Genomic DNA, 54,600 nt, shown 5'->3' with positions numbered 1-54,600 from the left:
ACCCCCAGGAAGCCTGGGACCTGATCAAGGCCTTCTACAAGATCTGACCCCGCGGCCCCCGCCAGCGGAGGCAGCCCCGGGGCCGCAACGCCCTCAGCGTATCGGTGGCGGTGCCGGGGGCAGCAGGATCACCCCGGGCGGCAGCACGAAGATCGGCGTGGTCGGCGGCGGTGGCACCGGCCGGGGCGGTGTGGTGGTCGGTGGCGTGGTGGTGGCAGGTGGCGTGGTCGTCGGCGGTGTGGTCGCAGGCGGCGTGGTGGTCGCAGGCGGCGTGGTGGTGCCGGGCGTCGTGGTGGTCCCTGTACCGGTGGTGGGCGGTGCCGGAGTGGGCACCTGCGTGGTCGGTGGGGGTGGCACCGGAACGGGCGCAGGCACCGGTGCCGGAACCGGCGCAGGCGCAGGCACGGGGACCGGCGAGGGCGGGGTCGGCGTTGGCAGCGGCACCACCGGATCCTCCACATGCGGTGGGGGCGGTACATGCACAGGGGGCGGTGGGGGCGGCAACTGCGGAATCACGAACACGCTGCTGCGGTGGCCATCGCGCAGTTGGTCGCCCGCCGTCTGCGGCCAGGGCAGCGCCGGCAGGGGCAGCAGCGCGCGGGTATGGGTGTACACCGGCAGTTTCTGGCTGGAGAGCACCAGCACCGACTCGCCGGCCTTCACGCCCACGCAGCCGGCCTCGGTACAGACTTCGATCTCGTCCTGCTCACCCGCCACCGTGAGCTGGCCCTGCGCATTGAAGCCCACCAGGAAGGCCGAGCCACGGATACCGACCACCGCCGTGGGCGTGGTGACCTTGTAGCTGCCCGGGTTGCGCTTGCCGATCAGACCGGTGATCGCCCGCATGCCGCCACGCAGCAAGGTCACCGCAAAGCCGTCCTGCGCCACGTCGCCGCTGTCGGAGTACCGGGTCACGGTGAACTGCGAATCCGGGTACAGCGCCACCAGGCCGCCGTCGGTGAAGCGGATCTGCGCGCGGCCTGCGCTGCCGGTCAGCAGCACATCCCCCGTGTCCACTTCGGCACCCTTGGCCACACTGCCCGTGGCATCGCCCCGGCGCAGGCTGACCTCGCCGGTGGCGAACTGCACCAGGCCGGCGGCGGCCAGGGTGGAAGCCGGCCAGGCAGCCACCATGGCCATCAGCAGCGCAATGCGGGACAGGCGAGGTTCGGGGTTCATGCAACACCTCCTTGGTCTTTCTTCTTTCCCCGCTCCAGGAAACTGGCGAGGCCCAGTCCAGCGCCGCCGTGCAAGGGCCGCCCCGCCGCAGGGGCGGCGTCCCCCTGGGGGGAAGGCGCGAAGCGACTCAGGGGGGTCATCTAGAACTCGCGGCGTACGGTGACGGACCAGATGCGCCGCCGGTACTCGGACACCGGCAGCGTGGAATCGTTGTGCGTGCCCGTCCACTGCGGCGTGACGCGCCAGGCCGTGGCGGGTATCCACGACACCCCCAGCGAGGCATTCACCTGCCGGTCGCGCCGCACCACGGCAAAGAAGGGGTCGGGCGCGCCATAGCGGCGCCGCTCCCAGTCCAGATTGGCGAACAGGGCCCAGTTGCGCGCCAGCGCCAACTGGCCGCCCGCACGCAAGCCGACCAGCCGGTGGCCCAGGTAGTCCACGCCGGCCGCATCGGGTTCCTCGCGCCCGCCATGCACGCCCGCATAGGCCAGGCTGCCATCGCGGAACACATGGGCGTACGAGGTGCCCGCCACCGTGCGCTGCACATCGCGCAGTGGCTGCGTGGGGTAGTGCAGGCGCGCCGATTGCAGGAAGCTGCCCCACTGCCGGTAGCCGTCGATCCGGTAGATCCATTCGCCCAGCACGCCGCCGATGCTGCGCAGGCGCGTACCGTCGAGCGCATAGTAGGAGCCCTGCCCCTGCAGGATCAGTTCGTGGCGCTCCGCGCGCCAGGCCACGCCCGCACTGGCGTCGAACTGGTCGGAATCGAAGGCCCCTGCCCCACCCTCGTTGCGCCGCGGCGTACCGGCGGCCGCGCCGACCAGGGACCAACGCGCGTCCATCACATAGCGCCCGCGCACCGCCACCAGCGCGGCCAGGAAATCCGAGGACCGCGCCAGGGCCGAGGGCGCCAGCGTCCAGGCCGGCGTGCCCGGCACGGGTGAGGGCAGCAGCATCGAGGCCGGCCCGGCGTTGACGTTGGAGTCATGGCCCAGGGCCAGCTCGGCATAGCCCTTGAGGCTGGAGCCACCGTCGCCCGAAGTCCGGTCGTAGGACACGAGGAACTGGTCGATGCTGAGCGCAGCATCCACCGGGATGCCCAGCGCACGCGCCCGCTCGGACAGCGCCAGCACCGCGCGCTGGTCACCCACGGCGTAGAGGGCGCGGGCCAGGGCCACCTGGGCTTCCATATCGTCCGGCCGCGCCGCCACCACGCGCTCCCAGGCCAGCACGGCACGGCTGTACTGGCCGGCAGCATGCGCGGCGCGGCCCATGGCGGCATCGAAGGCCGGGTCGCCAGCGCGCGCCGCTTCCTGCGGGTCGAGCAGATCGAAGGCCTCGCGTGCCGCGCCGCGCTGCACCAGGGCACTCGCCTGGTCGACCAGCGCATCGGCCTGCGCCATCCCCGTGGGCGCGAGCCACAGCCAGGATGAAAGGGCCAGCGGCCATGCACCGCCGCGGGCAAGACGAAAAACACCCATGGGAAGTCTCCTCATGCGGGTTGGGCGTCCAGGCTCGACACAGCCACAGAAACACCGCAGGCGGCCCGAGAAACCGGGCCCGTCCTGCAGCTTTTTGCAAACGATGTGAGCAGACGCTACCGGAATCTACTCCGATTTCGGCGGCGCAGGCGGATTTTTACAAACAGGCGCCCGCGCGCCGGTGGCCACATCAGTGGCTGTGGCCAGCTTCCGGCTTGCCCATGTTCCAGGCCATGCGCGCCCCGGCCCCCACGGCGGCGCCCACCACCCAGAACACCCCGCCCACACCGATCACAGCGCCGGCACTGCCGAACAGCATGGGCATGAGCACGCTCGATGCGTTGATGGCCATGAGGCGCAGGCCCAGCGCCTCGCCGTGGCGGTGGGGTGGCGTGATCTGGTGCAGCAGGCTCATCACCATGGGCTGCACCGAGCCGAGCGCAAAGCCCAGCAGCACCGAGCACACGCCCATGGTGAGCGCGGTGGGCATCACGGGATAGACCGCGAACAGCACCGCCGTGGCGACCATGGCCACGGCCACCACCACGCGCTCGCGCAGGTGCTCGGCCACCAGGGGCATCAGCACCCGGATGAGGGCCGCGGCAATCGCGAAGGCGCCCAGGATGGAGCCGATGACCGAGGCCGACAGCCCGCGCTCGTGCCCGATCAGCGGCACGACGAAGGTGTGCACATCCCAGCACGAGGACAGGATCCAGTTGACGATGAGCAGACGCCGAAAGGGCACCTCGTTCATCAGATCCCAGGCGCGCTGGGGCGGGCCCCCGGCTGCGGCGATCACGGGGGGCAGCTCCTCGGTGCTGCGCACCCAGAACCAGGTGGCCAGCGGCAGCAGCGCCATCAGCGCGAAGGCCGCGCGGTAGCCCTGGGTGTCGCCGGCGACAACGCCGCCATGGTCGATCATGAGACCGGCGCAGAACGGCCCGAGGAAGTTGGACACGGCCGGCCCGATGGCCAGCCAGCTGAACACCTGCTTGAGCGCCGTGGCATCGTGCGCGGCGCGCCCCACGTGGCGCTGCAGCGCAATCGTGGCCGCGCCCGTGGCGCCGCCGGTGGCCAGCGCCGCCAGGCACAGCACGGGGAACACCGGGAACACCAGCGCGGCAGCGGCGCCTGCGGTGGCCACGGCCACGGCATAGCCCACCGGGCGCTTGAGGCCATGGCGGTCGGCATAGCGCCCCGCCGGCAGGGCCAGGAACACCTGCGTGAGCGCGAACAGCGCCAGCAGCACGCCCACGGCGGCGGCACTGTAGCCCTCGCGCAGCGCGAGCAGGGGGGCGGCCAGCCGCATACCCGCCATGCAGGCGTGCACGCAGATCTGGCCGGCGATCAGGCGGGCCAGCGCGACGTTCACAGCAGCTCGTCCTGTGCGTCGGCGGCCGACATCGGGGGCCTGAGCTTGGGCACGGCGCCGCTCGCATCGGGCGCGGGCAGGTCCTGCACGTCGCGCAGCCGGCGCTGGATGGCGCGGGTGCGCACGCCCACTTCCTCAAAACGCTTGGCGGCCGAGTCGATGGATTTCTTGGTCGCCTCCACCACATCGCCGAACTTGGCGAACTCGGTCTTGACCATGCCCAGAAGGCTCCAGACTTCGGACGAGCGCTTCTCGATGGCCAGGGTCTTGAAGCCCATCTGCAGGCTGTTGAGCATGGCCGCCAGGTTGGCCGGGCCGGTGATCATCACACGCGAGTCGTTCTGCAAGGCCTCCACCAGGCCCGGGCGGCGGATCACCTCGGCAAACAGGCCCTCGGTGGGCAGGTAGAGCACCGCGAAGTCGGTGGTGTGCGGCGGCGAGACGTACTTGCTGAAGATCTTTTTGGCTTCGAGCTTGATCGAGGCTTCGAAGGCATTGCCGGCCGAGGCGATGAGCCCCTTGTCCGCCGTGTCGTGCGCATCGAGCAGGCGCTGGTACTGCTCCACCGGGTACTTGGAGTCGATGGGCAGCCACACGGGGTGCTCGTCGCTGCGCCCGGGCAGGCGGATGGCGAATTCCACCAGGTCGTCGCTGCCCGGCACGGTCTTGACGTTGCGCGCGAACTGGTCGGGCGTGAGCACGTTCTCGATGATGGCGCCGAGCTGCATTTCGCCCCAGGTACCGCGCGACTTCACGTTGGTCATCACGCGCTTGAGGTCCCCCACGCTGCCGGCCAGGGTCTGCATCTCCCCCAGGCCCTTGTGCACCTGCTCCAGCCGGTCGCTCACGAGCTTGAACGATTCGCCCAGGCGCTGCTCCAGCGTGGCGTGCAGTTTTTCGTCCACCGTGCGGCGCATCTCTTCGAGCTTGGTGGAGTTGTCCGCCTGGATGGCGGCCAGGCGCTCGTTGAGCGCGTTGCGCAACTGCTCGGCATTGGTCTGGCTGCCCTGCAGCATGCCGGTGAGCTGCTGCGAGACGGCATCCTGCAGCACGGCGAACTGGTTGCGGATCTGGTGGCCGTTGGCTTCGAGCTGGTCTTTGAGCGCGCCAGACATGGTGCCCAATTGGCTCTGGATGTCGCCCTTGAGCGAATCGAGCGTGGTGCGCGTGGCCAGGGTCAGGGCCTCGAAGCGCTCCTGGATGCGCTTCTCGAACAGCGCCCCGCTCTCGGCCATGGCCTCGCGCGACTTGACGCTCTCGGCCGCCAGCGCGCCCGTGGTGGTGGTGAGTTCGGAGCGAAAGCCGGTGAGCGTGTCCGACAGCTCCTTGCGCGCCACGGCCGCATCGGCCTGGCCCTGGGCCAGATTCTCCAGCAGGGCTTTGCGGCTGTCTTCGAGCCGGCCGGCCACCACCTGCTGCAGGCCTTCGATGCGCTGCTCCAGCCGCTGCTCGAACCCGCCAAAGGCCGCCAGCAGCTCGGCGCGGCCGGTGCGCGACTCGGCCACCGCCTGGGCCAGGCGCTCGTCCACCGCATGGCGCACCGTCTCCAGCGTGGCCTGCGTGGTCTGCGTGAAGCCGCGCATCTGCTGCGCCAGGGACTCCATGGCCCCGTCGTTACGGGCCACGGCCAGCTGGGTGGCCTGGGCCGTCTGCTCCAGGGCCTGCAGGCGGGCCACCAACTCAGGGGGCAGATCGACGCGCGGGCGGCGCAGCAGCACGATCACCAGCAGCAACAGGACAAGGGCCAGCGCGGCCAGCAGGATGAGGGTGTCGGTGGTCAAAAGCGGGGCCGGGCTAGAAAAGGCGCAAAAGAGGCACCAAGGCGGTGCGCGGCTATTGTCTCCGCAAATCAGCGCGCGCGTGGCTCGGGGGTATTGACCGGCGTGAGCGGAGCGCCCTGTTCAAAGAAGGCGATCAGATTGTCCGCCGCCAGGTTGGCCATGGCGCGGCGCGTGGGCACGGTGGCGCTGGCGATGTGCGGGGTGAGCACCACGTTGGGCACGGTGAGCAGGTCGGGGTGCACGCTGGGCTCACCCTCGAACACGTCGAGCCCCGCCGCTGCGATGCGTTGCTCGCGCAGGGCCACTGCCAGGGCCGCGTCGTCCACGATGCCGCCGCGCGCAATGTTGACCAGCGTGGCCGTGGGCTTCATCAGCGCGAGTTCCGCCGCACCGATGGTGTGGTGCGATGCCGGGGTGTAGGGCACCACCAGCACCACATGGTCGGCCGTGCGCAGCAGCTCTTCCTTGCCCACGTAGCGGGCCTTGCATTCGGCCTCCAGCTCGGGCGACAGGCGCGAGCGGTTGTGATAAATGACGTTCATGCCAAAGCCGTGCGCGCCACGGCGCGCAATGCCCTGGCCGATGCGGCCCATGCCGATGATGCCCAGCGTGCTGCCGTGGATGTCCGAGCCCGAGAACATGTCGTAGCTCCACTTGGTCCACTGTCCGGCGCGCAGGTAGTGCTCGCTCTCGGTCATGCGGCGCGCCGTGGCCATCAAGAGCGCAAAGCCAAAGTCGGCCGTGGTCTCGGTCAGCACGTCGGGCGTGTTGGTGCCCTGCACGCCGGCCGCCGTCATGGCGTCCACATCGAAGTTGTTGTAGCCCACCGCCATGTTGGCCACGATGCGCAGGCCGGGCGCGGCTGCCAGCAGCGCCGCATCGATGCGCTGGCTGCCGGTGGTGAAGGCGCCGTCCTTGTCGGCCAGGCGCTCGGCCAGCTCGGCGGGCGTCCAGATCACGTCCTCGGGGTTGTCCTGCACCTCGAAGTGCTGGCGCAGGCGCTCGACGATGTCGGGGAAGATCGCGCGGGCGACCAGGATGCGGGGTTTGCTCATAAAAGCTCAGTCTCCTTCTCAACGGAACCAGATGAAGGTCATGGCAATAAACAGCGGCACCAGGATGCCACCCGACCACAGCATGTAGCCGAAGAAGCTGGGCATCCTCACCCCCCGGTCTTCGGCGATGGCCTTGACCATCATGTTGGGGGCATTGCCGATGTAGGTGTTGGCGCCCATGAACACGGCGCCCGCCGAGATGGCGGCCAGCGTGGGCGCCAGGGTGGTCATGAGCACGGAGGGGTCGCCGCCAGCGGTGTTGAAGAACACCAGGTAGGTGGGCGCATTGTCCAGAAAGGAGCTGAGCGCGCCGGCGGCCCAGAAGTACATGGCCGGGTCGGGCGAGCCATCGGGCCGGGTCACGGCGGCCACGATGGCGCCGAAGGGGCCGTCAACGCCCGCCTTGAGCATGGCGATCACCGGGATGATGGTCAGGAAAATGCCGGCAAAGAGCTTGGCCACCTCCTGCATGGGGCCCCAGCCGAACTGGTTGTCCGCATGCACCTGCGCGGGCGTGGTGCGCAGCGAGATGATGGTGATGAGGATCAGGCCCGCATCGCGCACCAGGCCGGGCAGGCCCACTTCGGTGCCGGCGATGTTCCAGGCCACGGGCGACTTCCAGAACCCGGAAAGCAGCACCAGGCCGACCACCGCACCCAGCAGCAGGAAGTTGGCCTTGCCGTCAAAGCCCAGGGTGGGCGTGTCGGGCGTCGGATCCCTGGGCAGCAGCTCTTCGCGGCGGTGGTAGTACCAGGAGTCGAGCACGAAGAAGATCGCCAGCAGCGCGCCGACCAGGAACAGTGTTTCCGGGAAGATATGGCGCACCGTCCAGAAGAAGTCCACGCCCTTGAGGAAGCCCAGGAACAGCGGCGGATCGCCCAGCGGCGTGAGCGAGCCCCCGGCGTTGGAGACGATGAAGATGAAGAACACCACCACATGCGCCACATGCCTGCGGTTGTCGTTGGCGCGGATCAGCGGGCGGATCAGCAGCATGGACGCACCCGTGGTGCCCATGAAGCTCGCGAGCACGGCGCCGATGGCCAGGATGGCGGTGTTCAACCCCGGGCTGCCATGCAGGTTGCCGCGGATGTAGATGCCCCCCGCCACCGTGAACAGCGCGGTGAGCAGGATCACGAAGGGGATGTACTCCGCCAGCAGCGCATGCACCAGGCTGCCTGCCGCGGCGGGCACACCGAACACCAGCGCGAAGGGGACCAGAAAGGCCAGCGCCCAGGCCGCCGTGATCTTGCCGAAATGGTGGTGCCAGACCGTGGGCGCCAGGAGCGGCAGGATGGCAATCGACAGCAGCACCCCGGCAAACGGCACGCCCCACAGCACGGACAGCGCGCGGCCATCCACCTCGGCCGCCATGGCCAGGCCCGGCAGCATGAAGAACAACAGTGCGGCCAATGCGGGCCAACGCAGGGACTTCATCGGCTCAGTGCGGCGCCGGAATCTCGAACACCTGGCGCAGGTAGGCCAGGTACTTCTCGTCGTCGCACATGCCCTTGCCCGGCGTGTCCGAGAGCTTGGCCACGGGCTGGCCGTTGCACTGGGTCATCTTGATCACCACTTGCAGCGGCTCGTGCTCGGGCGGGCTGCCCAGGTCGTTGGTCAGGTTGGTGCCGATGCCGAAGGCCAACTGGCAGCGACCGCGGAACTGCTGGTACAGCTCGATGGTGCGCGGCACGGTGAGCGCATCGCTGAAGATCAGCGTCTTGGTCAGCGGGTCCACGCGGTTCTTGCGGTAGTGCTCCAGCAGGCGCTCGCCCCAGGCGAAGGGGTCGCCGCTGTCGTGGCGCGCTCCGTCGAACAGCTTGCAGAAATACAGGTCGAAGTCGCGCAGGAAGGCGCTCATGCCGTACACGTCGGACAGCGCGATGCCCAGGTCGCCCCGGTACTCCTTGGCCCACATCTCGAAGCCAAAGACCTGGCTGTCACGCAGCCGCGGGCCCAGGGCCTGGCAGGCCTGCAGGTACTCGTGCGCCATGGTCCCGAGCGGCGTCACGCCGAGCTTCATCGCGTACAGCACATTGCTGGTGCCCGCGAACTGGCCCGGCCCCCCGGGCGTGCCGGGGCGGCGGTCGCCCGTGCCCAGGCGGGCACAGAGCACGCGCAGCACCTCCTCGTGCCAGGCGCGCGAAAAGCGCCGGCGCGTGCCGTAGTCGGCGATCTTCAGCTCGGACAGGCCCTCGGCCTGCAGCTGGGCGATCTTGGTATCGAGCCGGCGGCGGCCTTCGGGAAAATTAGGCACCTTCTGCGTGTTGCGGAAGTAGACCTCGTTGACGATGGCCAGCACCGGAATCTCGAACAGGATGGTGTGCAGCCAGGGCCCGCGGATGGTGATCTCGATCTCGCCGTTGGGCTGGGGCGTGATGGTGATGTACTTCTCGTTCAGGCGGAACAGGCCCAGGAAGTCCACGAAGTCGCTCTTGATGAAGCGCATGGAGCGCAGGTAGGCGAGCTCGGCGTCCTGGAACTGCAGGCTGCACAGCGAACGGATCTCATCGCGGATCTCGTTGGCATAGGGCGCCAGCTGCACGCCGGGGTTGCGGCACTTGAAGCGGTACTCGACCTGGGCCCCGGGGAACTGGTGCAGCACCACCTGCATCATCGTGAACTTGTACAGGTCGGTGTCGAGCAGGCTGGTGATGATCATTGTCGAAGCGGGCCGCAACGGATGGCCCAGGCCAGGGGGCAGCAAAGCAGCACAGTGTAGGCCATTGCAACAATCGTTGCAGCGCAGGGCCAGGGCTGCCCTAGCCCGGCACCACCAGGGCCTGCAGCACCTCGCGCAAGGGCTCCGGCACGGGCACCGGGCGGCGCGTTGCGCGGTCCACATAGACGTGGATGAAATGCCCGGCCGCAGCGCTCATCTCTTCGCCAAAGGCGAACAGCCCGACTTCGTAGCGCACGCTGGAGCCGCCCAGGCGCGCCACGCGGATACCGGCCTCCACCACCTGCGGAAAGGCCAGCGGCGCGAAGTAGTTGCACTGCGTCTCGATCACCAGGCCGATGGTGCTGCCCGCGTGGATGTCGAGCACGCCCTGTTCGATCAGGTGGGCGTTCACGGCCGTGTCGAACCAGCTGTAGTACACGACATTGTTCACATGGCCATAGACATCGTTGTCGGCCCAGCGGGTGCTGATGGTGCGGAAGGTGCGGTAGCTGCTGCGCGCTTGCGGCGCCGGGCGCGCTGCGGGGGAAGTGGTGGTCATGGTCAGAGACTGGGTTGCAAGGAATTCTGCCAGCGCTGCTGGTATTGGAAGGCCACGCGCCAGGTGGTGAGCTGGGCCTGGATGGTGTCGGCAATGTCGGTGCCGTAGCCGCCGGCCATGGCAAAGGCCATGGGCACGCGGCGCTGCCAGGCCCAGTCGAATACGCGCCGGTCACGCGCCTCCAGGCCGTCGTGGCTGATGTGAAGACGGCCCAGGCGGTCGCCCACATGCGGGTCGGCACCGGCGAGGTAGAGCACCAGGCCGGGCGCGAAGCGCTGGTCCAGCGCATCGAGCGCCTGCTCCAGCGCGGCCAGGTAGTCATCGTCACCGCAGCCGTCGGGCAGCTCGACGTCGAGGTCGCCCGCTTCCTTGCGGAAGGGAAAGTTGCGCGCGCCATGCAGCGAGAGCGTGAACACCGAATCGTCGCCCTGGAAGATGCGCGCCGTGCCATTGCCCTGGTGCACGTCCAGGTCGATGATGGCCACGCGCAGCGCCAGCGGGTTGGCGCCCATGGCCGAGGCAGCGCGGGCATGCTCGTCCTGCATCAGCCGCGCGGCCACGGCCATGTCGTTGAACACGCAGAACCCGCTGCCCTTGTCGGCGTAGGCGTGGTGCGTGCCGCCGGCGAGGTTGCCGGCGATGCCCGTGCCCTCGCCGCCCGCCATGGCCACCCGGCAAGCGGCCAGGGTGGCCCCCACCGAGCGGCGCGCGCGCTCGGCCATGGCCGGGCTCCAGGGAAAGCCGATCTCGCGCTGCGCAGGCGCAGGCAGGGTGCCGTGGGCGATGGCGTCGATATAGGCCGGCGTGTGGGCCAGGGCCAGTTCACCGTCGCTCGCGGGCGGCGCCACCTGCAGCACCACGCCGGGCAGGTGGGCGGCCACGGCGTCGCGCAACAGGCGGTACTTGGCCATGGGAAAACGGTGGCCCTCGGGCAGCGGCAGCACGAACTGGTCCGCGTAATAGGCATGCATGACGCCATTGTGGCAAGGGGCGCGGTGTTGGACTGTCACCTCTAAATTGCTGCATCGCAACAAAAAGAACTTGCAATCACCGCCCAAGTCCCTAAAATTCAACCCATGCTGCACTGCAACATGACTCACGAAGTCGACGACAGCGCAGTTTCTTTCTCTGTAAACCACCTGGCCTTCGGGCCCCATTCTTAGGAGATACGACATGTCGCTGACCGCTGAGCAAGTTCTGGCATCCCACAAGGCCAACCTCGAAACCCTGTTTGGTCTGACCACCAAGGCCTTCGAAGGCGTGGAAAAGCTGGTCGAGCTGAACGTGACCGCTTCGCGCGCTGCCCTGACCGAAGCCGCCAACCACACCCAGGCCGTTCTGGGCGTGAAGGACGCACAAGAGCTGCTGGCCCTGCAAGCCGGCCTGTTCCAGCCCCTGGCCGAGAAGACCGCCGCCTACAGCCGCCACCTGTACGACATCTCGTCGGGCACCGCCGCTGAATTCGGCAAGGCTTTCGAAGCCCAGGCTGCTGACGCACAGAAGAGCTTCACCAACCTGGTGGACAGCGCCGCCAAGAACGCCCCCGCCGGTTCCGAAACCGCCGTGGCCGTGATGAAGAGCGCCGTCTCTGCCGCCAACAACGCGTTTGAATCGGTGCAAAAGGCCGTCAAGCAAGCGTCCGACGTGGCCGAAGCCAACTTCAACGCCGTGGCCAGCACCGCTGCCAACGCTGCCAAGTCCGCAGCCCCCCGCAAGCGCGGCTGATCGAGCATCGGGTCCCGGCGGCTGCGTCTGGAGTGCAGACTCTAGGCACGGTGCAGGGATTACCCTGATAATTCAACCCATGGCCCGGAACACAGTTCGGGGCCCCCAGTTGTCTCCTTGGATCCTCTCGAAACCCCCGTTTCTGGGATCCATTTTGAAGCCCGGTATCTACCGGGCTTTTTTTTCGCCTGGCGCTTTCGCACCGCGTTCACCAGCGCCCAGGCCAGCAGGCACACCCCACCAGCCAGTAGACAGCCAAGTCCACTCCCGGCCCCTGGTTTTATTAAGAACAATTCGCGTTTGTCTTATCATCGCGCGGTCGCAAAACCCCGAAAGATGCATCCCATGTCGAAGACCGTGAAAGCCCTGCTGACCGCCTGCGCACTGGCCGCTGCCGCCGGCACCGTATCCGCCCAGGAGCAGGTCGTGAACCTGTACTCGGCACGCCACTACTCCACGGACGAAGCGCTGTACACGGGCTTCACCAAGGCCACGGGCATCAAGATCAACCGCGTGGACGCGGACGACGCCGGCATCCTCGCGCGCCTGAAGGCCGAGGGCACGGCCTCCCCCGCCGACGTGATCCTGCTGGTGGACGCTGCGCGCCTGTACAAGGGCGAGGTCGATGGCCTGTTCCAACCCATCCAGTCCAAGGTGCTGACCGACGCCATCCCTGCCAACCTGCGCAGCACGCCCGCGGCCGATGGCAGCATCGCCTGGTTCGGCCTGTCCACCCGCGCCCGCGTGATCGTCTACAACAAGGTCAAGGTGCAAAAGGAAGACGTGGACACCTACGAGGAACTCGGCGACGCCAAGAACAAGGGCAAGCTGTGCATCCGCTCGGGCTCGCACCCCTACAACCTGAGCCTGTTCGGCGCCGTGACCGAGCACATGGGCGAGCAGAAGGCCGAGGCCTGGCTCAAGGGCATGGTGGGCAACCTGGCCCGCCCCCCCAAGGGCGGCGACACCGACCAGATCAAGGCCGTGGCTGCCGGCGAGTGCGACATCGCCGTCACCAACAGCTACTACCTGGCACGCATGATGCGCTCGGGCAAGCCCGAGGACACCGCCGTGGTCAACAAGGTGGGCGTGGTGTTCCCCAACCAGCAAAGCTGGGGCACGCACCTGAACATCGCCGGCGGTGCCGTGGCCAAGAACGCCAAGAACCGCGAGAACGCCATCAAGTTCCTTGAATACCTGGCCAGCGCCGACGCGCAGAACTACTTTGCCAACGGCAACAACGAGTGGCCTGCCGCCAAGGGCTTGCACATCGACAACCCGGCCCTCAAAGCCATGACGGGCAACGCGCCCTTCAAGAGCGAGACCATCCCGATCAGCGCCGTGGGCGCCAACGTGACCAAGGTTCAGCAAATGCTGGACCGCGTGGGCTTCCAGTAAAGCCTGCGGGGCACCGCCCCCTCCAGGAAAGCCCGGCTTCGCCCGGGCTTTTTTTGCGTTCATAATTGACGTTTACGTTAACGTCAACTTCTGGAGACCATTCATGGACATCAAGGGCAAGGTATTCATCGTGACCGGCGGCGCATCGGGCCTGGGCGAAGGCACGGCACGCATGCTGGCCGCCCAGGGCGGTACCGTGGTCATCGCCGACATGCAGGCCGACAAGGGCGAAGCCGTGGCCAAGGACATCGGCGGCGCTTTCGTGAAATGCGACGTGAGCAACGAGGCCGATGGCCAGGCCGTGGTGGCCAAGGCCGTGTCGCTGGGCAAGCTGGTGGGTCTGGTGAACTGCGCCGGCATCGCCCCGGCCGAGAAGACCGTGGGCAAGAACGGCGCGCACGCCCTCGCGGTGTTCAGCAAGACCATCACGGTGAACCTGATCGGCAGCTTCAACATGATCCGCCTGGCCGCCGAAGCCATGAGCAAGAACGAGCCCGAAGCCACGGGCGAGCGCGGCGTGCTGATCTCCACCGCCAGCGTGGCGGCCTACGACGGCCAGATCGGCCAGGCCGCGTACGCTGCATCCAAGGGTGGCGTGGTTGGCATGACCCTGCCCATCGCCCGCGACCTGGCGCGCAACGGCATCCGCAACATGACCATCGCCCCCGGCATCTTCGGCACGCCCATGCTGTTTGGCATGCCCCAGGAAGTGCAGGACGCGCTGGCCGCCGGCGTGCCCTTCCCCAGCCGCCTGGGCACGCCGCAGGACTACGCCAAGCTGGTCAAGCACATCCTGGAAAACGACATGCTCAACGGCGAAGTGATCCGCCTCGATGGCGCGATCCGCCTGGCACCGAAGTGATCCCTTGCGCCGCCAGCGCGGCGCCTTGAAACGACCATGACGCCCCGGCCCGTGCAGGGGCGTTGTCGTTTTACAGTGCCCGCGTGCCAAAGCGCAGCTGCAGCGCCAGCGACGCCGCAAACGCCAGTGCCGCCACCACCACCGACATCCACAGCGCCGCCGCCGCGCCGTGCGCCTCCATGACCGCCGCATAGACCACCGGCGCGCTGGCCGACAGCAGAAAGCCCGGCGCCACCAGCCGGCCCACGAAGGCACCGTAGGTGCGGTGGTCGAACAGCACCAGCGGCAAGGTGCCGCGCGTGATGGTGAGCAGCCCGTTGCCCGCGCCGTACAGCAGCGCAAACACGAGGGCAGCCGCCAGGGCCTGCCCCGACCACAGGCCCGCCAGGCAGGCCAGCGGCAGCAGCAGGGCCGCAAACACCCCCAGCCCCAGCGGGTGCAGCCGGGCGCCGAACAGCACCTCGGCCAGGCGCGCGCCCGACTGGCCCACGCCGCGCAGCGAGGCCATGCCCACGGCCAGGGGCAGCGCCAGGCCCAGGCCGGCGAGCAGCCCCACCATGTGCGCCGACATGCCCGCGTTGAGAAAATTCACCAGCGTGGTCACCACGGCGAACAACGCCGCGGCCCACAGGCGATCACGCCCCGCAGCGGCCAGCGGCGCGGACGAGGCGCGCGGCGCATCGGCAGCGTGCCCAGCGCCTGCCGCACGCGGAATCGCCAGGTGCAGCGGCACGGTGCACAGCGCCAGCGCCGCATACACCCACAGCGCCCCGCGCCAGCCCAGCGCCTCGACCAGCGCATGCCCCAGGGGCCAGAACGCGGTGGACGCCAGCCCGCCCAGCAAGGTGATCTGCGCCATGGGCCGGCGCGCGCCCGGCCCGGCCACATGGGCCAGCGTGGCAAAGGCGGCGTCGTACAGCGTGAGCCGCATGGCCAGCCCGAGCACGGCCCAGGCCGCGTAGTAGGCCGCCACGCCCTGCCCCAGCGCGAGCCCCAGACAACCCGCGCAGAGCAGCAGCGAGCCCGCCACCATCACCGTGCGCCCGCCCCGCTGGTCCACCCAGCGCCCGGCCAGGCCCGACACGCCGCCCATCACCAGCAGCGCCAGCGCAAAGCCGCCATGCACCAGCGTGCGCGGCCAGCCCAGGTCGCGCGCCATGGCCTCGCCCATGGCGCCGAGCAGGTAGTACGAAATGCCCCAGCCGATGAATTGAGATAGGCCCAGGCACCACACCAAGCTGCGCATCACGCGGAAGGCGCGGGCAGCGCGCCATCGCCCACGCCCAGGGGCCGCTGCATCAGCACCGTGTCGAGCCACTGCCCGTGCTTGAAGCCCACGGAGCGCAAGGCCCCGATGCGCGTGAAGCCCATGCGCGTGTGCAAGCCGATGGAGCCCCGGTTGCCATCGCCCTGCCCTATGGTCGCCATCATCTGGCGCCAGGGCCCGGCCTCGCAGCGGGCGATGAGGGCCGACAGCAGTGCCGCGCCAATGCCCCGCCCCGCCATGCCCTGGGCCACGTAGACCGAATCCTCCACCGTGTGCCGGTAGGCCGAGCGTGGGCGGTAGAGCGTGGCATAGGCATACCCCACCACCGCGCCATCGACCTCGGCCACCAGGTAGGGCAGGCCTGCGGCGCGCACAGCGGCCATGCGGATGCGCAACTCGTCCACACCGGGCGGCACCTCCTCGAACGAAGCCAGGCCATGCAGCACATGGTGGGCGTAGATGAACTGGATGGCGAGCAGGTCGGCATCGACCGCATCGCGTACTTGCGGTGATACGACGGGTGGCAACGGGGAGGAAAGGGGTGCTGTGGACAAATGCATGGCGCCAGTGTGGCGTGCAAACATGCATAAAAGAAGCTTTCCCAACTTATGCAAAGTATGAGAAATTCTTTGATATGGAACGCATCAACCTCGACCAGTTGCACGGCTTTGCCACCGCCATCGAACTGGGCAGCTTTTCAGCAGCCGCCCAGCGGCTGGACCTGACCCAGCCCGCCGTGAGCCTGCAGGTGCGCCAGCTCGAAAAGCGCCTGGGCACGCCCCTGGTGGAGCGGGTGGGCCGCGTGCTGCGCCCCACGGCGGCGGGCGCCGAGCTGCTGGCCCACATACCCCGCATCGACGCTGCCGTGGCCGACGCCCTGCACGCCGTGGCCCACCACGCCAGCGGCACGGCGGGCCGCGTGCGCCTGGGCACCGGCGCCACGGCCTGCATCTTCTTGCTGCCGCCCGTGCTGGGCGCGCTGCGCCAGCGCTTTGCGGGCCTGGAGATCACCGTGCGCACCGGCAACACGGCCGACATCGTGCAGGCCGTGGAAGACAACACCCTGGACCTGGGCCTGGTCACCCTGCCCGCCAGCGGCCGCATGCTCGACGTGACCCCCGTGCTGCAGGACGCCTTTGTCGCCATCGCGCCCAAGGGCACCGCGCTGCCCAAGAAGGTGACCGCCGCCGACCTGGCCCGCCACCCCGTGCTGCTGTTCGAACCCGGCGGCCAGACCCGCCGCATCGCCGACGCCTGGTTTGCCCAGGCCGGCGTGGCCCTGCAGCCAGCCATGTCGCTGGGCAGCGTGGAGGCGATCAAGGAGCTGGTGGCCGCCGGCCTAGGCTGCGCCGTGCTGCCCGGCATGGCGGTGCAGGGCGCGCACTGCACCGCGGTGGAAGTGCGCCCGTTGTCACCGCCCCTGGCCCGCACCCTGGCCGTGGTGGTGCGCAAGGACAAGCGGCTGCACCGGGGGTTGCGCGAGACGGTGGCGGCGCTGCGGGCGCTGGGGCAAAACACCCCGGCACACCAGCGAAGCTGACGGGCCAGATTGCTGCCTTCTGCGCCCGGGGACTTCACGGCCACGGCCGCTTGCTGCAGCCTGGCACTGCCCCTGCGCCCATTGGTTCCATTTGCGCTAAAGTCCTTGCGCCAGGGTTGCCGCCCAACGCGGTCACCCCGGCGACACGCTCGGTCAGTGATGATGACCGCTGTGCCAACGAAAACACTGAGAGGGAACCATGGAGCCAATTTTCGGATTTATTCTCTACTTCGTCGCCGTCGTTACCGTGGTCGTCATTGCACGCAAGAGAGGACAAAAGGCGTGGCTCTATGGCCTGGTCTGCATCATTGCCGCACCGGTGGTTGCACGGCTCACCTACGGGGTCAGCAACTCAGGCACCACGGCGGGCATCGCAGCTTTCCTGGTGCCTATTGCCGCACTGTTCGTCGCCTTGTCGAGCGACACCAGCCAACAGAAGGCCGTGGCCACCGGCGAACACGGCGACTTCAAGAAGTGCCCCTTCTGCGCCGAGTCGGTGCGCAAGGAAGCCATCAAATGCAAGCACTGCGGCAGCGACCTGGCCGCCGAGTCTGCCGCGTGAGGCGACAAGCCCCCATGGGCAAGGCGAAGGGCATTGCGGCCAGCCGGTAGAGGCGCCGAGCACAGCGCCGGCCAGTTCACGGAAAACCGCGCAGGCTCCTGTCCTTCTTGGCCTGCTCCAGCCGGCGCTGGCGCCCCTCCTTGTCCACCGCATCCACCTCCTCGTCCAGCAGCATCTGCCAGTCGTAGCCGACCCGGGTCTCCCTGGCCATCGTCAAACCGATCTGCACTGAGTACAGGCCATTGGGGTTCTGCCGGTCCGGTGAGTAGATCTGGATGGTCAGCTGGTACTGGCCGCAGCGCAGCTCCAGCACCACCCCGCCAAAGCCATCCCGTTCGCGCACGCACTGTTCGCGGTAGAGCGTGGGCAGCAGGTCCTTGTACTTATCGGCCAGGGCGAACGCCGCCGTTCGCTCCGGCAGGCTCTTGGTCGCGTAGATGTTGCCGATGGTGTAGGTCTTGGGGGTGGTGAGCAGCTCGAGCTTCTCGAACTCGGGCGGGATCTCGGGCTTGTCGACGATGATGATGGCCCGCCCTGCGCTCCAATAGCCCATGGTGCTTGGCGATGTCGCGAGGCGGGCACCCAGACGGTGGCCGAACAGATCGCCATCGGTCACGCCGGCGGATGCGCCCAAACAGGCGCTGCCCCCCACGACAAGGCAGCACACCTGAAATACGGCCTGCTGCCTCCAACCTGGAAGTGCTTGACGGATCATGGATGTTCTCCTGTGCATCGTCGGCCCGTATGCATCGTAGCGGTTTGCAGGCCCGCACACTTTTTTACAGCGCAATGCAACAGCCTGGCACGGGCCACCTCACCATAATCCAGCCCATCGCCAGCGGGCATTTTCTGCTGGCCACCACCACCGAGGGAGCGGGCCACCCGTGACAGAAGACGAACTCTTTGCCAAGTCGGAGCGCATCACGCAGCGCATTCAACGCGACGTCGAACAGCGCCGCAATGTGCTTGCGCAGGCGCCGGCCGCCAAGCAGAAAAAACTCGAGACCGAATGCATCAGCGTCGACGCTGCAAGTGCAAAGTATTCGTTCAACTACCTGGGCCACCTCGACGGCAGCCTGCCCGTGCTGCTCATCAAAGGCGATGTCACGGGCAGCACCACGCTGAACCGCACCTGGGTGCGGCGGCTCGCCGCCAAATACAAGCTGGGCGACGACCCCGCCTGCGTGCTGGTGGACGGATCCATCGAGATCCAGGGCGACATACTGGACACCTTCCGCTCCGATTGGAGCCTGCTGGTCACGGGCAGCGTGGGTTGTGACTACGTCGTATCGCGCAACGGGCACATGGAGATCCACGGGGACCTGCGGGCCACCTATGGTGTCTGCGGCGAGTACAACGACGGCTGCCTGGCCGTGGGCGGCAAGCTCATGACCCCGTTCATCGTGGCCAGCGACCACACCATGCCCCGCGAGGCGCACGAAGAGTCGATCTACCTAGAAGCCGGCGACGGCATGGAAGAGATCGCCATCGGCAAGAGCAAGGGCAGCGGCTGGGGCTGGGACTGGAACTACTTCGACGAATCCAACAGCCTGGTGTCGGACGAAGTGTGGGACGAGGACGGGACGTTCAGCACCGAGGCGTTCTTTGATGTGGTTCGCAGGGGTGACAACCCGTTTGTGAAGCCGTAGTGGCAGCTTTGCTGCGGACGAGGTTTGAGGCATGCCCGCCACCAGCCCATCCGCCTCAGCCACGATCGTGGGGAGACGCATGCGCGCACGCCGCGAAGGCCTGGGCTGGCCTCAGGAGCGTGTGGGTGTTGCGATAGGGATCGAAGAGTCAACCGCCCGCGTGCGGATCAGCCGGTATGAGGGTGGCGTGCATGAGCCCCCAGTGGCCACGGCTCGCTTGATTGCGGACGCGCTGGGTGTGCCCCTGGCCCACCTCTACTGCGAGCAGGACAACATCGCGGCTCTACTGCTTGCGTTGCACAAGCAGCCTCTCAAGATTCAGGAAGAAGCGGCCGAGAGGTTCATTGCGGAGTTGAGCCAGGCCGGGTAGCCTGCTTGAAACTCTGGTGGCGGGCCACTGACGACTCGACGACCTGACGGGGAGCCCCGGGGGAAAAGTCTGCGCTCTTACCCGACGACCTGACGACTCGACGATCCCGAGAAATGTCGCCTTTGGGCCCAAATCGGACATTTGTCTAAGCCGGAAAGCGCGGCAGTTTCGCATCGTCAACTGACGTTCGAAATGCCAAGTCCCACGCGTCCCATTGGGCCTCGGTCAAATGGCCAGATACTTGGATACCCGACGGTTCCCACGAGGTTGTGAGCCAAACTCCGTCACCGGGCTCACCGAAGTAGCAGCCGGAGTCTGAGTTCCAACCAGGCAAACTGCAGAGTATGTTGCTGAGCGCGTGCTGTTGCTCGTCAGTGAGTCGAAGTGAATAAATTGTGTACGTGCCTCCGACACTCACAAAAGGTTTCGCGCTCAAGTCGTGCTCATTCCATTCTTGGAACCACCCGTCAAGTCCTTCAATTTCGTCTGACTCAGTCATTGACCAACTCCAAATGCCCGCTTCTGGCCGCATTCTGCCGGCCGCTACTTGATAGCCATGTCGCAACGAGCCTGGTTGTAGTCCCATGCGCCCCCACGGTCCAAGCACCTGTCAATTGACGTTTCTCGTGCGAGCCATAGGCCGACAGCAGCAAACGCGGCGGCAATGCACAGGGTGATTCCAACGCGAAGACGTGTGGTCATGTGAATGTCTGCTTCTGGCCGATAGCAGTCATCGTAGCTGATGTAGATCGAGCCATGCTGACCTGAACTACTGGGAAAACTCTCCGCGTCCACCCGACGACCTGACGACTCGACGACCACACATCGACGGATCGTCGCTTCGACGGGTAACGTTGGCACACCACACCCTGCTCCGTGTGCCGCTCGGGAATGGCCTGCTGGGTGACCGGGTGCTGCCGCTGCCGTTCGATCACTACGAGGTGCTGCGCCACGGGGAGTGGTGCACGGTGATGGTCATTGCGACCGGGGAAGAGGTGTTCCAGGGCGAGGGGCGCGCCGAGGTGGCGGTGTCACGGGCGCCGTTCTGAGCAGCCCGCGTGGCGGACTCCGTTACATCTCGAATCCAAAAACAACTTCACCCACAGTTAATTTATCGCCCAAAAAGTACGACTTTGTGCTTCAATGGAGGCTCGGCGGGGGGAGACATGGCCCCGGCGCGGTTCAGCAAGTTTTTGATTCCTTAACCCAGGAAAAGGCAAGGCTCAGTAGTTGGGTGCCAGAGATGGCGCCGCTTCATCGGGCAGTAGATGAGGCTTACACGCAGCTCGCGGTCTGTCCGGCCGGGAGCGGACAACGAAGGTCCAGGATGCGGAGCGCAGCGTGCTTCCATCCGGCGCCAAGATGCAGAGTGCGATGTGCTCCTGTCCCGGCGCCTCGGTGCGGAGCGCTTGGTGCTCTGATCTGGTGGGACGTTCGGCAGTCAGCGGCAACTGTGATGGGCTTGGTGTCGAGTTGGCTCCTTTACGGCGCTGCCTTGAATGGGACGCAGGGCAATTCCGCTCTGTATAAGGAGGTCCACATGGATCAGAAAACGTGTAAGAACCACATCATGGTCCTGAAGAAGGTTCGTGATGCTTGCGAAAGCCAACTCGACATTGGTGTGAGGAATGAATTGAACGCGGTAATCGAGGCGCTGGAATTGCATCTCGGATCGCGTCAACGCACAGCAGAGGCGTTCGCGCTGACAGCTCGTGTAGCTCAGATCATCGCTGTGATCGTCAAGATCTTGACGAACATTGGCGATTGGATGTGATGTTCCGATCACCCCAGGCCCATACATTGTTTTCTGCAGGTTGAAAAATGGACATCGGTAACGCCATCCAGCTCGCTCGAAAGAAGCGGAAGTTGTCTCAGGCTGAATTGGCTCAGCGGGCAGACATTTCTGCGTCTTACCTTTCCATGTTGGAGAGAAATCGGCGTGACCCTCCTTTGTCAACGGTTACCAGAATTGCCAAAGCACTGGGCATGCCCGTTGAAATCTTGTTCTTCTTAGGGGCAGAAGGAAATGAACTGGGAAGATTGGATAGAGAGCTTGCAGGTCAACTTGCAATGACAGCATTGGAGCTTCTCAATGAGCCTTATTCTCAGCAAACCGATCTATCCCTGTGATCCTGTTTGGACGCTTGAAAAGCTAGGAGAGGCCCTGCGAATAGACTTGGCCGAACTTCAAGCCGTCGCAGCTGTTGCCAATAGATCTTACACAAAGAAATTGGTCAAAAAAGACCGTGAGGTATTTTCAGCCAGGCCGCGCCTCAAGTTGATTCAGAACAGAATCAAGATGGCTTTCTTGCACCGCGTTATATTCCCCGAATACCTCACAGGAAGCCTCAGAGGGTGTGACTACGTCACCAACGCAAAGATACACACCAACGCCCGAATACTGATCTGCGAGGATGTGCAGCAGTTCTTTCCATCGGTAGGCTCTGAAAAGGTAAAAGACATCTGGCTCAACTTCTTTGGATTCTCGGAAGGTGTAGCCGAACTACTGACAAAATTGACGACGAAGGCCGGAGCCGTACCTCAAGGCGCTAGCACAAGTAGCTATCTTGCAAATCTCGTCCTTTGGCGCACCGAACCACTTTTACAAGCGAAGCTAGCTGACCACGGTATAACTTATTCGCGGTATGTGGATGATATGTCCATCTCCTCCGAATTCCAGCTTGAACCGGCAGAATTGGAGCGAATTATCGCGGACGTATACGGGATGCTTCGCAAAAATGGACTCTCCGCCAAGAGAAAGAAGCATGAAATATTCAGAGAGTCACAGCGAATGGTTGTGACAAAGGTTATTGTCAACAAAAAAGCCTCATTGAGCAAGGATCGCCGCTCTGCGATTCGCACTCAAGTTCATGTGCTTGAAAGTCGAATTGCAGCGGGAGAGAACAGTATTGAGCTTTCTAAGTTCCTTGATCAAACTTCTCACAAGGTCGGGCAACTGGGTCGCTTCCACAAAAACGACTATCGAGACTTATTGCCCAGGGTCCGTGCGGCACGAGAAGCACTGCGAATCAATCCCCCCCCATTTATTACGGGTGACAACGATAGGTGGCCAGAGGCTGCACCACCGCATGCTCCATGGGAGTTGGGAGGGATTTAAACAGATTGTGGTTGCCTGCAAACGCACGAATTTACCTTAGGATGGCAACTGCATCATCAAACAAAGGCACTACTCATGTCCAACTACAAAGCCCTCATCGCCCGCAAAGCCGAACTCGACCGCCTAATCGAGGAGACCCGCAAGGCTGAACAGTCAGGCGCCATCGCCGAAGCGCGGGCCCTCATCGCTGAGTTCGGACTGACTTCCGAGGATGTGTTTGGGGGTACCAGGAAGGCCCGCACATCTGCAACCAAGGGCACGAAGGTAGAGGCGAAATACCGTGATCCAGCGACGGGAGCGACTTGGACCGGTAGGGGCCGGGCGCCTGTGTGGATTGCCGACAAGGACCGCTCTGCGTTTGCCATCTAAAAGGGCGCCGACAAGAGCAACTCATGCTGGAATTTCCACTCTATTTGCCCGACCCTACCGAGCCAGACGGAGTAATACTTTGGGGCAAACCACCCGGGCAGAGAGAGAAAGACACAGCTGCAGGGGTTGCGCGTTTGGGCGGCGATCGCTGGGCAAACTACGGGCAAGCTTACTTGCTTGCGGCAGCCACTCTGTTCAAAGCGGCGAAGGCCCATCAGTCGCTGGATCACTATGGCTTACCAATTTTCTATCTGCAGCGCCACGCCACCGAATTGCTATTGAAGGAAATCCTCCAGCTAGCAATTGAAATACAAGATTTACGCACAGGCGCTGGAGCAATCGCCCTTCAATTTCCGACCGCCAAGCAACGTAGAAACGCTTATAGCTCGCACAATCTCTTTGATCTTGGTGAAGATTTGACTGAAATGGCGAAAGCAATGAATCTAGGGTTGGTTCCGCCTGAGTTGAAGTCAATCATTCAAGATATCGAATCCATTGAGAAACAAAGTGAGACTTGGTCCCGCTACTCGATAGGCAGAAGTAAAGGCCCAGGCGGCAACGCCCCCAAGCACCTTGAGAGCGAAGTAATTTTGCCCCTGGGCCACCTACAAGACATGCTGGAGGCAGCGAACAAATCCATGGGCAAGATGTGGAATGGCGAGGGACTGCTTGGCCAGCTCGGAGAGCTTCACCAGGACGCTGCACGCAATGCAGGCCTGATCGATTGACTGGCTTGAAGCCTCAGGCGATCGCTCCCTAGTCAGCCCCCACCCGTCTGTTGTCATGAATCTCTCTGACGCACTCCTACACCCCAGCGAATACGATGGCGCGGAGATCTCGGCCTATTGGCAACCAGTCATTGGAGATAACTCATCGGTGCTTCATGTTTCTGTGTTCGGCAACCTTTTCCTGCTGAACGAACAAGGGCACGTTCTACTGTTGGATAGCTGGTCGGGAGATATCCACGGCGTGAGCGAATCCTATGAGCAGTACAAGACTGACGTCGGCACCGATCCTGAGTTCTTTCGCTCCTGGTTCTTGACCGACCTGATTGAGCTCCTCGATGCTGGAGGCATGACGCGAGGTGCCGGCCAAGTCTTTGCCCCGTTTGTGTCACCAGCGCTCGGCGGCCGCCTTGTCCTTGAGAACTTCTCGACAGCACCGATTAAGACGTACGCCGCACTCAGTTCGGGAGAGGTGTTGGCCAGGCGAAAGGTGTAGCGTGGAGCACTCGGCATAGCCGCCATCAATGCACCCGGCATCAATCCACACGCCATCTATCGCCTCAATGTGCACCGCTCAAGCCACCCCACATTGAGGCCCGCAATGGACCCCACATGGTGACCATCAATGCCCGCGATTGCCAAGCCATACTCGGCCGTTCGCTGACCAGCGCAGTGCATGGAGCCTTGCCCCACAACAACCTCACAGCAGAACCCGCCGAACCTCACCGATCCGATACGCGCAGGCCTTCAAGCGCATGATGCGAGCCCCATGCAGCAGACCCATCGGCCCCGCATCAGCCGCCGCCCCAAAGCAAAAAGGCCACCCCGAAGGGTAGCCTTTTACTGCCAATGAATGGCTCCTCGACCTGGGCTCGAACCAGGGACCTACGGATTAACAGTCCGGCGCTCTACCGACTGAGCTATCGAGGAATGATCGGTACTGACAACAGTGATGGTGTGCTGCGGTGGTGGCAAGCTTGCTCACGGCTTGCCGGCGGTGTGCCCGATGATCGCAGCGGGGCACAGCACCAAAATTCTTGGCTCCTCGACCTGGGCTCGAACCAGGGACCTACGGATTAACAGTCCGGCGCTCTACCGACTGAGCTATCGAGGAACAAGACTTAGATTATATACACAAAATTCGGGCGTTTTCCAGTCGGAGCGATGTTTGGTGCAATCTGCGCAAAAAGTTCTGTGCGCGGGTGGCCACCGACGCAGGGCACTGCAGTGTCTCGGCCCCGCCGCTGCGAGGCCGTCGGCCTTGGGGCATGATGTGTGGCTGCCCGGCTTGCTGGCTGACGGCCCACTACCCGCGCTGCCGGCACACACGCATACATACATTGCATTCCCCTCCCTCCCCACCATGACCATCCACACCATCTTGAAGATGGGCGACCCGCGCCTGCTGCGCGTGGCCCAGCCCGTGACCGCGTTCGATACGGACGAGCTGCACCTGTTGGTGCGCGACATGCTGGAGACCATGCAGTCGGTGAACGGCGCGGGGCTGGCGGCGCCGCAGATCGGGGTGGATCTGCAGTTGGTGATCTTTGGCTCGAACGAGCGCAACCCGCGCTACCCGGACCGGCCCATCGTGCCGCCCACGGTGCTCATCAACCCGGTGATCACGCCGCTGGGCGATGCGGAAGAGGAGGACTGGGAGGGTTGCCTGTCGGTGCCAGGGCTGCGCGGCAAGGTGCCGCGCTGGTCGCGCATCCGCTACACGGGGTTCGACCTGTATGGCGACCCGATCGACCGCACGGTGGATGGCTTCCACGCGCGGGTGGTGCAGCATGAGTGCGACCACCTGATCGGCAAGCTGTACCCGATGCGGGTGCGGGATTTCACGCAGTTTGGGTACACGGAAATACTCTTCCCCAACATCAGCGCCCAAGAAGACGACTGATGCGGATTTGCCTTCGCTGAAGGCAATGCGGAGCAAGTCCCTCGCGCGCCGCGCGCCCCGCTTTGGGCGGTCTGCGGCGTTGCAAATGCTCGCCATAGCACTGGCTATGGCTGTGCTTTGCGCCTTGCATCCCATCCCAAATCAGGGCACGCGACATCGCGAAGACTTGCTCCGCGTTGCCTTGACGTCGTTGGGCAACCTTGCCGTGCTACAGCACTGTCTGCGGTTGCCCGCCTAGTTCTACAGCCGAATCCTAATCCGCCAGGCAGCCGGCAAAGAGAGTCAACCGGCCTTCTTTCCAGCCCCATCCGGATCCGTGCGGGCATCCAGCTTGAGCTGCAGAAACGCCAGGTCCAGCCATTGGCCGAACTTGGTGCCCACTTCGGGCAGCAGGCCGACCTGGGTGAAGCCCAGGCGTTCGTGCAGGTGGATGGATGCGGTGTTGCCCGCCTCGATGCCGGCGACCATGACGTGCTTGCCGATGGTGCGGGCGCGTTCGATGAGGGCCTGCATCAAGAGCTTGCCCAGGCCGGCGCCGCGGGCGCTGTGGTGCACATAGACCGAATGCTCCACCGTATGGCGGTAGCCGTCGAAGGCGCGCCAGTCACCGAAGGATGCGTAGCCGGCCACATTGCCCTGGGCGTCGATGGCCACGAGCACGGGGTAGCCCAGGCGCTGGCGGTCGGCCAGCCAGGCGGCGCGGTTGGCGGCGTCGACCAGAGTCTCGTTCCAGATGGCAGTGGTGTTGGCCACGGCATCGTTGTAGATGGCGAGGATGCCTTCGATGTCGCCGGTGTGGGCGTCGCGTATCTGCATGGTGGTATCTGCCTGGGTGCTGGGGGTCAGGGGTGCACAGCCGCCATCCACTATGATGGACGAAACAGCTATTTTGGTGGATTATTGTCCACCATGATAAAACAAATGTCCACCAAAGTAGATGACCCCATCGACAGCCTGAGCCAGCGCATCGGCATGCGGGTGCGCATAGAGCGCGAGGAGCGGGGCTGGTCGCTGACCGATCTGGCCGCGCATTCGGGCGTGTCGCGGGCCATGGTGCACAAGCTGGAGCGCGGCGAGTCGAGTCCCACGGCGACGCTGCTGGCGCGGTTGTCGGGGGCGTTCGGGCTGAGCATGTCGCAGTTGATCGCGCGCGCCGAAGCCAAGGAGGGACGGCTGCTGCGCCAGGCCGACCAGCCGGTGTGGACCGACCCGCAGACGCACTATGTGCGCCGCCATGTGTCTCCGCCCTCCGATCTACCGTTGGACCTGGTGCAGGTGGAGCTGCCTGCCGGCGCGCGGGTGCCCATGCCCGCATCGGCCTACATCGCACAGCGGCAGCTGATCTGGGTGCTGCAGGGGGCGCTGGTGTTCATGGAGGGCGATGCCCGGCACGCCATGGAGGCCGGCGACTGCCTGGAGCTGGGGCCGCCTGCGGACTGCGAGTTCCGCAACGAAACGGCAGCCCCCTGCAGCTATGCGGTGGTGGTGCTGCGCAAAAGCTGAGCCTGCGGCGCCGCCTCGCCCGCGGGCTTGTCCACGCACAGGGCACCGGGCAGCAGCACGCCGGGCGAGCGGCTGCCGCAGGTGGCGAAGCCCAGCCAGGTGTGCGGGTTGCCCTCCCAGCACCAGCCCAGCTTGGGCTGCTTGCCGCTGAGCCAGAGCGCGGGCACGCGCTTGTCGTCGCCACGTGAGCCCAGCATCATGAAGCAGCGGTTGGGCTGCAGCATCTCGGGGTATTGCGTGAGCAGAGCGACACCCTCTTCCAGCATCAACGGCGTGCGGCCATCGGCCGCGATGCGCTCCTGCGCCTGCCTGGGCACGGCGTTGAGCGAGGCATTGCCCCGGTCAACGCCAAGCAGCAGGTAGGCCTGCCCGGCATGTGCCGACAGGCCGGGCAGCGGCCTGAAGAAACCGGGCGAGCGGGGAAACAGGCGCTCGATGGCCGCATGCCCTCGGCGCACGATGCGTGGCAGGGTCGCATCCACCGGGGCCGCCGCGCTGTGCACGACCAGCACCCAGGCGGCTGTGCCCTGCTCCACATCCATCCCCGGTGCCCCTGCGGGCACATGGGCGCGCAAGCCCTCCAGGTGGTGGCGGAACAGCTCGGCCGGGCAGCCGAGCATGGTGGGGTAGCCCAGCGCCACCAGGTGCTGCACCTGTTCATCGAAGGATTTCGTCAATGCATTCCTTTGTTTGTTTACAATGTACGCCATTTTGCAAAAAGCCGCCCCGCCATGTCAACCAAAGCCAAGGAAACCCATGCCTCACGATTCACGGGCCGCGGTGATCCGCAGGCTACGCTCACGCTGCTGTGGGGCTTGCCGCGCGATGCCAGGCCCGGGCGCAAGCCCGGCCTGACACCCGCGCTGATCGGCGCCGAGGCCATGGCGCTGGCCGATGCACAGGGGCTGCAGGCACTCACCATGCGTGCGCTGGGCGAGCGGCTGGGCGTGTCCGCCATGTCGCTCTACCGCTATGTGCCGGGCAAGCCTGAGCTGCTGGACCTGATCGTGGAGCTGGCGCATGCCGAGCTGCCGCATGAGCTGCCGCAGGGCCGCTGGGAGGCGCAACTGCAGCGCGTGGCCCACGATGCCTGGGCGCTTTACCAGCGCCACCCCTGGATGCTGGAGGTGTCGGCCTACCGCGCCTCACTGGGGCCGCATTCGATCCGCAAGTACGAGCGGGAGCTGGGCGCGCTGGAAGGCGCCGGCCTCGCCGATCTGGACCGGGACATGGTGGTGGCGGCACTCTCCGACCTGGTGCGCGGTGCCGCGCGCAATGCCGTCGACGCGCGCACCGCGGGGCAGGCGACGGGTGAATCAGAGGCGCAATGGTGGGCCCGGCATGCCGGTTTGCTGCAGCCGCTGGTGGACCCTGCGGTGTTTCCGCTGGCCGTCAGGATCGGGGCCAAGGCGGGTGCCGAGTATGGCGGCACCACCGACCCGGCGCGCTCTTTCGCCTTTGGCCTGGCACGGCTGATCGAAGGGGTGCGGGTGTACGCGGCGGCCGTGGCGAACGGTGACGAATCAGCCTGATGCCTGCCGCGCCTCCAGCAGTTGCCGCAGGGCCGCCAGATCCTTGCGCACATGGGCCACGTCGGCGTCGAAATCGGCCTGGCTCACTCCCTCAAAGCGCAGCACCACAAAGGCCAGCAGGCTGGCACCCTCCCCGCACGGCGTGACGCGAAAGGCGTTGTGCACGGTGGTCCCATCGGGCAGGGTCACATCGTGGTCAAGCACGCCAAACGGGTTGTGCGGCGCCATGTCGACCCGGACCTTGCCCATGGGCGACTCGGTGAACCACTGGCCGTCACACTGCTCGATGCCCGTGGCCAGGCCCGAGGCCCATTGGGGCAGGTTTTCCATCTGGCGGGCGAAGTCGTAGACCACCTGCGCGGGCGCGGCCACGGGCTGGCTGACGACGAGGGCTTCTTGAACGGTGGTTGCCACGGGACTGCCTTCCATCAATGAACGGTTGCGCAGCGATGGTAGGCCCACGCCGGGGCCGCACGCACAATCACCGGCATGGTCCTACAGCGCTCAGGCCACCTTCACGTCAATGTGGTACAGGCCCCAGGGGCACAGCGCAAAGCGCTCTTGCACGGGCTTGTCCTTGAAGGGGGCGACGTTGTCCGCGTCGTACACGGCCCACTGCGGGCCCAGGCCGCCCAGCGCCATGGGCTGGCCGTCCAGGCGCGTGGCCACGATCATGCGGTACTGCGCCGCATCGGCCAGGCTAATGGCGACGTTGTAGCCATCCACGGCACGCAGGCCCAGTTGCACGTTGCTGCCCCGCGCCACGCCGGCAGCCTCGAGCACGGTAGCCAGCAGCGGGCCTTCCAGGGTATGGACCTTGTTGTCGTATTCCAGCGTGGGCTTGATGGTCACCGCAGGCAGGCGCTGCAGCGCAGCCGCATCGAAAGCGAAGGCCTTGCTGAACTGGATTTTGTGCTTGCCCATCATCTGATCGATCACGGGGTCGAGCGCGCCGCGGTTGGTCTTGCCGACGGCGCCGCTCACGGTGAGCAGGGTGGGCTGCGCGGCGCCGGCCTTGGCATTGGGCGCGGCGATGGCGCTGGTGGCGGGCAGCACGCCGGCCAGGCCGATGGTGGTGACGAAGTGGCGTTTGTTGATCATGTGTTTTTCTCCGTTGTGGTGGTGTGCTGAGGAACGGGGCGTAGGGTGCTTGTGGGGCCACGGGGTGTCAAGTCCCGATTGGCAGTGTCGCTGCGCCCATCCGCGCTGGCACGGATCGACCAGTGGGCGGGCCCAGGCATGCCGATGGCCGCGCGGCCACGGCTTCATGGGCCGGCATGGTGGCCACCGGATCCGGACTTTTGGCACGAAAGACCCTGCAGCATGCGCGGTGCACACCACCCGCCCAGGGGAGAATGGTGAAGATGGCCACCATCTACCAATTCGAGGAATCCTATTTGCAGCGCTCGTTCAACAAGCGCTGGGTGTACGACTGCGCGGTGATCGATCGGCACCACTGCAGCTTCATCCTGTTCAACCAGGTCCGCGAAGACGACGGCCATCGCGTGCTCGGAACCGTCCGGTTCGGTGCCCATGGTGACTGGGATGCAAGCAAGTACACCGGCTTCGTTTTGCCCATGCTGGGTGTCGCCCCCAACCTGGGCAAGACCTCCGTGATGCTGGGCCGCCTCGGCAGCGTGGCAGTCCATGGTGACGCAGGCGACGACATGTGGCCTGACATAGACAACTCACCGGACGGCCCCCTTTTCACTGGCCCCGAGTGCGCCGCCACCATTGATGGCCGGCTGTACGTATGCGGAGGTTGGCGCCACGTGTGCTACCTCAATGGCGCCCAGGAATGGGTCTCCATCCGCCACAACCTGCCCGACCCGCCCAACCCCAAGAAAGCCAGCCGCTTCGGCTTCGAGGCCATCGCCGGTTTCGGCGCCAATGACCTCTATGCCGCAGGCGGTGAAGGCGACCTCTGGCGCTTTGACGGCCAGCAGTGGCACCCGTGCCGGGTGCCCACCCAGATGGCCATGGAAAGCCTGTGCTGCGCTGGCGACGGGTACGTGTATGTGGGTCTGCAGTCCGGCGGGCTGCTGCGCGGCCGCGAGGATGAGTGGCAGGTCATCCACGAAGACCGCATGAGCGTGGCGTTCAAAGACATCGTCTGGTACCAGGACCGGCTGTGGTGCACGTCGGAATACGGCCTGTGGACCCTGGGCAAGGATGGCACGCTGGGCAATGACGACATCCCAGCCCTGGCCACGGCCTGCGGCGGCAACCTGTCCACCGCCGACGGCATCTTGTTGGTGGGCGGGCTCAATGGCGCGGCCATCCATGATGGCAGCCAATGGCACCGGCTGCTGTGATGCTGCTGGCGCAGCCCCTTCATTTTGTTCTAGTACAAAGCGGCCATCGCACTGTGTCGAACGGCTTCGTATGATGGGTGCACGCCTGCCCTCCCCTGCACCACCATGCCCCTGCCCCGAACGATGCGCCCCTGGTTTGCTGCCGCCACGCTGGTGGTTCTTGCCCCACTGTTCAGCGCAGCCAATGCCGCCAGCTTCGACTGCGCCAAGGCCCGATCGCCCATGGAAAAGCTGATCTGCGCGGATGCCCCGCTCTCGGCGCTGGACGAGCAGCTCAACACCGCGTTCAAGGAGGCGATCGAGCGCTCCAAGGCCCGGCCGCAGTTGGTGCAATGGCAGCGCGAGTGGCTCAAATCGTATGAGGTCACGCAATGCAAGGAGGCGCGCTGCCTGGCCAAGGAGTTCACGGGCCGCATTGCCCTGCTGCAAAGCGTTGCGCCCGCCAGCGGGCCCAGTGCGCAGTGGAACGGCATGTACACCCGCTACCACCAGGGCAAGCCCGACAAGGACAGCGCCACCCTGGCCATCGTCGGCCTGCAGGACGGCAGGGCCTACCTGGCGGGCGATGCCGTCTGGCTGGGCCCCAACGCCGCCAACGGCCAGGTGAACGTGGGCGAGATACGCGGCGTGGCCGCCCTGCGCAACGGGCTGCTGGCCTACGACAGCGACGGCTGCACGGCCACGCTGGCCCTGCAGCGCGGCGGCTTGGCGGTGAAGGAAGACAATGGCTGCGGCGGCATGCATGTGACCTTCATGGGCGACTACCGGCGCAAGTGAGCAAAACTCAATCGGGAGCCTTGCAGACGCCGGATTCGCACTTGATCAGCATCACCTTTCCGCTGGTACAGCGCACTGCGAACTCCTTCATTGCAGGTGTATTGAATGTGGGGGCCAGGAAGGGCTCCGAGGTGCAGCCTGCAGCCTTGGCAGCTTCCGCCGCTGCGGTCTTGACCGGTGCATCAGGATCGACAACCGCAGGAGCTGCCTGCACAGGCAGAGGGGCCAGGGCCCTGAGTGCTTCGCTGTATCTGGCGCTGGCATAGGCCCAGATGGTTGCGCGCGTGTTCTGCACATGCAGGCCGGAGTGGAAACCGAGCACGTCCGACCTGACAGTGGGCAGCCCGTACTTGCGGACCAGCCATTCCATATTGTTCAGCCCGACGGGCAGGCCGCCCGCGTAGGCAAGGGAATTGTCGCGCTGGGCATAGAAGCCTATAGACCGCTCCCAGAATACGCCCGCATCCCGGTAGGCCTCAAGGGATACATTGAGCTGTGCCATTGCCGGTGCCGCAAACTCGCCTGCATCCTGTCGAAAAGCCGCCACTGCCTTCGCCAGATCAAGGACCGCAATCTGGTAGTTGTTGTAGGAAGTACCTATGTCCAGACCTGCCTGCATGCCGCCGAAGGCACGCTTGAGCACGTCCACGTGCACCTGACGCTTGTCAGTCTCCGGGGTCGCAGCCGCTCCCATCGCTGCCTTCAGGCACTCCATGCGCTTGGCGGCGTCAGGAACCGCATTGCAGGCCTCGATCAACACCAGGGCGGGCTGTGCCGCCACATACAAGGGCAAGGCCATGGCTGCGAGCAGCCACCACTTCTTGTTCATTCGTTTCCCTACGGTTGACTGAAAAAATGGCCGGCGGGGACACCGCCTTGGCCATCCGTTCAAAATTGTACCGAGGCAAGCCATGGAACCATGCACTGACGCGCAGCACGCCTTGTCGCACAATCAGTCCATCCACCGGTACCTCTCAGCATCCCAAGCCCATGCCCGCCCAACTCCCCTGGCTGGAACCCCATGACCCCTTCCCCAGCCCGGAGAGCGCCTGGGGCCCCAACGATCCAGCGCCGGGCCTGCTGGCCGCCGGGGGCGCGCTGGATGTGAAGCACCTGCGTGCCGCCTACGGGCAGGGTACCTTTCCCTGGTTCAGCGAGGGCCAGCCCATCCTGTGGTGGGCGCCCGACCCGCGCATGGTGTTGCCGGTGGCCGAGTTCCGGCTGCACCGCTCGCTGCGCAAGACGCTGCAGAAGTTCGCGGCCGCCGGCGACCGCTGCGAAGTGCGTGTGGACAGCGCCTTCGGCCAGGTGATACGGGCCTGCTCATCCACCCCGCGCGAGGGCCAGGCGGGCACCTGGATCGTGCCGGACATGGTGCAGGCCTATGAGGCGCTGCACGCGGCGGGCTCGGCCCACAGCGTGGAGACCTGGGTCGATGGGCGGCTGGTGGGCGGGCTGTACTGCGTGGCGCTGGGCCGCGCGGTGTTTGGCGAGTCGATGTTTGCGCATGCGACCGATGCCTCCAAGATCGCGCTGGCGGCGCTGGTGGCCATCTGCCGCGTGCACGGCGTGGCGCTGATCGACTGCCAGCAGAACACGCGCCACCTGGCCTCGCTGGGGGCGCGCGAGATCCCGCGCAGCGAGTTCCTGCGCCAGATCGGCGTGGCACAAGGCCTTGCGGGCGGCGCTTGGCGTTTCGAGCCCGTATACTGGAACCAACTGCTGGCTCCTCATTCCACACCCCTGGCATGACGCAACTCAACGACCTGCCGCTGCAGACCCTGCAGTTCTATGCGACAGCGCCCTACCCGTGCAGCTACCTGCCGGACCGGCAGGCGCGTTCGCAGGTCGCCACGCCCAGCCACCTGATCCAGAGCGATGTCTACTCGGGCTTGGTGGCCACCGGGTTCCGGCGCAGTGGCATGTTCACCTACCGCCCCTATTGCGATGGCTGCCAGGCCTGCACCCCGCTTCGCGTGCGCGCGCAGGAGTTCCGACCCGACCGCAGCCAGCGCCGCGCCGCCGCGCAGCACGGCCAGCTGCAGGCGCGCGTGTTGCGGCTGTGCTTCATGCCCGAGCACTACCAGCTCTACCTGCGCTACCAGAACGGACGCCACGCGGGCGGCGGCATGGACCAGGACAGCATCGACCAGTACACGCAGTTCCTGCTGCAAAGCCGCGTGAACTCGCGGCTGGTGGAGTTCCGCGAGGTGGACGAGGCCACCGGCGAGCCCGGGGTGCTCAAGATGGTGTCCATCCTCGACGTGCTCAACGACGGCCTGTCGGCCGTCTACACCTTCTACGAGCCCGAGGCACGCGCCAGCTATGGCACCTACAACGTGGTCTGGCAGATCGAGCAGGCGCGCTCCATGGGCCTGCCCTATGTCTACCTGGGCTACTGGATCGAAGCCAGCCCCAAGATGAACTACAAGGCGCGTTTTCTGCCCCACGAGATCCGCCAGGGCAACGAATGGCGGCGGGTGGAGCAGCGTCTCCCAGGTGCCAGCGCCTGACAGGGGCTCCAAGGCACCCGATGGTGCCGTTGCATTTCACAAGGTAAGATGCGGTGATCAGAGGATGTTGTGGATATCCCTTACTCCACGCCATTCCCGCCGCCCATGAAAAAAATCGACCCTGGTATCCCGATCAAGCCCAGCGTTCAGGTGCTGGAGCGCATGTTCACGCTGATCGACGTGCTCGCCTCGCGCGAGGACGCCATCTCGCTCAAGGAGATCAGCGAGAAGACGGGGTTGCACCCGTCCACCACGCACCGCATCCTCAACGACCTGACCATCGGCCGCTTCGTGGACCGGCCCGAGTCGGGCAGCTACCGGCTGGGCATGCGCCTGCTGGAGCTGGGCAACCTGGTCAAGGCCCGCCTGAGCGTGCGCGACGCGGCGCTGGCCCCCATGCGCAACCTGCACAAGCTGATCCAGCAGCCGGTGAACCTGAGCATGCGCCAGGGCGACGAGATCGTGTACGTGGAGCGCGCCTACAGCGAGCGCTCGGGCATGCAGGTGGTGCGCGCCATCGGTGGCCGCGCGCCGCTGCACCTGACCTCCACCGGCAAGCTCTTCCTGGCCGTGGACGACCCCCAGCGCGTGCGCGCCTACGCCACCCGTACCGGGCTGGCCGGCCACACGCGCAACAGCATCACCCAGTTGCCCGTGCTGGAGCGCGAGCTGGCCAAGGCGCGCCAGTACGGTACGGCGCGCGACAACGAGGAGCTGGAGCTGGGCGTGCGCTGCATGGCCGCAGGCGTGTACGACGACCAGGCCAAGCTGGTGGCCGGCCTGTCCATCTCGGCCCCGGCCGACCGGCTGGACGAGGGCTGGATGGCCAAGCTGCAGGCCACGGCGCAGGAGATCTCGCTGGCACTGGGCTATGTGCCGGCCAAGGCGCCCATGTCGCCGCTGTCCTCCTCCGCGTCCCTGCACAGCAGCGAGAGCCTGCACACGCCGGTCGAATAGTGAGCGAGTGAGCGCAGGGGCCATGACCCCCTGCTGAAAACGACAAACCCCGGGAGCCTGCGCCACCGGGGTTTTTTCATGCCCTGGGCTTGCACCCCGGGAGCGGGATGCCAGGGCCCGCGGGGATCAGCCGTTGGAGTTGCTGTGCACCACCGTCTTCACAGGGCTGATGGCGGCAGGCATGGACTCGACCCAGTGGCGCACGCGCTCGGCATCGCCCAGGCGGCTGAACTTGCCGGCGGAATCCAGGAACACCATGATGAGCTTGCGGCCGGCCACCTGGGCCTGCATCACCAGGCAGCGCCCGGCTTCGGAGATGTAGCCGGTCTTTTGCAGGCCGATGTCCCAGGTGGGGTTCTTCACCAGGCCGTTGGTGTTGTTGAACTGCAGCGTGCGCGCGCCCAGGGCCAGCTCGTAGCCGGGCGAGGTGGAGAGCTCGCGCAGCACCGGGTCGCCATGGGCGACGTTGACCAGGGTGGCCAGGTCGCGGGCACTGCTCTGGTTGCGGCTGGACAGACCCGTGGGCTCGACGTACTTGGTGTCGGTCATGCCCAGCAGGCGGGCCTTGGCGTTCATCTGCGCGACGAAGACGTCCAGGCCACCCGGGTAGGTGCGGCCCAGGGCGTGGGCAGCGCGGTTTTCGCTGGACATCAGGGCCAGGTGCAGCATTTCACCGCGCGTGAGCGTGGAGCCCACGGTCAGGCGCGAGCGGCTGCCCTTTTCGGTGTCCACATCGTCCTGGGTGATGGTGAGCTGCTCGTCCATGGGCAGCTTGGCCTGGGAGATGATCATCCCGGTCATGAGCTTGGTGAGCGAGGCGATGGGCAGAACGGCGTGGTCGTTCTTGCTCAGCAGCACTTCATGGGTGTCCTGGTCGATCACCAGGGCCACGCTGGACTTGAGGTCCAGCGGGTCATTGACTTCGTGCAGGCCTGCCAGCTGGCCGAAGGACGGCTTGGCGGGCACGAAGGCCACGCGGGTCGCAGCCTTGGAGGTCTTGGCGCTGACGCGCACCGGCTTGGCAGCCACGGCGGCCTTGCGCGGGCCGACGGACTTCTTGGCGGTGGCCGATGCCACCTGCTTCTTGGCGGGCGCCTTCTTGCGCTCGTTGGCATGTGCCATGGGCGACGCAAGCGCCGCACTCACAACGACAAAGCCCAAAACTTTGAAAAGACGGTTCAATGCGGTGCGGCCATGGTGCATCAAAGTGCTCCAAAGGGTAAGAAGTGTGGGCCAGTGTACAGAATCAAAAAAAGTCGCGCAAGATCAAGACCTTGCGCGACTTTCCAAGAAAGTGAATGAATTATAAATTCAACGCTTAACCCTGTGCTGCCACTCGGTCAGCTTTACTTTGTAATTTGTTCAACGCGCTGAGGTAGGCCTTGGCTGACGCGACCACGATATCGGGGTCCGCGCCCGTTCCGTTGACCACGCGGCCGCTGTTCTGCAGGCGCACGGTGACCTCGCCCTGGCTCTCGGTGGAGCCGCTGATGGCGTTGACGGAATACAACACCATCTCGGCGCCGCTCTTGACGTGGGCCTCGATGGCCTTCAGGGATGCATCCACCGGGCCGTTGCCCACCGATTCGCCGCGCACTTCGTGCCCGTCCACGGTGAACACGATGCGCGCACGGGGCTGCTCGCCGGTCTCGCTCTGCTGGTACAGCGAGACAAAGCCGTACTGCTCCTTCTCTGCGGTCACGCTCTCGTCGCTGACCAGGGCCAGGATGTCTTCGTCGAAGATCTCGGCCTTGCGGTCGGCCAGCTCCTTGAAGCGGGTGAAGGCGGCGTTGATCTCGGTCTCGCTGTCCAGGCTCACGCCCAGTTCCTGCAGGCGCTGCTTGAAGGCGTTGCGGCCGCTGAGCTTGCCCAGCACGATCTTGTTGGCCGTCCAGCCCACGTCTTCGGCGCGCATGATCTCGTAGGTGTCGCGCGCCTTGAGCACACCGTCCTGGTGGATGCCGCTGGCGTGCGCGAAGGCGTTGGCGCCCACCACGGCCTTGTTGGGCTGCACGACGAAGCCGGTGGTCTGGCTGACCATGCGGCTGGCGGCCACGATGTGCTTGGCGTCGATGTTGAGGTCGAGGTTGAAGTAGTCGCGGCGCGTCTTGATGGCCATCACGACTTCTTCGAGCGAGCAGTTGCCGGCGCGCTCGCCCAGGCCGTTGATGGTGCACTCGATCTGGCGGGCACCGCCGATCTGCACGCCGGCCAGCGAGTTGGCCACGGCCATGCCCAGGTCGTTGTGGCAGTGCACGGACCAGATGGCCTTGTCGCTGTTGGGAATGCGTTCGCGCAGCGTCTTGATGAAGTTGCCGTACAGCTCGGGGATCGCGTAGCCCACGGTGTCGGGCACGTTGATGGTGGTGGCGCCCTCGGCGATCACCGCTTCGAGCACGCGGCACAGAAAGTCGGGGTCGCTGCGGTAGCCGTCTTCGGGGCTGAACTCAATGTCGGCCACGAGGTTGCGGGCAAAGCGCACCGACTGGCGCGCCTGCTCGAGCACCTGCTCGGGCGTCATGCGCAGCTTCTTTTCCATGTGCAGCGCCGAGGTGGCGATGAAGGTATGGATGCGCGCGCTGTTGGCGCCCTTGAGCGCCTCGGCCGCACGCGAGATGTCGCGGTCGTTGGCGCGCGAGAGCGAGCAGATGGTGGAGTCCTTGATGGCATTGGCAATGGACTGCACGGCCTCGAAGTCACCGTTGGAGCTGGCCGCGAAACCCGCTTCGATCACGTCCACCTTCAGGCGTTCGAGCTGGCGCGCGATGCGCAGTTTCTCGTCCCGGGTCATGGAGGCGCCGGGCGATTGCTCGCCGTCGCGCAAGGTGGTGTCGAAAATGATGAGTTTGTCGGCCATGGGGTTCTCCTGGTATTTGATGGTGGGGTGGTCCGCAACGCTGGAATTTCTGGCGCCCAAAGCAAAAGGCCCGCTGCGGGTGCATACGGGCCTTGGTGGAAAACGTGTGCGCGTGCGCCTACCGTCCGGGCCCGTGGGGAGCTAGCAGTAGGATCGCAATGGACAACGTGTTCATGCCTTGCAATGTAGCACAAAGCGCCAGCAGGCGCTCACTTGTGCAGGCCACGCTCGTCTGGTTCGTCCGTGGACGTGCTGATCACGCTGCTGTGTTGCCCCTTGGCCTTGCGCCAGGCGTAGACGGCGTAGCCGCTCAGCCCGTAGAACACGAACACGCTGAACAGCACGATGGGTGGGTGGATGTTGATGACGGCGATGCCCAGCGCGATCAGCACGATGGCGGCAAAGGGCACGCTCTTCTTCATCTGGATGTCCTTGAAGCTGTAGAACGGCACATTGGTCACCATGGTGAGCCCGGCATACAGCGTGAAGGCGAACATGGTCCAGCTGACCTGGTCCCAGCCGATCCACGCCTCGGCGCCGCGGCGCACGCCCAGTTCGGTCATGAGCCAGATGAAGCCGGCCACCAGCGCGGCGGCAGCGGGCGATGGCAGGCCCTGGAAATAGCGCTTGTCCACCACGCCGGTGTTCACGTTGAAGCGCGCCAGGCGCAAGGCCGCGCAAGCGCAGTAGACAAAGGCCGCGATCCAGCCCCAGCGCCCCAGGTCCTTGAGCGACCACTCATAGGCGATGAGCGCGGGCGCGGCGCCAAAGGACACCATGTCCGACAGCGAATCCATCTGCTCGCCGAAAGCGCTCTGCGTGTTGGTCATGCGCGCGACGCGCCCGTCCAGGCTGTCGAGCACCATGGCGCAGAACACTCCCACGGCCGCCTGATCGAAGCGCCCGTTCATGGCCATCACGACGGCGTAGAAGCCCCCGAACAGCGCCGCCAGCGTGAACAGATTGGGCAGGATGTAGATGCCTTTGCGCCGCTTGCGCACCATCACACCGGAGCCGTCGGCCAGGTCCTTGCCGTCATGCATCGAAAAAATCTCCATCGCCAGGCCAGCCGGCGTGAACAGCTATCAAAATTATAGTAATTGGCACCTGCACGCACAGCGCGCGGCACCCCTCCCGGGAGCGCGTGCACGCTCCAGACCAAAGGCGCAGTGTAGCTGCACCCAGGCACCCCGGACGAAGGCCGCCTGTCAACAATTCATGACCGGTGCGCCGCGCGCCGCCGGCCTCAGGGCACCTGGCCTGGCGCCACAACGAAAAAAGGCCACCGAAGTGGCCTTTTTGGGGATCGACCGTGCGCGCGAGGCGCACGGCTCGCCGATCAGTTGCGGGTCTGGTCGACCAGCTTGTTCTTGGCGATCCAGGGCATCATGGCGCGCAGCTTGCCACCCACCACTTCGATGCTGTGGTCGGCGGTGTTGCGGCGGCGGGCCGTCATGCTCGGATAGTTCAGGCGGCCTTCCTGGATGAACATCTTGGCGTAGTCGCCGTTCTGGATGCGCTTCAGGGCATTGCGCATGGCGGCGCGCGACTGCTCGTTGATCACTTCAGGACCGGTCACGTACTCGCCGAACTCGGCGTTGTTCGAGATCGAGTAGTTCATGTTGGCGATGCCGCCTTCGTAGATCAGGTCCACGATGAGCTTGAGCTCGTGCAGGCATTCGAAGTAGGCCATTTCAGGGGCGTAGCCGGCTTCGACCAGGGTTTCGTAACCCATCTTGATCAGCTCGACGGCACCGCCGCACAGCACGGCCTGCTCGCCGAACAGGTCGGTCTCGGTTTCTTCCTTGAAGTTGGTCTCGATGATGCCGGCCTTGCCGCCACCGTTGGCCATGGCGTAGGACAGGGCCAGGTCACGGGCCTTGCCGGACTTGTCCTGGTGCACGGCCACCAGGTGGGGCACGCCGCCGCCTTGGGCGTAGGTGCTGCGCACGGTGTGGCCAGGGGCCTTGGGGGCGACCATCCACACATCCAGATCGGCGCGGGGCACGACCTGGTTGTAGTGCACGTTGAAGCCGTGGGCGAAGGCCAGCGAAGCGCCTTGCTTGATGTTGGGGGCCACGTTGTTGTTGTAGACCTCGGCGATCTGCTCGTCGGGCAGCAGGATCATGACCACGTCGGCAGCCTTGACTGCGTCGTTCACTTCCAGCACGTTCAGGCCGGCCTTGCCGACCTTGTCCCACGAGGCGCCGCCCTTGCGCAGGCCGACCACGACCTTCACGCCGCTGTCGTTCAGGTTCTGTGCATGGGCGTGGCCCTGCGAGCCGTAGCCGATGATGGCAACGGTCTTGCCCTTGATCAGGCTCAGGTCACAGTCTTTGTCGTAGAAAACTTTCATGGGTCGCTCCGGTTGAAATGCGTTGTTTGGGGGTTGAAATTCGAGAAAACGGGGTGGATTGTCTTACACCCGGAGAATTCGCTCGCCGCGGCCGATGCCACTGGCACCAGTGCGCACGGTTTCCAGGATGGCCGTGCGGTCGATGGCCTGCAGGAAGGCGTCGTTCTTGGATTGGTCGCCGGTGAGCTCGATGGTGTAGCTCTTCTCGGTCACGTCGATGATGCGGCCGCGGAAGATGTCGGCCATGCGCTTCATCTCCTCGCGCTCCTTGCCCACGGCGCGCACCTTCACCATCATGAGCTCGCGCTCGGTGTAGGCACCTTCGGTGAGGTCGACGACCTTGACCACCTCGATGAGGCGGTTCAGGTGCTTGGTGATCTGCTCGATCACATCGTCGGAGCCCGTGGTCTGGATCGTCATGCGCGAGAGCGATGGATCCTCGGTGGGCGCCACGGTGAGCGACTCGATGTTGTAGCCACGGGCAGAGAACAGGCCCACGACGCGCGACAGCGCGCCGGCTTCGTTCTCCAGCAAAACGGCAATGATGTGCTTCATGATGAGAGATTCCTCTTTTCGCTGCCCTCCCCTGCGCACGGTAATGCGCAGGCTCGGCAGGCAATAGATTCGTCAAAAGGGTGCTATCAGGCTGATAGCGGTGGATTGGCCTGCAGCAACCGGTGCACGGTGGCTGCAGGCCGCAGCGGGAGCCGATGGTCTGTGTTTACAGGTCCTCGGAGCCCAGCAGCATTTCGGTGATGCCCTTGCCGGCCTGCACCATCGGGAACACGTTCTCGGTGGGGTCGGTACGGAAGTCCATGAACACCGTGCGGTCCTTGAGCTTGCGTGCTTCGCGCAGCGCAGGCTCCACGTCCTTGGGGTGCTCGATCAGCATGCCCACGTGGCCATAGGCCTCGGCCAGCTTCACGAAGTTGGGCAGCGCATCCATGTAGCTGTGGCTGTAGCGGCCCGAATACTCGATCTCCTGCCACTGGCGCACCATGCCCAGGTAGCGGTTGTTCAGCGAGCAGATCTTGATCGGCGTGTTGTACTGCAGGCAGGTCGACAGCTCCTGGATGTTCATCTGCACCGAGCCTTCGCCGGTGATGCAGAACACTTCGGATTGCGGCTTGGCCAGCTTGATGCCCATGGCGTAGGGGATGCCCACGCCCATGGTGCCCAGGCCGCCGGAGTTGATCCAGCGGCGCGGCTCATCGAAGCGGTAGTACTGGGCTGCCCACATCTGGTGCTGGCCCACGTCGGACGTGATGTAGGTGTCAGCGTCCTTGGTCATGTTCCACAGCGTCTCCACCACGTACTGGGGCTTGATGACGTCGGGGCCGCCCATGTCGTACTTCAGGCAGTCGCGCTTGCGCCAGCCTTCGATGGTGTCCCACCAGGCGGCCAGGGCACCGGCGTCGGGGCGGGTGCTGCTCTCGCGGATCATGGAGATCAGCTCGGTGAGCACGTCCTTCACGTCGCCGACGATCGGGATGTCGACCTTCACGCGCTTGGAGATGCTCGACGGGTCGATGTCCACGTGGATGATCTTGCGGTCGTTCTGCGCGAAGTGCTTGGGGTTGCCGATCACGCGGTCGTCAAAGCGCGCGCCCACGGCCAGCAGCACGTCGCAGTTCTGCATGGCGTTGTTGGCTTCGATGGTGCCGTGCATGCCCAGCATGCCCAGGAACTTGCGGTCGGATGCAGGGTAGGCACCCAGGCCCATCAGCGTGTTGGTGACCGGGTAGCCCAGCATGTCCACCAGGGTGCGCAGCTCGTTGGTGGCATTGCCCAGCAGCACGCCGCCGCCGGTGTAGATATAGGGGCGCTTGGCGGCCAGCAGCAGTTGCAGGGCCTTGCGGATCTGGCCGCTGTGGCCCTTGCGCACGGGGTTGTACGAGCGCATTTCCACGCTCTGGGGGTAGCCGGTGTAGGCGGCCTTCTTGAAGGACACGTCCTTCGGAATGTCCACCACCACGGGGCCGGGGCGGCCGGTGCGGGCGATGTGGAAGGCCTTCTTGAGCGTGGCGGCCAGGTCGCGCGGGTCCTTGACCAGGAAGTTGTGCTTGACGATGGGGCGCGTGATGCCCACGGTGTCGCATTCCTGGAAGGCGTCCAGCCCGATCGCGGGCGTGGGCACCTGGCCGGAGATGATCACCATGGGGATGGAGTCCATGTACGCCGTGGCGATGCCGGTGACCGCATTGGTCAGGCCGGGGCCCGAGGTGACCAGGGCCACACCGACTTCACCGGTGGCGCGGGCATAGCCGTCGGCGGCGTGCACGGCCGCCTGCTCGTGGCGCACCAGCACGTGCTGGATGGTCTCTTGCTTGTACAGCGCGTCGTAGATGTACAGAACGGCGCCGCCGGGGTAGCCCCAGATGTACTGGACGTTCTCGGCCTGGAGCGACTTGACCAGGATCTCGGAACCCATGAGGTCCTGGGAGGGGGAAGAGTGGGTGTTGCCCTGCGCAGCAGCGGCTGCCGAAGTGATCTCGGCCTTGGAGATTTCCATGATGATCAACCTTTGTGAATTTCTCTGACGAAAAACCTTGGGTGCTCCTTGCCTGGGCTCTTGTGAAGCCAGCGTGGAACTTGAGGCCAAGGACATGAGCGGGATGATTGCCCGCCGGACCGTGACCCGTTTGCCTTTTGAATTGCAGGCCCGATTATCGCACTGCAACACGCGCAAATGCACACCATGCCTAAAAAAACACGCAGGGATGCGATAATCGATGGTTCCGGCCCTCTGTGGAGGGCTTTGGCACCTGTTGTTGGAGCGCCGCACTGGCGTGCACCAATAGCGTCCCATCCCGGGCTGACCCGTCTTGGCAACCGAACAAGAACTCTCCGATTTCCTCAAAAGTGTAGAAAAGCGCGCCTACAAGCGCTCGCTCTACCATGTCCGCAATGAGGAAGCGGCCCTGGACATCGTGCAGGACAGCATGCTCAAGCTGGCCGAACACTATGGGGACAAGCCCGCCTCCGAGCTGCCCATGCTGTTCCAGCGCATCCTGTCGAACAGCACTTTGGACTGGTTTCGGCGCCAGAAGACGCGCAATGCACTGTTTTCGAGCATGAGCGACTTCGAAGGCCCGGGCGAAGATGGCATGGATTTTGATTTGCTGGAGGCGTACTCCGGCCCCGACGATGGGGACAAGGCCGAGAGTGCCGAAGACCTGACCCGCCGGGCCCAGATTTTTCGGAGCATCGAGGCAGAAATAGAAGAATTGCCAGCACGTCAACGGGAAGCCTTCCTCATGCGTTACTGGGAAGAAATGGATGTATCAGAAACGGCAGCCGCGATGGGTTGTTCGGAAGGCAGTGTGAAAACGCACTGTTTTCGTGCCATACAAACCCTGAGCAAGGCACTGAAAGCCAAAGGAATCGAACTGTGAACACCGCCCCTACCCCCTCCCAGGAAGCTGCAGCAGAGCGTTTTGCCCGCCGCGTATCGGCCAGGCTGACGGACGGCTCGCAGGATCTGCCCTATGACATCTCCGAGCGCCTGCGCGCCTCGCGCATGCAGGCCCTGGCCCGCCGCAAGGTGCTGGCCCCGGTGCGCGCCCCAGCCCGGGCCAGTGCCCCGGTGGTGCTGGCCGGCGGCTCTTCGGCCAGCCTGGGCGCCGGCGGCGGCGAAGGCAACACCTGGTGGAACGCCCTGGTGTCGGCCGTGCCGCTGATCGCCCTGGTGGTGGGCCTGTTCTTCATCAGCACGGTGCAGGACGAGTTCGGCGCCAACGAGATCGCCGAGGTCGATGCCGCCCTGCTGACCGACGAGTTGCCTCCAGAAGCCTACTCCGACCCGGGATTTGTCCAGTTCCTCAAGACGGCAGCGCAGAATCACTGATTTGGCACACTGCCTGATGCATGCATAACGGAATTCCCGACGCCTCCCCACCATTGCCAGCCATCGTGCTGGCTTTGGTGCTTCTGGGCGCGCTGACCGCCACGGCCGTGACGGTCGTGCAACAGGTGGGCATGGCGCCCGCCACCCTGCTGCCCTCCGCCGCCACGCGCCCCACGCCGACGGCTGCCACCGCCCTGCGCCCCCCCGCCAGCGCCGCCACCGCCTTGCCCTCCGAAGGCCTGGCCGAAGTGGCCGCCGGCCCGGGCTGGGAAACCCTGAACACCCGGCAAAAGCTGGCGCTGTACCCCCTGGCCGAGCGCTGGGCGCAGATCAGCGAGGTACAAAAACGCCGCTGGCTGGCGCTGGCGGTGAACTTTCCGGAGCTGCCCGAGGAGGAACAGGCCAAGCTGCACAGCCGCATGACCGAATGGGCCAGCCTGAGCGCCCAGCAGCGCAGCCAGGCGCGCCTGAACTACGCCAGCACCAACCGCCTGGCCGGCGACAACAAGCTCGCCCAGTGGGAGGCCTACCAGGCCCTGACGGAGGAAGAACGCCAGTTGCTGGCCGCCACCGCCCCGCCCAAACCCCAGGGTGCCGCCACCGCCTTGCGGCCTGTGTCGCCACGCAAGCTGGTGCAGGTGCCGGCCGCCACCCAGGCCAACCCGCTGCGGCCCAATGCGCCCAAGATTCCCCCGGTGACCGAGCACACGCCCCGCGTGGCCATGCCGGTTCCCGTCCCAGCGACGCCGGCATCCGGCGCCCCCGCCCCGGGGCCTGCCGCCCCCACAGTGGTGGAAACCGCGCCCGTGACCGTGCCCAGCGCGGTCCCCTCGGCCCTGCCTCCCCTGGCGCCCGAAGGCAGCGATCCGGCCGCCCCAGCCGCCCCGCCCAGCGCCGACAATTCCGGCCTGTACCCCAACAACTGACGGCGCGGCCTGCGCTGCGCCCGTCCTCTGATCCTGCCGCCCGGAATGTCTGCACCATCCACCTCCAGCACACCGCCCGCAGAGACGCCCCCGCCAGACACGTTGCCCGCCGCCACCCCCAGCCTCATGCGCCGCATGGCCTGCTGGCTGTACGAGGGCATGCTGATGTTCGGCGTGGTGTTCATCGCCGGCTACCTGTTCGGCAGCCTGAGCCAGCAGCGCCACGCGCTGGACCACCGGCATGCGCTGCAGGCCTTCCTGTTCGTGGTGTTCGGGATCTACTTCACCTGGTTCTGGGCCAAGGGCCAGACCCTGGCCATGAAGACCTGGAACATCCGCGTGGTGGACCGCGCAGGCCACCCCATCAGCCAGCCGCGCGCCCTGCTGCGCTATGTGCTCAGCTGGCTGTGGTTCCTGCCGCCGCTGGCCGCCGTGGCACCGTTCGGGCTCTCGGGCGGCGAGACCCTGGTCATCGTCGTCGGCTGGGTCGCCGTCTGGGCCATCCTTGCGCGCTTCCATCCGGCGCAGCAGTTCTGGCACGATGCGCTGGCCGGCACGCGGCTGGTGCATTTCGAGCACCGCAAGAAGTAACCCAACCAACACCCCGGGCAGGAACGGCCTCACCAGTCTTAAGCCCGGCGTCACAACCCTGCGCGACAATCGCGGTTTTTGCTCCCCTATGTCCACCCCCCAGCCCACCGCCCCCGCCAATCCCCAGAAGGCCCGCACGGGGCTCAACCGCATCTGGCACGCGGCCGGCTATTCGCTGGAAGGCCTGCGCGCCGGCTGGGGCGAAAAGGCCTTCCGCCAGGAAGCCATCGCCGCCATCGTGCTGCTGCCCGCCTCGCTGTGGCTGGGCAAGAGCTGGGTGGAGGTGGCGCTGCTGGCCGGCTCGGTGGTGATCGTGATGATTGTCGAGCTGCTCAACACCGGCATCGAGACCGCCATCGACCGCATCGGCCCCGAGTGGCACGACCTGTCCAAGCGCGCCAAGGACATGGGCAGTGCCGCCGTGCTGCTGGCCCTGCTGCTGTGCATCGGCATCTGGGGGGGCGCCATTTTCCAGAGGATCGCGCATGGCTGATAACGCACCGGCTTTCTCCATCTGTGTCTACTGTGGCTCGCGCCCCGGTGAAGACGCCGCCTACACCCAGGCCGCCACGGCCGTGGGCGAGTGGATCGGCGCGCACGGCGGGCAACTGGTCTACGGCGGCGGGCGCAGCGGCCTCATGGGCACGGTGGCCGAAGCCACACGCCGGGCCGGCGGGCGCGTGGTGGGCATCATCCCCCAGGCCCTGGTGGACAAGGAACTGGCCAACCGGGCCTGCGACGAACTGCACATCGTGCAGACCATGCACGAACGCAAGGCCATGATGGCCGAGCGCAGCGACGCCTTCATCGCCCTGCCCGGCGGCATCGGCACCTTTGAGGAACTGTTCGAGGTCTGGACCTGGCGCCAGCTGGGCTACCACGACAAGCCCCTGGGCCTGCTCAACGTGGCCGGCTACTACGACGGCCTGCTGGCCTTCCTGAACCACAGCGTGGCCAGCGGCTTCATGGGCGAATGGCAGATGGGCCTGCTGCACGCCGGCACCGACACCCCCACCCTGCTCCAGACACTGGTAGAGCAAGCCGGCCACAATGCGAGCCAGATTCCACTGCGCTCGGTGATCTGAGCGCATGTGGCCGCGCCTTGTGCGCGGCCAGCCGCTTTTCCGGGCGGCGCACAGCCCGGAAAAGCGGCATCAAACCGCAGCGTCGTCCAGATCGCCGGTGCGGATGCGCACCACGCGCTCCACGGCGGTCACGAAGATCTTGCCATCGCCGATCTTGCCGGTGCGCGCCACGTTGACGATGGCGTCCACACAGCGGTCCACGTCCTCGGACTTGACGACGACCTCGACCTTCACCTTGGGAAGGAAGTCCACCACGTACTCGGCGCCACGGTAGAGCTCGGTATGGCCTTTCTGGCGGCCGAAGCCCTTGACTTCGGTCACGGTCAGGCCGGTCACGCCGCACTCGGCCAGGGCTTCGCGGACTTCTTCGAGCTTGAAAGGCTTGATGACGGCGGTGATCATTTTCATGGTGGCTCTCCTGGGGGATAGGGAAAAGTAAAAAAACTAGATGCTGGCCTGCGCCCGCGATACGGTATCAATTTCTCTCAGCACTCAAACAAGATCGCCACTGGTAGAACTCCCGCAGCCAAGGCCAGGGCTGCCGCGCAAGGGCCGCCAAGCTGCGTATGCAGCGCTTCGCTTGCGTGCGCTGGCAGCGTCCCCCTTCCCGAATTGCACAGCAATTCGAGAGAAGGGGGAAGGCGCGAAGCGCCTCAGGGGGATGGTCATGCTCAAGCTCTGAAACTGTTGGTGATAGGGTAACGCCAATCCTTGCCGAAGCTGCGGCGTGTGACGCGAATCCCCACGGGCGCCTGCTGGCGCTTGTACTCGTTGATCTTGATGAGCCGGGTCACGCGCTCCACATCGGCGCGCGCGAAGCCGGCGGCGATGATGGATTCGATGGGCTCGTCGTTCTCCATGTAGCGCGCGACGATGGCGTCCAGCACGTCGTAGGGCGGCAGGCTGTCCTGGTCCTTCTGGTCGGGGCGCAGCTCGGCACTCGGCGGGCGGGTGATGATGCGCTCGGGGATGGGGCTGGCGCCCGTGCCATAGGGGTCGTTTTCATTGCGCCAGCGGCACAGCGCGAACACGGTGGTCTTGGCCACGTCCTTGATGACGGCGAAGCCGCCGGCCATGTCGCCGTACAGCGTGCAGTAGCCCGTCGACATTTCGCTCTTGTTGCCCGTGGTCAGCACGATGGAGCCGAACTTGTTGGACAGGGCCATGAGCAAGGTGCCGCGGATGCGCGCCTGCAGGTTCTCTTCGGTCGTGTCCTCGGCCAGGCCCGCGAAGTCGCTGGCCAGCGCGGCCTTGAAGGCCTCGAACTGGGGTTGGATGGAAATCTCGTCGTAGCGCACGCCCAGGCGGGCCGCCATGTCGCGCGCGTCGATCCAGCTGATGTCGGCGGTGTACGGCGAAGGCATCATCACCGCGCGCACCTTGTCCGCGCCCAGCGCATCGACGGCAATCGCCAGCACCAGGGCCGAGTCGATGCCGCCCGACAGGCCCAGCAGCACGCCGGGAAAGCGGTTCTTGCCCACATAGTCGCGCACGCCCAGCACCAGGGTGTCCCACAGGTCGGCCTCGGCGCTGCGCAGCGGGGCGATGTCGCCCTTAAGCACCAGCGGGGCAGCGCCGTTGCCGGACTCCACCTGCACGTTGAACAGCACCTCCTCAAAGCCCGGGGCGCGCGCCGTCACAGCGCCATCGGCGCCCAGGGCGAAGGAACGGCCTTCGAACACCACCTCGTCCTGCCCGCCCACCAGGTGGGCGTAGACCAGGGGCAGACCCGTTTCCTTGACGCGCTCGCGCATGGTGTCCTCGCGCTCGGCGCTCTTGCCCAGGTGGAAGGGCGAGGCATTGATCACCGCCAGCAGCTGCGCGCCGGCCGCTGCCGCGTCGCGCGCAGGGCCGGCAAACCAGGCGTCTTCGCAGACCAGCACGCCCACGCGCACACCGGCCACCTCAAACACACAGGGCGCCTGCCCGGCCACGAAGTAGCGGCGCTCGTCGAACACCTGGTAGTTGGGCAGCTCGCGCTTGGCGTAGGTCTGCTCGACCACGCCGTCGCGCAGCACGCTGGCGGCATTGAAGCAGGCGCTGAAGGCCGGGGCATCGGCGCGCACGGCCTGTGGATGCCCGATCACGATGGCCAGGCCTTTCAACCCCGCAGTCTCACGGGCCACGGTTTTCACGGCATCATCGCAGGCGGCGATGAAGGCCGGGCGAAGGAACAGGTCCTCCGCCGCATAGCCGCACACCGCCAGCTCGGGCGTGAGCAGCAACTGCGCTCCCCGGGCATGGGCCTCGCGCGCTGCGGCAATGATCTTCTGCGCATTGCCGGGCATGTCGCCCACCACGAAATTGAGCTGCGCTGTGCAAATGGAGAGCGTCATGGAACTGGAAGAGGCCACCAAGGCCGGGTTGAAGACAACCGCCGATGCAGGCCCACAGGGCATACATGGCTGAATCGGACATTATCGCCCGCGTGCTGGCCTCTCCGCAGGAGGTGGACGCCAATGCCTGGAACAGCCTGCTGGCTTTGCAAAGCCACCCCACGCCCTTTCTGCGCCATGAATACCTCGCGGCCCTGCACGAGAGCGGCAGCGCCACGCCCAAGCGCGGCTGGACACCCCGCTTCATGACGCTGTGGGAGGGCGATGCACTGATCGCCGCCTGCCCGCTGTACCTCAAGAGCCATTCGTACGGCGAGTACGTCTTCGACTGGGCCTGGGCCAACGCCTACGAGCAGCATGGCGTGCCCTACTACCCCAAGGCCACCATCGCCGTGCCCTTCACGCCCGTGCCCGGCACCCGGCTGCTGGCGCGCGATGAAGAGGCCCGCACCCTGCTGGTGCAAGCCGTCTGCCAGTGGTGCGAAAGCCAGGGTGTCTCGTCCGTGCATGTGCTGTTTGCCAGCAGCGACGATGTGAAGACCAGTGTCGATGAAGGCCTGATGCTGCGCCACACGGTTCAATTCCATTGGAAGAACGTGGCCCCCACGCTCGGCACTGGCGTGTCTTCGCTGCCCCCCGAGGGGGCTCTCGCCGCCTTGGGGCGGCCCGGCGCCGGCTCGGCACCTCCTTCAGCCACCGCCGAGGACGCTCCGGCCCGCTACACGAACTTCGACGATTTCCTCGCCAGCCTGGCCCAGGACAAGCGCAAGAAAATCCGCCAGGAGCGCCGCCGCGTGGCCGAGGCCGGCGTCACCTTCCGCTGGTCGCGCGGCGCGGACATCAGCACGGCAGACTGGGATTTCTTCTACCGCTGCTACGAGCGCACCTACCTCGAGCACGGCAACCCGCCCTACCTCACGCGCGACTTCTTCACGCGCATGGCCGCCACCCTGCCCGAGGCCTGGCTGCTGTTCATCGCCGAAAAAGACGGCCACTCCATTGCCAGCAGCCTGATCGCACTGGGCGACCATGGTGACGATGGCCTGGTGGCTTACGGCCGCTATTGGGGCGCACTGGAGCGCGTGGACTGCCTGCATTTCGAGGCCTGCTACTACCAGCCGCTGCAGTGGTGCATCGCCCACGGCGCGGCGCGCTTCGAGGGCGGCGCCCAGGGCGAGCACAAGATGGCCCGCGCCCTGCTGCCCGTGCAGGCCACCAGCGCCCACTGGATCGCCCACCCGGCGTTTGCCGAGGCGGTGGAGCGCTTTCTGGAGCGCGAAGGCCAGGGGGTGGAAGGCTATCTGGAGGAACTGCAGGGGCGCAGTCCGTTCAGGCAGGGGTAGTGCCTGCCCCATCCATTCCAGCGACGGCAGACTGCTCCCGCACAAAATCCACAAACGCTCTCAGCGGCGCTGGCAGGTAACGCCGGCCGGGATAGTAGAGAAACGGCCCGGTGAAAGGCCGCGCCCAGTCTTCCAGCACGGGCACCAGCGCCCCGCTGTCGATGTGGGGCTGCAGCCAGCCTTCGAACATGTGGATGATGCCGCAGCCCGCGCGTGCCACCTCCACCGCCAGGTCCACCCCACCCGCGATGCGCACGATCAAAGGGCCGGACGGGTCCACGACCACCACCTCGCCGGCGCGCTCGAATTCCCAACTGGCCATGGAACCGCTGGCGAAGCGGCCGCGCAGGCAGGCGTGCTGCATCAGGTCGCGCGGGTGCGCTGGACGGCCGCGCGCGGCCAGGTAGGCGGGTGACGCGGCCGTGGCCATGCGCTGCCAGCGCGGGCCGATGGGGATGGCGATCATGTCCTGCTCCAGCCGTTCGTCGTAGCGGATGCCAGCATCGCAGCCCTCGGCCAGGATATCGACGAAGCTCTCCTCGACCACCACGTCGAGCCGGATCTCGGGATAGGCCGCAAGGAAGGGCGGCACGATGGCGGGCAGCACCAGGCGCGCGGCGCTGGCGGGCACGTTCAGGCGCAGGGTGCCGGCCGGCCGGTCGCGAAAGCCGTTGACCACATCGAGCGCGGCCTCGACCTCGCCCAGTGCGGGCCCTAGCCGCTCGAGCAGGCGCGCCCCGGCCTCGGTGGGCGCAACGCTGCGCGTGGTGCGGTGCAGCAGGCGCACACCCAGGCGCGCTTCGAGCCGGCGCACGGCCTCGCTCAGGCCCGAGGCGCTGCTGGTGCCGCCACTGCCGCGCGCGGCTTCGCGAAAGCCACCGCTGCGCGCAACGGCCAGGAAGGCGGCCAGATCACCCAACTGCTCGGCCATGGTGCATACCTCCGCGTGATTGTTCTGAATTCAGCACAACCCGTGCACATTCACCCGGCTTATCGTACACGCCATGCCTGCCTACAGTGGACCCATCGATCCATTCATTGCAAGGAGATTTCCATGACAGCCATCGACCAGGCCGGCACCTATGCGCTCGGCCAACGCACCGTGAAGCGCCTGGGCTACGGCGCCATGCAGCTGGCCGGCCCTGGCGTGTTCGGCCCGCCCAAGGACCGCGCCGCCGCCGTGGCCGTGTTGCGTGCCGCGGTGGAAAGCGGTGTGGACCACATCGACACCAGCGACTTCTACGGCCCGCACGTGACCAACCAGATCATCAAGGAGGCGCTGCACCCCTACCGCGATGGCCTGACCCTCGTGACCAAGGTGGGCGCTCGGCGCGGCGACGATGCCTCGTGGCTGCCCGCCTTCTCGAAGGCGGAACTCACGCAGGCCGTGCACGACAACCTGCGCCACCTGGGCCTCGATGTGCTGGACGTGGTGAACCTGCGCGCCATGTTCAGCGTGCACGGCCCGGCCGAAGGCTCGCTGGAAGAGCCGCTGACGGCGCTGGCCGAGCTGCAGCGCCAGGGCCTCGTCCGCCACATCGGGCTGAGCAATGTGACGGCGCGCCAGGTGCAGGACGGGCGCCGGATCACCCCCATCGTCTGCGTGCAGAACCTGTACAACCTGGCCCACCGCGAGGACGAGGCCTTGCTCGCACAACTGGCAGCCGAAGGCACGGCCTATGTGCCCTTCTTCCCGCTGGGCGGCTTCACGCCATTGCAGTCGGACGCCCTGTCGGCCGTGGCCGTTCAGCTGGACGCCACGCCCATGCAAGTGGCGCTGGCCTGGCTGCTGCAGCGCTCACCCAATATCCTGTTGATCCCGGGCACCTCGTCGGTCACGCACCTGCAGCAGAACATGGCATCGGCCCGGCTGGTATTGCCAGCCGATGCCGTGGCACGGCTGGATGCCATCTAAGTGACCGCGGGCCAGCGCACCAAAAAGACCCACAAAAGCACCAAATTGAGGCAATAGGCCATAAAAGACCCATTTTGGTGCATCACTGCGCATTCAACAGGCTGAAGCGGCTTCGAGAGCTCAGAAGCTCTCCCATTCATCATCGGACGCCGTCGTCGCTGCCGCCCGCGGTGCAGCAGCCGGCGCCTTGGCGGACACCGGTGCCGTGAGCTTGCGTGGCGCCGCGCTGGCCACCGGCGGACGGGTGGCCGGTGAAGCCACCGGCTTCGCAGGGGCGGGACGGGGCGCTGCCGCGGCCTGAACGGGCGGTGCGTCGGCCGACAGCTTGAACACCTCCACGGCCCCGACCAGGGCCTGGGCCTGGTGGCTCAGGCTGCCGGCTGCGGCGGCCATTTCTTCGACCAGGGCGGCATTCTGCTGCGTGACCTGGTCCATCTGCGTGACGGCATCCCCCACCTGGGAGACGCCCTGGCTCTGCTCGGTGCTGGCGGCGCTGATCTCGCCCATGATGTCGGTCACGCGGCGGATCGAGGCCACCACCTCGGTCATGGTCGCGCCTGCTTTGTCCACCAGGGTCGTGCCCTGCTCCACGCGCTCGACGCTTGCATGGATCAGGCTCTTGATCTCCTTGGCCGCATCCGCGCTGCGGCCGGCCAGGCTGCGCACCTCGCTGGCCACCACGGCAAAGCCGCGGCCTTGCTCGCCCGCGCGGGCCGCCTCCACCGCCGCGTTGAGCGCCAGGATGTTGGTCTGGAAGGCGATGCCGTCGATGACACCGATGATGTCGGAAATCTTCTTGCTGCTGTCGTTGATGCCCTTCATGGTCTCGACCACTTCGGACACCACGTCGCCGCCCTGCACGGCCACGGTGGAGGCGCTCATCGCCAGTTGGTTGGCCTGGCGCGCGTTGTCGGCGTTCTGCCGCACGGTGGAACTCAGCTCCTCCATGGACGCTGCCGTCTGCTGCAGTGCGCTGGCCTGCTCTTCCGTGCGGATGGACAGGTCGTGGTTGCCTGAGGCGATCTCGGCGCTGGCCGACGCCACGCCCTGCGCATTGCCGCGCACGCCCGACACGACCTGGGCCAGGTTGTCGCGCATGGCGGTCAGGCCGGTGAGCAGGTAGGCGATCTCGTCGCGCCCCTGCGCCTGGATGGGCACGGTGAGGTCGCCACGCGACACAGCATCGGTGATGTCCACCGCGTTGCCCAGCGAACGCGAGATCTGGCGGATCATCGAGCCGCCCACCAGCACGGCCAGCAGCACGCCCAGCACCACGGCCGCCACGGTCACGGCCCAGATGGTCTGGTAGCTGGCCGCGGCGCGGTCGTACTCCATCTTGGCCTGGTCGAGCTGCACCTGCATGAGCTGGCCCAGCACTTCCTGCAGCGGGTCCATGGCCGGGTACAGGTCCTTGGCGGCAAAAGTGGTCAGCGCGCTGGCATCGCCCCCGCGGAACAGGCCCACCAGGGTTTCGGTCGCGGCATCCGCCTTGGCCTGCAGGGGCTTGAAGCGGTCCACCAGCGTCTTTTCCTCGGGCGCCAGCTTGGTGGCCAGGTAGGCGCTCCAGTTGGTGTCGATGGCCTTGCGGGCATCGGCCACCGACTGCAGGCCCTGCGCAGCAGTCATGCCGCCGTCGCGCACCTTGTGCGCCGCGTCGACCACGTTGACCGCGTACATGTCGGCCACGATCTTGATCTGCTTGAGGGGCACCACCCGGTCGTCGTACACCGATTTGAGCCCGGCGTTGGACTGCCCCATTCCAAACAGACCTGCCCCACCGACCAGCAGGACAAGGCAGCACAACACACCGAGAAGCCCCGCCAGGCGGGTAGAAATCTTGAATCGATTCATGGCCTGTCTCCCGAAGTAACGAACTGTAAACACAGTTCTGCAAGATTCAAGCCAATGCCCGCGATGCCCTCTCAGGTTTCGTTCGGTGGTGTGGGCGCAGGGGGCCGCTGCATGGCCCGCCTGCATTCACAAGCACGAATCAGAAGCTTTCCCATTCATCATCCCCGCCTCCAGCCGCCTTGGGCGCCGGGCTGGGTGCCGCGGCCGGTGCCGCCGCCTTCACTGGAGCCTTGGGTGCTGCCAGCCGGCTGGCCACAGGCGCCTTCACCGCCGCCCGCGCCGCTGGCGCCGCCATGGCCACCGGCTTGCGCACCGCCGGGGC

At 65.9% G+C, this 54,600-nt stretch carries 58 protein-coding genes, 2 tRNA genes and 1 pseudogene (1 of these 61 only partly in view); 31 read left to right on the top strand and 30 right to left on the bottom strand.

Annotated features, from left to right (window positions below):
• Positions 1-47, top strand: partial view of a TIGR00730 family Rossman fold protein gene (locus tag HNP48_RS25970; protein ID WP_184862628.1) — the end only. 817 nt of this gene lie to the left of the window's left edge; the window shows 47 of its 864 coding nt (coding positions 818-864); its start codon lies off the left edge, out of view; the stop codon is at positions 45-47.
• A gap of 46 nt (positions 48-93) precedes the next feature.
• Here the strand turns inward: HNP48_RS25970 and HNP48_RS25965 are convergent, their stop codons facing one another.
• From HNP48_RS25965 to HNP48_RS25925, 9 genes are all read right to left on the bottom strand, one after another.
• Entirely contained in the window at positions 94-1,179 is a 1,086-nt protein-coding gene (locus tag HNP48_RS25965) for a FecR domain-containing protein (protein ID WP_184862626.1), read from the bottom strand.
• A 140-nt stretch (positions 1,180-1,319) separates the two neighbouring features.
• Positions 1,320-2,660, bottom strand: coding sequence for a surface lipoprotein assembly modifier (locus HNP48_RS25960; RefSeq protein ID WP_184862624.1), 1,341 nt, complete (start codon positions 2,658-2,660; stop codon positions 1,320-1,322).
• Between the two features lie 190 nt (positions 2,661-2,850).
• Entirely contained in the window at positions 2,851-4,032 is a 1,182-nt protein-coding gene (locus HNP48_RS25955) for an MFS transporter (protein ID WP_184862623.1), read from the bottom strand.
• Positions 4,029-5,813 carry a DNA recombination protein RmuC gene (rmuC, locus tag HNP48_RS25950; RefSeq protein WP_184862621.1) on the bottom strand — a complete coding sequence of 595 codons (1,785 nt, stop codon included), beginning with the start codon at positions 5,811-5,813 and terminating at the stop codon, positions 4,029-4,031. The genes HNP48_RS25955 and rmuC overlap by 4 nt, the downstream gene beginning before the upstream one ends.
• Before the next feature lie 68 nt (positions 5,814-5,881).
• Complete coding sequence (locus HNP48_RS25945) at positions 5,882-6,868, bottom strand: D-glycerate dehydrogenase (RefSeq protein WP_184862619.1); 987 nt, start codon at positions 6,866-6,868, stop codon at positions 5,882-5,884.
• 18 nt (positions 6,869-6,886) lie between these two features.
• Entirely contained in the window at positions 6,887-8,302 is a 1,416-nt protein-coding gene (locus HNP48_RS25940) for a sodium:proton antiporter (protein ID WP_184862617.1), read from the bottom strand.
• Positions 8,303-8,306: 4 nt separating this feature from the next.
• A complete protein-coding gene (pncB, locus tag HNP48_RS25935) occupies positions 8,307-9,527 on the bottom strand; it encodes a nicotinate phosphoribosyltransferase (RefSeq protein WP_184862615.1) in 1,221 nt (406 codons plus the stop codon).
• 100 nt (positions 9,528-9,627) lie between these two features.
• Positions 9,628-10,086, bottom strand: coding sequence for a thioesterase family protein (locus HNP48_RS25930; protein ID WP_184862613.1), 459 nt, complete (start codon positions 10,084-10,086; stop codon positions 9,628-9,630).
• A 2-nt stretch (positions 10,087-10,088) separates the two neighbouring features.
• A complete protein-coding gene (locus HNP48_RS25925; protein ID WP_184862611.1) occupies positions 10,089-11,057 on the bottom strand; it encodes a histone deacetylase in 969 nt (322 codons plus the stop codon).
• Between the two features lie 202 nt (positions 11,058-11,259).
• Between HNP48_RS25925 and HNP48_RS25920 the strand changes: the two genes are divergently transcribed.
• From HNP48_RS25920 to HNP48_RS25910, 3 genes are all read left to right on the top strand, one after another.
• Entirely contained in the window at positions 11,260-11,811 is a 552-nt protein-coding gene (locus HNP48_RS25920; RefSeq protein ID WP_184862609.1) for a phasin family protein, read from the top strand.
• A gap of 345 nt (positions 11,812-12,156) precedes the next feature.
• A complete protein-coding gene (locus HNP48_RS25915; RefSeq protein WP_184862607.1) occupies positions 12,157-13,209 on the top strand; it encodes an extracellular solute-binding protein in 1,053 nt (350 codons plus the stop codon).
• Between the two features lie 103 nt (positions 13,210-13,312).
• A complete protein-coding gene (locus HNP48_RS25910) occupies positions 13,313-14,071 on the top strand; it encodes a 3-hydroxyacyl-CoA dehydrogenase (protein ID WP_184862605.1) in 759 nt (252 codons plus the stop codon).
• A gap of 70 nt (positions 14,072-14,141) precedes the next feature.
• Here HNP48_RS25910 and HNP48_RS25905 read toward each other — a convergent pair whose 3' ends face one another.
• Entirely contained in the window at positions 14,142-15,317 is a 1,176-nt protein-coding gene (locus HNP48_RS25905) for an MFS transporter (protein ID WP_184862602.1), read from the bottom strand.
• The gene (locus tag HNP48_RS25900) at positions 15,317-15,898 is read right to left on the bottom strand and encodes a GNAT family N-acetyltransferase (RefSeq protein WP_184862600.1); all 582 of its coding nucleotides are present in this window, start codon (positions 15,896-15,898) and stop codon (positions 15,317-15,319) included. The genes HNP48_RS25905 and HNP48_RS25900 overlap by 1 nt, the downstream gene beginning before the upstream one ends.
• A gap of 74 nt (positions 15,899-15,972) precedes the next feature.
• Here HNP48_RS25900 and HNP48_RS25895 point away from each other — a divergent pair, with 74 nt between their 5' ends.
• Both HNP48_RS25895 and HNP48_RS25890 read left to right on the top strand, forming a co-directional pair.
• Positions 15,973-16,878, top strand: a complete 906-nt coding sequence (locus HNP48_RS25895) for a LysR family transcriptional regulator (RefSeq protein ID WP_184862598.1) — start codon at positions 15,973-15,975, stop codon at positions 16,876-16,878.
• A gap of 199 nt (positions 16,879-17,077) precedes the next feature.
• On the top strand, positions 17,078-17,440 hold the full coding sequence (locus HNP48_RS25890; protein WP_184862596.1) for a hypothetical protein: 363 nt from the start codon (positions 17,078-17,080) through the stop codon (positions 17,438-17,440).
• A 76-nt stretch (positions 17,441-17,516) separates the two neighbouring features.
• Here the strand turns inward: HNP48_RS25890 and HNP48_RS25885 are convergent, their stop codons facing one another.
• A complete protein-coding gene (locus tag HNP48_RS25885) occupies positions 17,517-18,074 on the bottom strand; it encodes a hypothetical protein (protein WP_184862594.1) in 558 nt (185 codons plus the stop codon).
• Positions 18,075-18,324: 250 nt separating this feature from the next.
• On the opposite strand from HNP48_RS25885, the gene HNP48_RS25880 reads away from it, so the two are divergent.
• The 9 genes from HNP48_RS25880 to HNP48_RS25840 all read left to right on the top strand — a co-directional run bounded on the left by HNP48_RS25880 (position 18,325) and on the right by HNP48_RS25840 (position 24,167).
• Positions 18,325-19,089 (top strand): hypothetical protein, encoded by a 765-nt coding sequence (locus HNP48_RS25880; protein WP_184862592.1) that lies wholly within the window; start codon positions 18,325-18,327, stop codon positions 19,087-19,089.
• Between the two features lie 31 nt (positions 19,090-19,120).
• On the top strand, positions 19,121-19,459 hold the full coding sequence (locus tag HNP48_RS25875; protein WP_184862590.1) for a helix-turn-helix domain-containing protein: 339 nt from the start codon (positions 19,121-19,123) through the stop codon (positions 19,457-19,459).
• A gap of 878 nt (positions 19,460-20,337) precedes the next feature.
• Positions 20,338-20,508 carry a hypothetical protein gene (locus HNP48_RS25870; protein ID WP_184862588.1) on the top strand — a complete coding sequence of 57 codons (171 nt, stop codon included), beginning with the start codon at positions 20,338-20,340 and terminating at the stop codon, positions 20,506-20,508.
• 491 nt (positions 20,509-20,999) lie between these two features.
• Entirely contained in the window at positions 21,000-21,233 is a 234-nt protein-coding gene (locus tag HNP48_RS25865; protein WP_184862586.1) for a hypothetical protein, read from the top strand.
• Between the two features lie 47 nt (positions 21,234-21,280).
• Positions 21,281-21,589 carry a helix-turn-helix domain-containing protein gene (locus HNP48_RS25860; protein WP_184862584.1) on the top strand — a complete coding sequence of 103 codons (309 nt, stop codon included), beginning with the start codon at positions 21,281-21,283 and terminating at the stop codon, positions 21,587-21,589.
• Positions 21,552-22,577 carry a reverse transcriptase family protein gene (locus HNP48_RS25855; RefSeq protein ID WP_184862582.1) on the top strand — a complete coding sequence of 342 codons (1,026 nt, stop codon included), beginning with the start codon at positions 21,552-21,554 and terminating at the stop codon, positions 22,575-22,577. Before HNP48_RS25860 ends, HNP48_RS25855 begins: the two co-directional genes overlap by 38 nt.
• A 75-nt stretch (positions 22,578-22,652) precedes the next feature.
• A complete protein-coding gene (locus HNP48_RS25850) occupies positions 22,653-22,946 on the top strand; it encodes an H-NS histone family protein (RefSeq protein ID WP_184862580.1) in 294 nt (97 codons plus the stop codon).
• A 23-nt stretch (positions 22,947-22,969) separates the two neighbouring features.
• Positions 22,970-23,674, top strand: a complete 705-nt coding sequence (locus HNP48_RS25845; RefSeq protein WP_184862578.1) for a hypothetical protein — start codon at positions 22,970-22,972, stop codon at positions 23,672-23,674.
• 55 nt (positions 23,675-23,729) lie between these two features.
• Entirely contained in the window at positions 23,730-24,167 is a 438-nt protein-coding gene (locus HNP48_RS25840) for a T6SS immunity protein Tdi1 domain-containing protein (RefSeq protein ID WP_184862575.1), read from the top strand.
• Positions 24,168-24,525: 358 nt separating this feature from the next.
• Here the strand turns inward: HNP48_RS25840 and HNP48_RS25835 are convergent.
• Positions 24,526-24,601 (bottom strand) — tRNA-Asn (locus HNP48_RS25835).
• Between the two features lie 108 nt (positions 24,602-24,709).
• A tRNA-Asn gene (locus HNP48_RS25830) sits at positions 24,710-24,785 on the bottom strand.
• Between the two features lie 249 nt (positions 24,786-25,034).
• Between HNP48_RS25830 and def the strand changes: the two genes are divergently transcribed.
• Positions 25,035-25,574 carry a peptide deformylase gene (gene def / locus HNP48_RS25825; protein WP_184862573.1) on the top strand — a complete coding sequence of 180 codons (540 nt, stop codon included), beginning with the start codon at positions 25,035-25,037 and terminating at the stop codon, positions 25,572-25,574.
• Between the two features lie 282 nt (positions 25,575-25,856).
• On the opposite strand, the gene HNP48_RS25820 is transcribed toward def, so the two are convergent.
• Positions 25,857-26,390, bottom strand: a complete 534-nt coding sequence (locus HNP48_RS25820) for a GNAT family N-acetyltransferase (RefSeq protein WP_184862572.1) — start codon at positions 26,388-26,390, stop codon at positions 25,857-25,859.
• A 105-nt stretch (positions 26,391-26,495) separates the two neighbouring features.
• Between HNP48_RS25820 and HNP48_RS25815 the strand changes: the two genes are divergently transcribed.
• The gene (locus HNP48_RS25815) at positions 26,496-27,077 is read left to right on the top strand and encodes an XRE family transcriptional regulator (protein WP_221480353.1); all 582 of its coding nucleotides are present in this window, start codon (positions 26,496-26,498) and stop codon (positions 27,075-27,077) included.
• Here HNP48_RS25815 and HNP48_RS25810 read toward each other — a convergent pair.
• Positions 27,047-27,754 carry a DUF5701 family protein gene (locus tag HNP48_RS25810; protein ID WP_184862568.1) on the bottom strand — a complete coding sequence of 236 codons (708 nt, stop codon included), beginning with the start codon at positions 27,752-27,754 and terminating at the stop codon, positions 27,047-27,049. The two genes, HNP48_RS25815 and HNP48_RS25810, sit on opposite strands and share 31 nt — an antisense overlap.
• A 54-nt stretch (positions 27,755-27,808) precedes the next feature.
• Between HNP48_RS25810 and HNP48_RS25805 the strand changes: the two genes are divergently transcribed.
• On the top strand, positions 27,809-28,609 hold the full coding sequence (locus HNP48_RS25805; protein WP_184862566.1) for a TetR/AcrR family transcriptional regulator: 801 nt from the start codon (positions 27,809-27,811) through the stop codon (positions 28,607-28,609).
• On the opposite strand, the gene HNP48_RS25800 is transcribed toward HNP48_RS25805, so the two are convergent.
• Together HNP48_RS25800 and HNP48_RS25795 are read right to left on the bottom strand one after the other, a co-directional pair.
• The gene (locus HNP48_RS25800) at positions 28,601-29,023 is read right to left on the bottom strand and encodes an SRPBCC family protein (RefSeq protein WP_221480352.1); all 423 of its coding nucleotides are present in this window, start codon (positions 29,021-29,023) and stop codon (positions 28,601-28,603) included. The genes HNP48_RS25805 and HNP48_RS25800 overlap by 9 nt on opposite strands.
• Before the next feature lie 90 nt (positions 29,024-29,113).
• Entirely contained in the window at positions 29,114-29,707 is a 594-nt protein-coding gene (locus tag HNP48_RS25795; protein ID WP_409362583.1) for a molybdopterin-dependent oxidoreductase, read from the bottom strand.
• A 266-nt stretch (positions 29,708-29,973) separates the two neighbouring features.
• Between HNP48_RS25795 and HNP48_RS35480 the strand changes: the two genes are divergently transcribed.
• Together HNP48_RS35480 and HNP48_RS25785 are read left to right on the top strand one after the other, a co-directional pair.
• Entirely contained in the window at positions 29,974-30,924 is a 951-nt protein-coding gene (locus HNP48_RS35480) for a hypothetical protein (protein WP_184862560.1), read from the top strand.
• A gap of 105 nt (positions 30,925-31,029) precedes the next feature.
• On the top strand, positions 31,030-31,701 hold the full coding sequence (locus HNP48_RS25785; protein WP_184862558.1) for a lysozyme inhibitor LprI family protein: 672 nt from the start codon (positions 31,030-31,032) through the stop codon (positions 31,699-31,701).
• Positions 31,702-31,708: 7 nt separating this feature from the next.
• Here the strand turns inward: HNP48_RS25785 and HNP48_RS25780 are convergent, their stop codons facing one another.
• The gene (locus tag HNP48_RS25780) at positions 31,709-32,530 is read right to left on the bottom strand and encodes a hypothetical protein (protein WP_184862556.1); all 822 of its coding nucleotides are present in this window, start codon (positions 32,528-32,530) and stop codon (positions 31,709-31,711) included.
• A 161-nt stretch (positions 32,531-32,691) separates the two neighbouring features.
• Here HNP48_RS25780 and aat point away from each other — a divergent pair, with 161 nt between their 5' ends.
• The 3 genes from aat to HNP48_RS25765 all read left to right on the top strand — a co-directional run bounded on the left by aat (position 32,692) and on the right by HNP48_RS25765 (position 35,171).
• On the top strand, positions 32,692-33,453 hold the full coding sequence (aat, locus tag HNP48_RS25775) for a leucyl/phenylalanyl-tRNA--protein transferase (RefSeq protein WP_184862554.1): 762 nt from the start codon (positions 32,692-32,694) through the stop codon (positions 33,451-33,453).
• Positions 33,450-34,214, top strand: coding sequence for an arginyltransferase (locus HNP48_RS25770; protein ID WP_184862553.1), 765 nt, complete (start codon positions 33,450-33,452; stop codon positions 34,212-34,214). The genes aat and HNP48_RS25770 overlap by 4 nt, the downstream gene beginning before the upstream one ends.
• Positions 34,215-34,319: 105 nt before the next feature.
• Positions 34,320-35,171 (top strand): IclR family transcriptional regulator, encoded by an 852-nt coding sequence (locus HNP48_RS25765; RefSeq protein ID WP_184862550.1) that lies wholly within the window; start codon positions 34,320-34,322, stop codon positions 35,169-35,171.
• Positions 35,172-35,297: 126 nt separating this feature from the next.
• On the opposite strand, the gene pbpG is transcribed toward HNP48_RS25765, so the two are convergent.
• From pbpG to HNP48_RS25735, 6 genes are all read right to left on the bottom strand, one after another.
• Entirely contained in the window at positions 35,298-36,374 is a 1,077-nt protein-coding gene (gene pbpG / locus HNP48_RS25760; protein ID WP_184862548.1) for a D-alanyl-D-alanine endopeptidase, read from the bottom strand.
• Positions 36,375-36,489: 115 nt separating this feature from the next.
• Complete coding sequence (locus HNP48_RS25755; RefSeq protein WP_184862546.1) at positions 36,490-38,028, bottom strand: 2-isopropylmalate synthase; 1,539 nt, start codon at positions 38,026-38,028, stop codon at positions 36,490-36,492.
• 209 nt (positions 38,029-38,237) lie between these two features.
• Positions 38,238-39,071 (bottom strand): CDP-diacylglycerol--serine O-phosphatidyltransferase, encoded by an 834-nt coding sequence (gene pssA, locus HNP48_RS25750; protein WP_184862544.1) that lies wholly within the window; start codon positions 39,069-39,071, stop codon positions 38,238-38,240.
• Between the two features lie 296 nt (positions 39,072-39,367).
• Positions 39,368-40,384: a ketol-acid reductoisomerase gene (ilvC, locus tag HNP48_RS25745; protein ID WP_184862542.1), complete on the bottom strand. Its 1,017-nt coding sequence runs from the start codon at positions 40,382-40,384 to the stop codon at positions 39,368-39,370.
• A gap of 63 nt (positions 40,385-40,447) precedes the next feature.
• Positions 40,448-40,939: an acetolactate synthase small subunit gene (ilvN, locus tag HNP48_RS25740; RefSeq protein ID WP_184862540.1), complete on the bottom strand. Its 492-nt coding sequence runs from the start codon at positions 40,937-40,939 to the stop codon at positions 40,448-40,450.
• 166 nt (positions 40,940-41,105) lie between these two features.
• The gene (locus HNP48_RS25735) at positions 41,106-42,896 is read right to left on the bottom strand and encodes an acetolactate synthase 3 catalytic subunit (RefSeq protein WP_184862538.1); all 1,791 of its coding nucleotides are present in this window, start codon (positions 42,894-42,896) and stop codon (positions 41,106-41,108) included.
• 313 nt (positions 42,897-43,209) lie between these two features.
• Here HNP48_RS25735 and HNP48_RS25730 point away from each other — a divergent pair, with 313 nt between their 5' ends.
• The 6 genes from HNP48_RS25730 (at position 43,210) to HNP48_RS25705 (ending at position 46,833) form a co-directional block, all read left to right on the top strand.
• The gene (locus HNP48_RS25730; RefSeq protein WP_184862536.1) at positions 43,210-43,779 is read left to right on the top strand and encodes an RNA polymerase sigma factor; all 570 of its coding nucleotides are present in this window, start codon (positions 43,210-43,212) and stop codon (positions 43,777-43,779) included.
• Positions 43,776-44,231 carry a DUF3619 family protein gene (locus HNP48_RS25725; RefSeq protein ID WP_184862534.1) on the top strand — a complete coding sequence of 152 codons (456 nt, stop codon included), beginning with the start codon at positions 43,776-43,778 and terminating at the stop codon, positions 44,229-44,231. The genes HNP48_RS25730 and HNP48_RS25725 overlap by 4 nt, the downstream gene beginning before the upstream one ends.
• Before the next feature lie 20 nt (positions 44,232-44,251).
• Complete coding sequence (locus tag HNP48_RS25720; protein ID WP_184862532.1) at positions 44,252-45,157, top strand: DUF3106 domain-containing protein; 906 nt, start codon at positions 44,252-44,254, stop codon at positions 45,155-45,157.
• A 45-nt stretch (positions 45,158-45,202) separates the two neighbouring features.
• Positions 45,203-45,748, top strand: a complete 546-nt coding sequence (locus tag HNP48_RS25715) for an RDD family protein (RefSeq protein ID WP_260420390.1) — start codon at positions 45,203-45,205, stop codon at positions 45,746-45,748.
• A gap of 88 nt (positions 45,749-45,836) precedes the next feature.
• A complete protein-coding gene (locus tag HNP48_RS25710; RefSeq protein ID WP_184862530.1) occupies positions 45,837-46,241 on the top strand; it encodes a diacylglycerol kinase in 405 nt (134 codons plus the stop codon).
• Entirely contained in the window at positions 46,234-46,833 is a 600-nt protein-coding gene (locus HNP48_RS25705) for a TIGR00730 family Rossman fold protein (protein WP_184862528.1), read from the top strand. The genes HNP48_RS25710 and HNP48_RS25705 overlap by 8 nt, the downstream gene beginning before the upstream one ends.
• 69 nt (positions 46,834-46,902) lie before the next feature.
• Here HNP48_RS25705 and HNP48_RS25700 read toward each other — a convergent pair whose 3' ends face one another.
• Together HNP48_RS25700 and HNP48_RS25695 are read right to left on the bottom strand one after the other, a co-directional pair.
• Positions 46,903-47,241, bottom strand: coding sequence for a P-II family nitrogen regulator (locus tag HNP48_RS25700; RefSeq protein WP_124514797.1), 339 nt, complete (start codon positions 47,239-47,241; stop codon positions 46,903-46,905).
• 263 nt (positions 47,242-47,504) lie between these two features.
• Positions 47,505-49,169, bottom strand: a complete 1,665-nt coding sequence (locus HNP48_RS25695) for an NAD+ synthase (protein WP_184862526.1) — start codon at positions 49,167-49,169, stop codon at positions 47,505-47,507.
• Positions 49,170-49,234: 65 nt separating this feature from the next.
• Between HNP48_RS25695 and HNP48_RS25690 the strand changes: the two genes are divergently transcribed.
• The gene (locus tag HNP48_RS25690) at positions 49,235-50,512 is read left to right on the top strand and encodes a GNAT family N-acetyltransferase (RefSeq protein WP_184862524.1); all 1,278 of its coding nucleotides are present in this window, start codon (positions 49,235-49,237) and stop codon (positions 50,510-50,512) included.
• Here HNP48_RS25690 and HNP48_RS25685 read toward each other — a convergent pair.
• Positions 50,499-51,443, bottom strand: coding sequence for a LysR family transcriptional regulator (locus HNP48_RS25685; protein ID WP_184862522.1), 945 nt, complete (start codon positions 51,441-51,443; stop codon positions 50,499-50,501). The two genes, HNP48_RS25690 and HNP48_RS25685, sit on opposite strands and share 14 nt — an antisense overlap.
• A 123-nt stretch (positions 51,444-51,566) precedes the next feature.
• On the opposite strand from HNP48_RS25685, the gene HNP48_RS25680 reads away from it, so the two are divergent.
• Positions 51,567-52,427, top strand: coding sequence for an aldo/keto reductase family oxidoreductase (locus HNP48_RS25680; RefSeq protein WP_184862520.1), 861 nt, complete (start codon positions 51,567-51,569; stop codon positions 52,425-52,427).
• 120 nt (positions 52,428-52,547) lie between these two features.
• Here the strand turns inward: HNP48_RS25680 and HNP48_RS25675 are convergent, their stop codons facing one another.
• A complete protein-coding gene (locus HNP48_RS25675) occupies positions 52,548-54,278 on the bottom strand; it encodes a methyl-accepting chemotaxis protein (protein ID WP_184862518.1) in 1,731 nt (576 codons plus the stop codon).
• 139 nt (positions 54,279-54,417) lie between these two features.
• Positions 54,418-54,600 (bottom strand): annotated as a pseudogene (locus tag HNP48_RS35210) (methyl-accepting chemotaxis protein); the annotation flags it as partial.

Source organism: Acidovorax soli (assembly GCF_014207955.1).
Classification (GTDB): domain Bacteria; phylum Pseudomonadota; class Gammaproteobacteria; order Burkholderiales; family Burkholderiaceae_C; genus Acidovorax; species Acidovorax soli_A.
This window is presented reverse-complemented; position numbering and strand designations above follow the sequence as displayed.

Excerpts from the sequence above, each read along its gene's own strand:
- HNP48_RS25965 (WP_184862626.1), bottom strand. The coding sequence starts at position 1,179 with ATGAACCCCGAACCTCGCCTGTCCCGCATTGCGCTGCTGATGGCCATG.
- HNP48_RS25960 (WP_184862624.1), bottom strand. The coding sequence starts at position 2,660 with ATGGGTGTTTTTCGTCTTGCCCGCGGCGGTGCATGGCCGCTGGCCCTT.
- HNP48_RS25945 (WP_184862619.1), bottom strand. The coding sequence starts at position 6,868 with ATGAGCAAACCCCGCATCCTGGTCGCCCGCGCGATCTTCCCCGACATC.
- HNP48_RS25940 (WP_184862617.1), bottom strand. The coding sequence starts at position 8,302 with ATGAAGTCCCTGCGTTGGCCCGCATTGGCCGCACTGTTGTTCTTCATG.
- pncB (WP_184862615.1), bottom strand. The coding sequence starts at position 9,527 with ATGATCATCACCAGCCTGCTCGACACCGACCTGTACAAGTTCACGATG.
- HNP48_RS25930 (WP_184862613.1), bottom strand. The coding sequence starts at position 10,086 with ATGACCACCACTTCCCCCGCAGCGCGCCCGGCGCCGCAAGCGCGCAGC.
- HNP48_RS25925 (WP_184862611.1), bottom strand. The coding sequence starts at position 11,057 with ATGCATGCCTATTACGCGGACCAGTTCGTGCTGCCGCTGCCCGAGGGC.
- HNP48_RS25920 (WP_184862609.1), top strand. The coding sequence starts at position 11,260 with ATGTCGCTGACCGCTGAGCAAGTTCTGGCATCCCACAAGGCCAACCTC.
- HNP48_RS25915 (WP_184862607.1), top strand. The coding sequence starts at position 12,157 with ATGTCGAAGACCGTGAAAGCCCTGCTGACCGCCTGCGCACTGGCCGCT.
- HNP48_RS25910 (WP_184862605.1), top strand. The coding sequence starts at position 13,313 with ATGGACATCAAGGGCAAGGTATTCATCGTGACCGGCGGCGCATCGGGC.
- HNP48_RS25905 (WP_184862602.1), bottom strand. The coding sequence starts at position 15,317 with ATGCGCAGCTTGGTGTGGTGCCTGGGCCTATCTCAATTCATCGGCTGG.
- HNP48_RS25900 (WP_184862600.1), bottom strand. The coding sequence starts at position 15,898 with ATGCATTTGTCCACAGCACCCCTTTCCTCCCCGTTGCCACCCGTCGTA.
- HNP48_RS25895 (WP_184862598.1), top strand. The coding sequence starts at position 15,973 with ATGGAACGCATCAACCTCGACCAGTTGCACGGCTTTGCCACCGCCATC.
- HNP48_RS25890 (WP_184862596.1), top strand. The coding sequence starts at position 17,078 with ATGGAGCCAATTTTCGGATTTATTCTCTACTTCGTCGCCGTCGTTACC.
- HNP48_RS25875 (WP_184862590.1), top strand. The coding sequence starts at position 19,121 with ATGCCCGCCACCAGCCCATCCGCCTCAGCCACGATCGTGGGGAGACGC.
- HNP48_RS25865 (WP_184862586.1), top strand. The coding sequence starts at position 21,000 with ATGGATCAGAAAACGTGTAAGAACCACATCATGGTCCTGAAGAAGGTT.
- HNP48_RS25860 (WP_184862584.1), top strand. The coding sequence starts at position 21,281 with ATGGACATCGGTAACGCCATCCAGCTCGCTCGAAAGAAGCGGAAGTTG.
- HNP48_RS25855 (WP_184862582.1), top strand. The coding sequence starts at position 21,552 with ATGAGCCTTATTCTCAGCAAACCGATCTATCCCTGTGATCCTGTTTGG.
- HNP48_RS25850 (WP_184862580.1), top strand. The coding sequence starts at position 22,653 with ATGTCCAACTACAAAGCCCTCATCGCCCGCAAAGCCGAACTCGACCGC.
- HNP48_RS25845 (WP_184862578.1), top strand. The coding sequence starts at position 22,970 with ATGCTGGAATTTCCACTCTATTTGCCCGACCCTACCGAGCCAGACGGA.
- HNP48_RS25840 (WP_184862575.1), top strand. The coding sequence starts at position 23,730 with ATGAATCTCTCTGACGCACTCCTACACCCCAGCGAATACGATGGCGCG.
- def (WP_184862573.1), top strand. The coding sequence starts at position 25,035 with ATGACCATCCACACCATCTTGAAGATGGGCGACCCGCGCCTGCTGCGC.
- HNP48_RS25820 (WP_184862572.1), bottom strand. The coding sequence starts at position 26,390 with ATGCAGATACGCGACGCCCACACCGGCGACATCGAAGGCATCCTCGCC.
- HNP48_RS25815 (WP_221480353.1), top strand. The coding sequence starts at position 26,496 with ATGTCCACCAAAGTAGATGACCCCATCGACAGCCTGAGCCAGCGCATC.
- HNP48_RS25805 (WP_184862566.1), top strand. The coding sequence starts at position 27,809 with ATGTCAACCAAAGCCAAGGAAACCCATGCCTCACGATTCACGGGCCGC.
- HNP48_RS35480 (WP_184862560.1), top strand. The coding sequence starts at position 29,974 with ATGGCCACCATCTACCAATTCGAGGAATCCTATTTGCAGCGCTCGTTC.
- HNP48_RS25785 (WP_184862558.1), top strand. The coding sequence starts at position 31,030 with ATGCCCCTGCCCCGAACGATGCGCCCCTGGTTTGCTGCCGCCACGCTG.
- HNP48_RS25780 (WP_184862556.1), bottom strand. The coding sequence starts at position 32,530 with ATGAACAAGAAGTGGTGGCTGCTCGCAGCCATGGCCTTGCCCTTGTAT.
- aat (WP_184862554.1), top strand. The coding sequence starts at position 32,692 with ATGCCCGCCCAACTCCCCTGGCTGGAACCCCATGACCCCTTCCCCAGC.
- HNP48_RS25770 (WP_184862553.1), top strand. The coding sequence starts at position 33,450 with ATGACGCAACTCAACGACCTGCCGCTGCAGACCCTGCAGTTCTATGCG.
- HNP48_RS25765 (WP_184862550.1), top strand. The coding sequence starts at position 34,320 with ATGAAAAAAATCGACCCTGGTATCCCGATCAAGCCCAGCGTTCAGGTG.
- pbpG (WP_184862548.1), bottom strand. The coding sequence starts at position 36,374 with ATGCACCATGGCCGCACCGCATTGAACCGTCTTTTCAAAGTTTTGGGC.
- HNP48_RS25755 (WP_184862546.1), bottom strand. The coding sequence starts at position 38,028 with ATGGCCGACAAACTCATCATTTTCGACACCACCTTGCGCGACGGCGAG.
- pssA (WP_184862544.1), bottom strand. The coding sequence starts at position 39,071 with ATGCATGACGGCAAGGACCTGGCCGACGGCTCCGGTGTGATGGTGCGC.
- ilvC (WP_184862542.1), bottom strand. The coding sequence starts at position 40,384 with ATGAAAGTTTTCTACGACAAAGACTGTGACCTGAGCCTGATCAAGGGC.
- ilvN (WP_184862540.1), bottom strand. The coding sequence starts at position 40,939 with ATGAAGCACATCATTGCCGTTTTGCTGGAGAACGAAGCCGGCGCGCTG.
- HNP48_RS25735 (WP_184862538.1), bottom strand. The coding sequence starts at position 42,896 with ATGGAAATCTCCAAGGCCGAGATCACTTCGGCAGCCGCTGCTGCGCAG.
- HNP48_RS25720 (WP_184862532.1), top strand. The coding sequence starts at position 44,252 with ATGCATAACGGAATTCCCGACGCCTCCCCACCATTGCCAGCCATCGTG.
- HNP48_RS25715 (WP_260420390.1), top strand. The coding sequence starts at position 45,203 with ATGTCTGCACCATCCACCTCCAGCACACCGCCCGCAGAGACGCCCCCG.
- HNP48_RS25710 (WP_184862530.1), top strand. The coding sequence starts at position 45,837 with ATGTCCACCCCCCAGCCCACCGCCCCCGCCAATCCCCAGAAGGCCCGC.
- HNP48_RS25705 (WP_184862528.1), top strand. The coding sequence starts at position 46,234 with ATGGCTGATAACGCACCGGCTTTCTCCATCTGTGTCTACTGTGGCTCG.
- HNP48_RS25700 (WP_124514797.1), bottom strand. The coding sequence starts at position 47,241 with ATGAAAATGATCACCGCCGTCATCAAGCCTTTCAAGCTCGAAGAAGTC.
- HNP48_RS25695 (WP_184862526.1), bottom strand. The coding sequence starts at position 49,169 with ATGACGCTCTCCATTTGCACAGCGCAGCTCAATTTCGTGGTGGGCGAC.
- HNP48_RS25690 (WP_184862524.1), top strand. The coding sequence starts at position 49,235 with ATGGCTGAATCGGACATTATCGCCCGCGTGCTGGCCTCTCCGCAGGAG.
- HNP48_RS25685 (WP_184862522.1), bottom strand. The coding sequence starts at position 51,443 with ATGGCCGAGCAGTTGGGTGATCTGGCCGCCTTCCTGGCCGTTGCGCGC.
- HNP48_RS25680 (WP_184862520.1), top strand. The coding sequence starts at position 51,567 with ATGACAGCCATCGACCAGGCCGGCACCTATGCGCTCGGCCAACGCACC.
- HNP48_RS25675 (WP_184862518.1), bottom strand. The coding sequence starts at position 54,278 with ATGAATCGATTCAAGATTTCTACCCGCCTGGCGGGGCTTCTCGGTGTG.